The 56,250-nt window shown below is 45.0% G+C and carries 57 protein-coding genes (1 of these 57 running past the window's edge); 25 read left to right on the plus strand and 32 right to left on the minus strand.

The window, feature by feature from the left end:
* Nucleotides 1-260: 260 nt before the first annotated feature.
* From AC23N5_RS08395 to AC23N5_RS08405, 3 genes are all read left to right on the plus strand, one after another.
* The gene (locus AC23N5_RS08395) at nt 261-1,688 is read left to right on the plus strand and encodes a TlpA family protein disulfide reductase (protein WP_487755205.1); all 1,428 of its coding nucleotides are present in this window, start codon (nt 261-263) and stop codon (nt 1,686-1,688) included.
* Between the two features lie 133 nt (nt 1,689-1,821).
* Entirely contained in the window at nt 1,822-2,316 is a 495-nt protein-coding gene (locus AC23N5_RS08400) for a DUF2975 domain-containing protein (protein WP_183973337.1), read from the plus strand.
* Between the two features lies 1 nt (nt 2,317).
* Nucleotides 2,318-2,521 carry a helix-turn-helix domain-containing protein gene (locus tag AC23N5_RS08405; RefSeq protein ID WP_487755206.1) on the plus strand — a complete coding sequence of 68 codons (204 nt, stop codon included), beginning with the start codon at nt 2,318-2,320 and terminating at the stop codon, nt 2,519-2,521.
* An 88-nt stretch (nt 2,522-2,609) separates the two neighbouring features.
* Here the strand turns inward: AC23N5_RS08405 and AC23N5_RS08410 are convergent, their stop codons facing one another.
* Nucleotides 2,610-2,996, minus strand: coding sequence for a S8/S53 family peptidase (locus AC23N5_RS08410; protein WP_487755207.1), 387 nt, complete (start codon nt 2,994-2,996; stop codon nt 2,610-2,612).
* Between the two features lie 350 nt (nt 2,997-3,346).
* On the opposite strand from AC23N5_RS08410, the gene AC23N5_RS08415 reads away from it, so the two are divergent.
* Entirely contained in the window at nt 3,347-4,060 is a 714-nt protein-coding gene (locus AC23N5_RS08415) for a YqjF family protein (protein ID WP_487755208.1), read from the plus strand.
* 26 nt (nt 4,061-4,086) lie between these two features.
* Here the strand turns inward: AC23N5_RS08415 and AC23N5_RS08420 are convergent, their stop codons facing one another.
* Nucleotides 4,087-4,254, minus strand: a complete 168-nt coding sequence (locus AC23N5_RS08420) for a hypothetical protein (RefSeq protein ID WP_183973344.1) — start codon at nt 4,252-4,254, stop codon at nt 4,087-4,089.
* 190 nt (nt 4,255-4,444) lie between these two features.
* Between AC23N5_RS08420 and AC23N5_RS08425 the strand changes: the two genes are divergently transcribed.
* Nucleotides 4,445-5,497, plus strand: a complete 1,053-nt coding sequence (locus AC23N5_RS08425) for a TolB family protein (RefSeq protein WP_183973346.1) — start codon at nt 4,445-4,447, stop codon at nt 5,495-5,497.
* Nucleotides 5,498-5,556: 59 nt separating this feature from the next.
* Here AC23N5_RS08425 and AC23N5_RS08430 read toward each other — a convergent pair whose 3' ends face one another.
* Nucleotides 5,557-6,921, minus strand: coding sequence for an AMP-binding protein (locus tag AC23N5_RS08430; RefSeq protein WP_487755209.1), 1,365 nt, complete (start codon nt 6,919-6,921; stop codon nt 5,557-5,559).
* A 202-nt stretch (nt 6,922-7,123) separates the two neighbouring features.
* On the opposite strand from AC23N5_RS08430, the gene AC23N5_RS08435 reads away from it, so the two are divergent.
* Nucleotides 7,124-8,752 carry a pseudouridine synthase gene (locus AC23N5_RS08435; RefSeq protein ID WP_487755210.1) on the plus strand — a complete coding sequence of 543 codons (1,629 nt, stop codon included), beginning with the start codon at nt 7,124-7,126 and terminating at the stop codon, nt 8,750-8,752.
* Between the two features lie 62 nt (nt 8,753-8,814).
* Here the strand turns inward: AC23N5_RS08435 and AC23N5_RS08440 are convergent, their stop codons facing one another.
* From AC23N5_RS08440 to AC23N5_RS08450, 3 genes are all read right to left on the minus strand, one after another.
* Nucleotides 8,815-9,408 (minus strand): HD domain-containing protein, encoded by a 594-nt coding sequence (locus AC23N5_RS08440; protein WP_487755211.1) that lies wholly within the window; start codon nt 9,406-9,408, stop codon nt 8,815-8,817.
* 18 nt (nt 9,409-9,426) lie between these two features.
* Complete coding sequence (locus tag AC23N5_RS08445) at nt 9,427-9,666, minus strand: AbrB/MazE/SpoVT family DNA-binding domain-containing protein (protein WP_183973356.1); 240 nt, start codon at nt 9,664-9,666, stop codon at nt 9,427-9,429.
* Between the two features lie 229 nt (nt 9,667-9,895).
* A complete protein-coding gene (locus AC23N5_RS08450) occupies nt 9,896-10,828 on the minus strand; it encodes an NAD(P)/FAD-dependent oxidoreductase (protein WP_487755212.1) in 933 nt (310 codons plus the stop codon).
* Nucleotides 10,829-10,954: 126 nt separating this feature from the next.
* Here AC23N5_RS08450 and AC23N5_RS08455 point away from each other — a divergent pair, with 126 nt between their 5' ends.
* Genes AC23N5_RS08455 through AC23N5_RS08465 form a run of 3 tightly spaced genes read left to right on the plus strand, consistent with a single transcriptional unit; the run spans nt 10,955 to nt 13,261 of the window.
* A complete protein-coding gene (locus AC23N5_RS08455) occupies nt 10,955-11,257 on the plus strand; it encodes an isochorismate lyase (protein WP_487755213.1) in 303 nt (100 codons plus the stop codon).
* Nucleotides 11,233-12,366: a glycosyltransferase family 4 protein gene (locus AC23N5_RS08460; RefSeq protein ID WP_487755214.1), complete on the plus strand. Its 1,134-nt coding sequence runs from the start codon at nt 11,233-11,235 to the stop codon at nt 12,364-12,366. The genes AC23N5_RS08455 and AC23N5_RS08460 overlap by 25 nt, the downstream gene beginning before the upstream one ends.
* A gap of 43 nt (nt 12,367-12,409) precedes the next feature.
* Complete coding sequence (locus AC23N5_RS08465; RefSeq protein ID WP_487755215.1) at nt 12,410-13,261, plus strand: alpha-1,2-fucosyltransferase; 852 nt, start codon at nt 12,410-12,412, stop codon at nt 13,259-13,261.
* 1 nt (nt 13,262) lies between these two features.
* On the opposite strand, the gene AC23N5_RS08470 is transcribed toward AC23N5_RS08465, so the two are convergent.
* Both AC23N5_RS08470 and AC23N5_RS08475 read right to left on the minus strand, forming a co-directional pair.
* Nucleotides 13,263-14,111, minus strand: a complete 849-nt coding sequence (locus AC23N5_RS08470; protein WP_487755216.1) for a c-type cytochrome — start codon at nt 14,109-14,111, stop codon at nt 13,263-13,265.
* 141 nt (nt 14,112-14,252) lie between these two features.
* Nucleotides 14,253-14,984 (minus strand): NIPSNAP family protein, encoded by a 732-nt coding sequence (locus AC23N5_RS08475; protein WP_487755217.1) that lies wholly within the window; start codon nt 14,982-14,984, stop codon nt 14,253-14,255.
* Between the two features lie 51 nt (nt 14,985-15,035).
* On the opposite strand from AC23N5_RS08475, the gene AC23N5_RS08480 reads away from it, so the two are divergent.
* From AC23N5_RS08480 to AC23N5_RS08490, 3 genes are read left to right on the plus strand one after another with little or no spacing between them, the layout of a single operon-like run.
* Nucleotides 15,036-15,899 carry a glycerophosphodiester phosphodiesterase family protein gene (locus AC23N5_RS08480; protein WP_487755218.1) on the plus strand — a complete coding sequence of 288 codons (864 nt, stop codon included), beginning with the start codon at nt 15,036-15,038 and terminating at the stop codon, nt 15,897-15,899.
* A 24-nt stretch (nt 15,900-15,923) separates the two neighbouring features.
* Complete coding sequence (locus AC23N5_RS08485; RefSeq protein WP_487755219.1) at nt 15,924-16,328, plus strand: DUF4174 domain-containing protein; 405 nt, start codon at nt 15,924-15,926, stop codon at nt 16,326-16,328.
* Nucleotides 16,329-16,354: 26 nt separating this feature from the next.
* Nucleotides 16,355-17,398 (plus strand): PDDEXK nuclease domain-containing protein, encoded by a 1,044-nt coding sequence (locus tag AC23N5_RS08490; RefSeq protein ID WP_487755220.1) that lies wholly within the window; start codon nt 16,355-16,357, stop codon nt 17,396-17,398.
* A 63-nt stretch (nt 17,399-17,461) separates the two neighbouring features.
* On the opposite strand, the gene AC23N5_RS08495 is transcribed toward AC23N5_RS08490, so the two are convergent.
* The 9 genes from AC23N5_RS08495 to AC23N5_RS08535 all read right to left on the minus strand — a co-directional run bounded on the left by AC23N5_RS08495 (nt 17,462) and on the right by AC23N5_RS08535 (nt 27,311).
* The gene (locus AC23N5_RS08495; RefSeq protein ID WP_487755221.1) at nt 17,462-20,149 is read right to left on the minus strand and encodes a formylglycine-generating enzyme family protein; all 2,688 of its coding nucleotides are present in this window, start codon (nt 20,147-20,149) and stop codon (nt 17,462-17,464) included.
* 48 nt (nt 20,150-20,197) lie between these two features.
* A complete protein-coding gene (locus AC23N5_RS08500) occupies nt 20,198-20,635 on the minus strand; it encodes a GNAT family N-acetyltransferase (RefSeq protein WP_487755222.1) in 438 nt (145 codons plus the stop codon).
* A gap of 11 nt (nt 20,636-20,646) precedes the next feature.
* Complete coding sequence (locus AC23N5_RS08505; RefSeq protein WP_183973380.1) at nt 20,647-21,117, minus strand: hypothetical protein; 471 nt, start codon at nt 21,115-21,117, stop codon at nt 20,647-20,649.
* The gene (locus tag AC23N5_RS08510; protein ID WP_183973382.1) at nt 21,114-21,872 is read right to left on the minus strand and encodes a hypothetical protein; all 759 of its coding nucleotides are present in this window, start codon (nt 21,870-21,872) and stop codon (nt 21,114-21,116) included. Before AC23N5_RS08510 ends, AC23N5_RS08505 begins: the two co-directional genes overlap by 4 nt.
* A gap of 64 nt (nt 21,873-21,936) precedes the next feature.
* On the minus strand, nt 21,937-22,584 hold the full coding sequence (locus tag AC23N5_RS08515) for an oxidoreductase (protein ID WP_487755223.1): 648 nt from the start codon (nt 22,582-22,584) through the stop codon (nt 21,937-21,939).
* A 126-nt stretch (nt 22,585-22,710) separates the two neighbouring features.
* Nucleotides 22,711-23,343: an MgtC/SapB family protein gene (locus tag AC23N5_RS08520; protein WP_183973386.1), complete on the minus strand. Its 633-nt coding sequence runs from the start codon at nt 23,341-23,343 to the stop codon at nt 22,711-22,713.
* A gap of 16 nt (nt 23,344-23,359) precedes the next feature.
* The gene (locus AC23N5_RS08525) at nt 23,360-24,649 is read right to left on the minus strand and encodes an aminopeptidase P N-terminal domain-containing protein (RefSeq protein ID WP_487755224.1); all 1,290 of its coding nucleotides are present in this window, start codon (nt 24,647-24,649) and stop codon (nt 23,360-23,362) included.
* A 106-nt stretch (nt 24,650-24,755) separates the two neighbouring features.
* Nucleotides 24,756-26,141: an aminopeptidase P family protein gene (locus AC23N5_RS08530; RefSeq protein ID WP_487755225.1), complete on the minus strand. Its 1,386-nt coding sequence runs from the start codon at nt 26,139-26,141 to the stop codon at nt 24,756-24,758.
* A gap of 48 nt (nt 26,142-26,189) precedes the next feature.
* Entirely contained in the window at nt 26,190-27,311 is a 1,122-nt protein-coding gene (locus AC23N5_RS08535) for a hypothetical protein (RefSeq protein ID WP_487755226.1), read from the minus strand.
* An 82-nt stretch (nt 27,312-27,393) separates the two neighbouring features.
* Between AC23N5_RS08535 and AC23N5_RS08540 the strand changes: the two genes are divergently transcribed.
* Nucleotides 27,394-27,918: a hypothetical protein gene (locus AC23N5_RS08540; RefSeq protein WP_487755227.1), complete on the plus strand. Its 525-nt coding sequence runs from the start codon at nt 27,394-27,396 to the stop codon at nt 27,916-27,918.
* A 173-nt stretch (nt 27,919-28,091) separates the two neighbouring features.
* Here AC23N5_RS08540 and AC23N5_RS08545 read toward each other — a convergent pair whose 3' ends face one another.
* The 7 genes from AC23N5_RS08545 to AC23N5_RS08575 all read right to left on the minus strand — a co-directional run bounded on the left by AC23N5_RS08545 (nt 28,092) and on the right by AC23N5_RS08575 (nt 35,808).
* Nucleotides 28,092-28,580, minus strand: coding sequence for a hypothetical protein (locus AC23N5_RS08545; protein ID WP_487755228.1), 489 nt, complete (start codon nt 28,578-28,580; stop codon nt 28,092-28,094).
* A 22-nt stretch (nt 28,581-28,602) separates the two neighbouring features.
* Complete coding sequence (locus AC23N5_RS08550) at nt 28,603-29,706, minus strand: hypothetical protein (protein ID WP_183973396.1); 1,104 nt, start codon at nt 29,704-29,706, stop codon at nt 28,603-28,605.
* 45 nt (nt 29,707-29,751) lie between these two features.
* Nucleotides 29,752-30,369, minus strand: a complete 618-nt coding sequence (locus AC23N5_RS08555) for a hypothetical protein (RefSeq protein ID WP_487755229.1) — start codon at nt 30,367-30,369, stop codon at nt 29,752-29,754.
* Between the two features lie 80 nt (nt 30,370-30,449).
* Nucleotides 30,450-31,181: a hypothetical protein gene (locus tag AC23N5_RS08560; protein WP_183973400.1), complete on the minus strand. Its 732-nt coding sequence runs from the start codon at nt 31,179-31,181 to the stop codon at nt 30,450-30,452.
* Between the two features lie 41 nt (nt 31,182-31,222).
* Nucleotides 31,223-31,723, minus strand: coding sequence for a hypothetical protein (locus AC23N5_RS08565; RefSeq protein WP_487755230.1), 501 nt, complete (start codon nt 31,721-31,723; stop codon nt 31,223-31,225).
* Nucleotides 31,724-32,134: 411 nt separating this feature from the next.
* Complete coding sequence (locus tag AC23N5_RS08570) at nt 32,135-32,794, minus strand: response regulator transcription factor (protein ID WP_487755231.1); 660 nt, start codon at nt 32,792-32,794, stop codon at nt 32,135-32,137.
* A gap of 11 nt (nt 32,795-32,805) precedes the next feature.
* Nucleotides 32,806-35,808, minus strand: coding sequence for a ligand-binding sensor domain-containing protein (locus tag AC23N5_RS08575; RefSeq protein WP_487755232.1), 3,003 nt, complete (start codon nt 35,806-35,808; stop codon nt 32,806-32,808).
* A gap of 216 nt (nt 35,809-36,024) precedes the next feature.
* Here AC23N5_RS08575 and AC23N5_RS08580 point away from each other — a divergent pair, with 216 nt between their 5' ends.
* Nucleotides 36,025-37,569 carry a S8 family serine peptidase gene (locus tag AC23N5_RS08580; RefSeq protein ID WP_487755233.1) on the plus strand — a complete coding sequence of 515 codons (1,545 nt, stop codon included), beginning with the start codon at nt 36,025-36,027 and terminating at the stop codon, nt 37,567-37,569.
* 2 nt (nt 37,570-37,571) lie between these two features.
* On the opposite strand, the gene AC23N5_RS08585 is transcribed toward AC23N5_RS08580, so the two are convergent.
* Both AC23N5_RS08585 and AC23N5_RS08590 read right to left on the minus strand, forming a co-directional pair.
* Nucleotides 37,572-38,594, minus strand: coding sequence for a phytanoyl-CoA dioxygenase family protein (locus tag AC23N5_RS08585; protein ID WP_487755234.1), 1,023 nt, complete (start codon nt 38,592-38,594; stop codon nt 37,572-37,574).
* A gap of 51 nt (nt 38,595-38,645) precedes the next feature.
* The gene (locus tag AC23N5_RS08590) at nt 38,646-39,365 is read right to left on the minus strand and encodes a GntR family transcriptional regulator (RefSeq protein WP_487755235.1); all 720 of its coding nucleotides are present in this window, start codon (nt 39,363-39,365) and stop codon (nt 38,646-38,648) included.
* A 65-nt stretch (nt 39,366-39,430) separates the two neighbouring features.
* On the opposite strand from AC23N5_RS08590, the gene nuoK reads away from it, so the two are divergent.
* Together nuoK and AC23N5_RS08600 are read left to right on the plus strand one after the other, a co-directional pair.
* Entirely contained in the window at nt 39,431-39,745 is a 315-nt protein-coding gene (gene nuoK, locus AC23N5_RS08595) for an NADH-quinone oxidoreductase subunit NuoK (RefSeq protein ID WP_028525359.1), read from the plus strand.
* Between the two features lie 114 nt (nt 39,746-39,859).
* Complete coding sequence (locus tag AC23N5_RS08600) at nt 39,860-41,137, plus strand: GWxTD domain-containing protein (RefSeq protein ID WP_229601315.1); 1,278 nt, start codon at nt 39,860-39,862, stop codon at nt 41,135-41,137.
* A gap of 362 nt (nt 41,138-41,499) precedes the next feature.
* On the opposite strand, the gene sppA is transcribed toward AC23N5_RS08600, so the two are convergent.
* Nucleotides 41,500-43,257, minus strand: coding sequence for a signal peptide peptidase SppA (gene sppA / locus AC23N5_RS08605; RefSeq protein WP_487755236.1), 1,758 nt, complete (start codon nt 43,255-43,257; stop codon nt 41,500-41,502).
* Between the two features lie 251 nt (nt 43,258-43,508).
* Here sppA and AC23N5_RS08610 point away from each other — a divergent pair, with 251 nt between their 5' ends.
* The 3 genes from AC23N5_RS08610 (at nt 43,509) to AC23N5_RS08620 (ending at nt 45,435) form a co-directional block, all read left to right on the plus strand.
* Complete coding sequence (locus tag AC23N5_RS08610) at nt 43,509-43,823, plus strand: hypothetical protein (protein WP_183973416.1); 315 nt, start codon at nt 43,509-43,511, stop codon at nt 43,821-43,823.
* Nucleotides 43,802-44,461, plus strand: coding sequence for an ATP-binding cassette domain-containing protein (locus AC23N5_RS08615; protein WP_487755237.1), 660 nt, complete (start codon nt 43,802-43,804; stop codon nt 44,459-44,461). Before AC23N5_RS08610 ends, AC23N5_RS08615 begins: the two co-directional genes overlap by 22 nt.
* Before the next feature lie 170 nt (nt 44,462-44,631).
* Nucleotides 44,632-45,435 carry an enoyl-ACP reductase FabI gene (locus tag AC23N5_RS08620; protein WP_183973428.1) on the plus strand — a complete coding sequence of 268 codons (804 nt, stop codon included), beginning with the start codon at nt 44,632-44,634 and terminating at the stop codon, nt 45,433-45,435.
* Between the two features lie 46 nt (nt 45,436-45,481).
* Here AC23N5_RS08620 and AC23N5_RS08625 read toward each other — a convergent pair whose 3' ends face one another.
* The 3 genes from AC23N5_RS08625 to AC23N5_RS08635 all read right to left on the minus strand — a co-directional run bounded on the left by AC23N5_RS08625 (nt 45,482) and on the right by AC23N5_RS08635 (nt 48,605).
* On the minus strand, nt 45,482-46,687 hold the full coding sequence (locus AC23N5_RS08625; RefSeq protein WP_487755238.1) for an exo-beta-N-acetylmuramidase NamZ family protein: 1,206 nt from the start codon (nt 46,685-46,687) through the stop codon (nt 45,482-45,484).
* A gap of 56 nt (nt 46,688-46,743) precedes the next feature.
* Entirely contained in the window at nt 46,744-47,661 is a 918-nt protein-coding gene (locus tag AC23N5_RS08630; RefSeq protein WP_487755239.1) for an alpha/beta fold hydrolase, read from the minus strand.
* 197 nt (nt 47,662-47,858) lie between these two features.
* Nucleotides 47,859-48,605, minus strand: coding sequence for an SOS response-associated peptidase (locus tag AC23N5_RS08635; protein ID WP_487755240.1), 747 nt, complete (start codon nt 48,603-48,605; stop codon nt 47,859-47,861).
* A 91-nt stretch (nt 48,606-48,696) separates the two neighbouring features.
* Here AC23N5_RS08635 and AC23N5_RS08640 point away from each other — a divergent pair, with 91 nt between their 5' ends.
* From AC23N5_RS08640 to AC23N5_RS08650, 3 genes are read left to right on the plus strand one after another with little or no spacing between them, the layout of a single operon-like run.
* Nucleotides 48,697-49,719 carry an aldo/keto reductase gene (locus tag AC23N5_RS08640; RefSeq protein ID WP_487755241.1) on the plus strand — a complete coding sequence of 341 codons (1,023 nt, stop codon included), beginning with the start codon at nt 48,697-48,699 and terminating at the stop codon, nt 49,717-49,719.
* Nucleotides 49,720-49,723: 4 nt separating this feature from the next.
* Entirely contained in the window at nt 49,724-50,167 is a 444-nt protein-coding gene (locus tag AC23N5_RS08645; RefSeq protein WP_487755242.1) for a GreA/GreB family elongation factor, read from the plus strand.
* Nucleotides 50,168-50,198: 31 nt separating this feature from the next.
* Nucleotides 50,199-51,695: a tetratricopeptide repeat protein gene (locus tag AC23N5_RS08650; RefSeq protein ID WP_487755243.1), complete on the plus strand. Its 1,497-nt coding sequence runs from the start codon at nt 50,199-50,201 to the stop codon at nt 51,693-51,695.
* A gap of 86 nt (nt 51,696-51,781) precedes the next feature.
* Here the strand turns inward: AC23N5_RS08650 and folE are convergent, their stop codons facing one another.
* Entirely contained in the window at nt 51,782-52,480 is a 699-nt protein-coding gene (gene folE / locus AC23N5_RS08655; protein ID WP_487755244.1) for a GTP cyclohydrolase I FolE, read from the minus strand.
* Nucleotides 52,443-52,859 (minus strand): 6-pyruvoyl trahydropterin synthase family protein, encoded by a 417-nt coding sequence (locus AC23N5_RS08660; RefSeq protein ID WP_487755245.1) that lies wholly within the window; start codon nt 52,857-52,859, stop codon nt 52,443-52,445. Before AC23N5_RS08660 ends, folE begins: the two co-directional genes overlap by 38 nt.
* Before the next feature lie 403 nt (nt 52,860-53,262).
* On the opposite strand from AC23N5_RS08660, the gene AC23N5_RS08665 reads away from it, so the two are divergent.
* From AC23N5_RS08665 to AC23N5_RS08675, 3 genes are all read left to right on the plus strand, one after another.
* Nucleotides 53,263-54,945, plus strand: coding sequence for a glutamine--tRNA ligase/YqeY domain fusion protein (locus AC23N5_RS08665; RefSeq protein ID WP_487755246.1), 1,683 nt, complete (start codon nt 53,263-53,265; stop codon nt 54,943-54,945).
* Nucleotides 54,946-55,053: 108 nt separating this feature from the next.
* Complete coding sequence (locus AC23N5_RS08670) at nt 55,054-55,746, plus strand: response regulator transcription factor (RefSeq protein ID WP_183973452.1); 693 nt, start codon at nt 55,054-55,056, stop codon at nt 55,744-55,746.
* On the plus strand, nt 55,743-56,250 hold the 5' end (the start) of the coding sequence (locus AC23N5_RS08675; RefSeq protein WP_183973454.1) for a sensor histidine kinase. 866 nt of this gene lie beyond the right edge of the window; only the first 508 of its 1,374 coding nucleotides appear in the window; the start codon lies at nt 55,743-55,745; its stop codon lies off the right edge, out of view. The genes AC23N5_RS08670 and AC23N5_RS08675 overlap by 4 nt, the downstream gene beginning before the upstream one ends.

The raw sequence follows: 56,250 nt of genomic DNA on the forward strand, positions 1-56,250 counted from the left end.
ATAAAAAGTCTCGGAGAGGCATAGCGTTTGTAGAATTGTAACAAAATGGATGATTCCATAAAAAGTCTCGGAGAGACGCAACATTTGTAGAATTGTAACAAAATGAATGATTCCATAAAAAGTCTCGGAGAGACATAACGTTTGTAGCAAAATGAGCCATTCGATGAAAAATCTGGCTTCGGAGAAGCCTAACATCATACTGTGCATGTATAGTTTTTCTTTATATTTGTTGAGTTACAAACCTTTCCTAAACTACAGCTATGCGAACCCTTCTCTTCTGCTCCCTTTTGACTATTAGCCTCGCAACTTTTTCACAAAACGTTTCGATTCGAGGCAAAATCAAGAATCCTGTGTCGCGTTTTTTAGAGCTTCAACTCTATCCTTTTGCCCAGCAAGGTATTCAAAAACAGTTGGTTTTAAATGAAAGTAATGAGTTTGAATTTACCACTACCCTGACAGATGTCGCTTATTTTAAACTGATTTTCAATACTGGTGCGTCAAACGATGACGAGGGTAGATTGGAATGGTGCATTATAGAGCCCAATGACGCTATTTTTATGGAATTTGATGCGTTGGACTTTTGGCAAACAGTCCGTTATTCGGGAAGTGCTGCCCCCAAATTTAACTACCATAAAGAGGACTATATTGAAACAACAAAGAAGCTCAAGTGGGAAACCACTGCCAAGGCTAGATTAGCTAAGTCGAAAGAAGCGTTTTTCCGTTATTTGTTGGAGGTTGAAAAACAAAAATTCAAGATCCTTGATTCGTACAAAGAACAAGTATCGACCGCTTTTTTTACAATGGCTCAAGCGGGTATTAAATCAGATATATTTGGTCCCGTCGTTCGAGCACTTTACCAAGAAGCACAAGCCAAAAAGATTGAAACTACAGACGCACTCATTCCTAAGGCGTATCGGGCTCATTTTACTGAGGTTTCGCCTTCTCAGGACAATTTCTCGTTGAAGGCTTCCAATTATGGGCATCATTTGCTCTATTTATTTATGCTCAAGTACCCAACCGCCAATATTCCTTACGGGGAAACGGAAGCCTATTTTGAGGTAAACCAAGCAAAGTTTACTCCAGCTTTTGTGGAAATGTTGACGGCCGATTTTCTCTTGCAAGAAATTGGATACAAAGGGATGAACGACGAAATAAATAAGAAGGTGAAGAGTTTTGAAAATAGGTACCCCAATAGCGTATTTCTAACCGAAATCAATCAAAGGTTGATTGAGAAAGAAATCTTTGCCATTGGCAAACCTGCTTTGTCCTTTTCACTTCGAGATACCGCAGGGCGTACGGTGCAGCTGGCTGATTTTAAGGGGAAAGTCATTTATCTCGACTTTTGGGCGAGTTGGTGCGGGCCGTGCATTGCCGAAATGACGTCAGCAAAGAAGATAAAAAATCACTTCAAAGACCAAGCCGACTTGGTGTTTCTCTACATTTCATTGGATAAGAAAGAGAGTGATTGGCGCAAAGCCATTGCCAAGTACCAAATTGGAGGTACTCACTTGCGGGATGACATCAAAGCTGAGGAAAGCGTAGCGAATACCTATGACTCAGGCTGCATTCCGTCGTCTTTTGTTATTGGCAGAGATCACACCTTCCATGCCATTCAGCCGCCAGCACCCAGCAAAAACGATGGAAAGGATTTGATAAAAATATTGGAAGAGGCTTTAAACAAGAAGTAAAATGTGTTTTTCGAGAGAAGAAACAGTATATAGAAGTTAGTTAGTGTTAAGATTTTTAAAATAAAATAATAAATATTTATTGTTTTATTTTAAATTTATGCTACATTTGCTTAAACTTTAACGATACAGAAAAATGAAAACACAAAAAATTCTTCTTTGGTTAATCATGGCGTTTGTGGTGATTGACTTCGCATCTTATTTTATTCCAGCACTCAAAGGAATGAACGCGGGAGGGAATGGAGCAGGGGTATGGCTTTTCAAAATGGGAAAAATAGCCTGTTCTTTCACCGTAGGTTGGTGTATTTTTCGTCTCCGACAACTGTATTTACAGCATCAGTTTTTTACCGAAAAAGCCACTCTTTACCTACGTTGGGTAGCTTATTTGGTCATTGGAATCGCTGTTCTAGGCTCATTTGAATATGCCTTCAGGCAGCTACAATCCATCGAAGGTTTATATACAGGAGGAATTCCTTCGTCGGTAGCTTGGCCAGTAGCAGTGCGGGCTTTTTTTGCTCACTTTTTAGTACATGAGCCCATCCCGATTTTCTTGGGATTGTGTATGTTGTTGGTGACTGATTTTGTCCAAAAAGCCATTGTTGTTAAATCCGAGAACGAATCATTTATCTAAAATGACGATTGTAGTAAATTTGGACGTTATGATGGCCAAACGAAAAATGTCACTCAATGAATTGGCCCAACAGGTAGGGGTGACGAACGTCAACTTGTCAATTTTGAAGACAGGAAAGGCAAAAGGTGTTCGATTTGATACGCTGGCAGCTATCTGCAAAGCCCTTGATTGCCAGCCAGGAGATATTTTGGAATGTATTAAATAAAAAGAGCTGCCGATTTTTTAGAATCTGGCAGCTCTTTCAGTTGAGAAATTACCTAAATTCCGCTATTCGTAGCTGCATCCACATTCACTCATCCCCAGCCAAAATTGCTGTTACGACTGGGGTAATAACTTGCCGATGAGGCCAATTTGCTCACTACTTGGTCGCGGGTAAGCGATGGGAAGCGAAACCATACCAAGGCCGCCATGCCCGCCATCGAAGAAGTAGGGGCAGAAGAGCCTCCCACCGTCGCAAGGGTATTGCTATTTTCGGTGGGCAATGTAACTACGTGACGGCTGGTAGTACTACGTTCCATCACCACCACAAAATCTACTTCACTTCCTTTATGACAATCATCACAAGAGACATCCTTGATGAGGTCTTTTACACCCGTTACGGCTTGTAATTCGGGCATCCAAGCGGGAAAAATTAAGCCACCAGCCTGCTGACCAGCCTCAAGAGGTTGTTGTTGCGTCAAGTCAATTTGATAAATAGTTTTACTCAGGTCGTTGTCTATTTTTTCGGGCTTACAACCTACCGAAAGGACTTAGTCTGAACGTTTGAGGGCACACCACACATTTTGTCGGAAGCTGATTCCCAAAAAACATACCCTGTTCTTGAAGCTTTTTATTGATGAAATTGTCAATTGTTTTGACCGATATGCGTTGGTTAGGTTTCGTAATGATTGGTTCTTGGGGGGATGACAAGTTGCAAATAACAAGTATTGCTTTTTCATAAAAGTTGAAGAATTGGTTTAGAAATATAGCCAAGTATAGAGATTTGAAGTTACTTTAAACAATCATAGTCATTAATTAAAATTTGCTCAAAATGCTTGCCTCCTTTCTTACCGCAGAATGGCGGAAATTGGCGATGGCCAACTATGCCGTATCACCTGATTTGTTGAAATCCTACGTCCCAAAACATACTGAATTAGACGTGTGGAACGGCGTCTGCTACGTAAGTTTGGTAGGCTTTCTGTTTGATAATGTACGATTAAAAGGAATTCCTATTCCATTCCATAGGTCTTTTGAAGAGGTAAATCTGAGGTTTTACGTACGCTATTGCGACGAACAAGGAAATTGGAAACGGGGTACTACTTTCATTAAAGAAATTGTACCAAAACCCGCTGTCAGTTGGCTTGCCAACCTCGTTTATCATGAGCCATACATCACCAAGCCAATGCGGTACAATTGGCAACATTCCGAGAAGCAATTAACCGTAAGCTATGAATGGAAGTATAAGGATTGGAATCGTTTTGAAGTCGTGGCTGAAAATAGGGCGACCGAAATGCTAGTAGGAAGCAAAGAAGAGTTTATCACGGAGCATTATTGGGGATACACTGCTTACAGCCCAACAGTGACCTCCGAATATGGTGTTGAGCACCCGCGTTGGCAAGTATATCCAGTAAAAAACTATACAATTGATGTTGACTTTGAAGCTGTGTATGGCGCAGCCTTTGGCTTTTTGTCCTCTCAAAAACCCGATTCAGTCCTGTTGGCCGAAGGCTCGGAGATACAAGTGCGGTCAGCAAGAAAGCTGTGAATGTGAAGGTTGAAAATCGACAGAATCTAATCGTCGCGTTTGGGGCATTTTTTGCAGTGCTTGCCCTTCTTCTTGTACGCTTTACAGCATTTCTTTAGGTCGCAGGCAAAAGCACAACCCATGAAGGCATTGGGCTGAAAAAACTTTTCTTCAGTGCTTGAAAGTGGGCAAGTCGAAACTTCAACGATGGTCATTGTAACTATTCTAAGGTTTCAAATACGTACGCAAAATTAGTTTATTTAGATTAATTACAAACAAATTTTTTCGATTATTTTTACCATTCTACCAAAAAATGCCTTTCTGCCCCTAAAAAGCCGTAAAAAAGATTGCGAACATAGGGCATCTATGCCGTTCTTTGCGGTTACTAAATCAACAGAAAGTAATATGAGAATCAACTACTTGCTAACACCGCTACTTCTTTTCGCTACGGTTGCACTGGCACAAACGGGAGACGAAAAGCACTTAACCAACATAAAACAGCTCACGTTTGGAGGCGATAATGCCGAAGCGTATTTTAGTTTTGATAGTAAATACGTTAGCTTTCAGTCGAATAATCCAAAATGGGGCTTGCAGTGCGACCAGATTTTTTATTTGGATGTCACCAAAGGCTTGAAAAATCCGGATGAACGCCCGCAGTTTATTAGTACGGGAAAAGGCCGCACGACTTGTTCGTATTTTATGCCTGATGGCAAACATATTCTCTTTGGAAGTACGCACTTGGCCAACGATTCGTGCCCGCCACCTATCAAACCGTACCTCAACAAATACTTGTGGGCGGTGTATGACACCTACGATATTTTTGTGTCGGATTTGAAAGGGAAAGTGGTGAAGCAATTGACTACCGAAAAAGGCTATGATGCCGAAGCAACGATTTCGCCCAAAGGTGATAAAATTGTCTTCACTTCGACCCGCAATGGCGACCTTGATTTGTACATCATGGATATCGACGGAAAGAACGTGAAACAAATCACAAATCAGTTGGGGTACGATGGTGGGGCATTTTTCTCACCCGACGGAAAAAAACTCGTTTTCCGCTCGTCGCGTCCCAAAACAGATGAAGAGGTGGCCGAATACAAGAAACTGCTTTCGATGGGATTGGTAGCGCCGACCGACATGGAAATTTATACGTGCAACGTGGATGGTTCGGACCTACGCCAAATTACCAAGTTAGGTAAAGCCAACTGGGCACCCTACTTTACGCCGAAAGGTGATAAAATTATTTTCTCGTCAAACCACCATTCTCAACGCGGCTACGACTTCCAATTGTACCTTATCAACCTCGACGGAACGGGCTTGGAACGGGTGACCAACAACAGTATTTTTAACGCATTTCCGATGTTTTCGTACGATGGGAAGAAGCTGATTTTTAGTTCTAACCGTAACAATGCACCAGGCTCTCGCGATACCAATTTGTACATCGCTGACTGGGTAGATTAACGATTTATCTCAAACACTTCGTGGATTAGGCCGCTTTGAACCTAATCCACGAAGTACTTTTACGTCATATACGGCAGCGAGGGAAGAGGCTGCGCCAGCAAATCGTTGTCCCATGCTTGCCGAATCAATTGGCTTTTTTCTGGGTATTTTGTTGATTTACAGCCCAGTAACACACATTGTGCTTCCCCTGCAAATACGGGCAAAGTGGGACATCCTCCTACCAAACTGCTACCAAGGTAAGGATGGGTACCCAACGCAACCAACCACACATCTTTTTTCACCTGTTGATATACCCATTCAAATTCTTCTGCCGACAGTGGCCCGTCGAAGGTAGTGATGCTTTGTAAAGCGTTAAATTTATAACTAGGTAAAGGTGTTGATTTTATGGTCGTTAGAAATGCTGCCGTGCAGCCGAAATGATTGATTTTGTTTTTGTCGATACTCTCCCAAAGTGACCCTTTTGAGCCAGGAACGGGGGCGTCATAAATGACAGGAATGGCACCCGTGAGCAGCGTACTCAGTGAAAATTGCCACGCAGTTGAAGGGGAGGAGTCGTGCCATAAAACGCGGTCGCCTTGCTTGAAATTTTGATGGATGGTCAACAACCGCAGATGTTCAAGCAACGTGCCTCCTGTGCTGTGGGTAACGGGGGTAAACGACGGAAACGATACCCACAGCGGGTGCCCAAATGGGACATGGGTAAACTCCAACAAGGTTGAAGGTGTTTTGAGAACCGATGTCCATGTTTCTGCATGAAGGTCGTCTTCTCCTGTGGGCGTTACCCAAACGGTTTTGGTAGTACTTTTAAAAGTTGCCGAAGAATGCACAAAAACGACCTTAGGCGAAAGCGTTCTTGCGCGGTCGTTGAGGATTTTAGCATCCGTTTCTGGGGAAAAAATCGACCAAATAGCCCCAATAGCATGAGTGGCCAAAAATGCCACTACCGATTGAGGAGTATTGGGCAAAATTCCCATGACATGGTCGCCTTTAGAAACGCCGACCTGTCGCAAATATGCCGCAACCGAGGCTACTTGTTTTTCTAAATCACGCCACGAAAACTCCCGAAGAGGTTCACCTTCGCTTTGGTATAAAAAAGCAGGCTTGTTGCTGTTTTTATGACGAAAAATGTGTTCGGCATAGTTGATCGTCGCGCCCGTAAACCATTGGGTTTTGGCCAGTTCTTTTTTGTCCGTAACGACAACATCCCAGTACAAGCTGTGCGTTTTGATGTCGCAAAACGACCAGATACATTCCCAAAAATCCTCGATGTCGGTCACTGACCAATCCCAAAGATCATGGTAATCACGGAAATACAGTCCTTTCTTAACAAATAACCAGTTCTGAAATTTTTTCAGGTTGGACTGCTCCACAACCGAGCGCGAAGGAGCCCAAAGGGGTTTGAGTGGTACACGATCTAGTATCACGGCACAAAAAGTTAATAGGTTGGATGGCTAGATGTTTAAACGACCAAAATCATTTTTTTGAGATATATTTCTTAAAAAAAACATCGTGGCTTTATTTTTTGTACCTTTGTTCGCCTGATTATCAGGGTATTTAGGGCGGTTAGTCGCCGCCAAATTTTTAGTTACATAATTCACTTTTTACAGTAGTGATACTGCAAATCCAATGAAAAAAGACAATAAAGGCGCTGGGAAAACGCCGTTTTACAGTAAATTCGTAAAGTCGAATCAATCGTCAGATAATTTTGACAACTCTTCAGAACCTAGACGCGCAAGACCTCGTTTAGAAAAATCTCCCGACAAAAAGTCCAGTGAAACCCCTCGTCGCGAACGCAGCTTTGACAAACCGTTTGAAAAGCGCGGCGACAAACCAGCCTTCAAAAAGCCGTTTGATAAGCCATTTGAAAAACGTGGCGAACGTAGTTTTGACAAACCGTTTGAGAAACGCGGTGACAAACCAGCCTTCAAAAAGCCGTTTGACAAGCCATTTGAAAAACGTGGTGAACGCAGTTTTGATAAGCCATTTGAGAAACGCGGCGAACGCAGCTTTGACAAACCATTTGAGAAACGCGGCGAACGCAGCTTTGACAAACCATTTGAGAAACGTGGCGAACGCAGCTTTGATAAACCATTTGAAAAACGCGGCGAACGTAGTTTTGACAAACCATTTGAGAAACGTGGCGAACGTAGTTTTGACAAACCATTTGAGAAACGTGGCGAACGCAGCTTTGACAAGCCATTTGAGAAACGTGGCGAACGCAGCTTTGACAAACCATTTGAGAAACGCGGCGAACGCAGTTTTGACAAACCATTTGAAAAACGTGGCGAACGCAGTTTTGACAAACCATTTGAAAAACGTGGCGAACGTAGTTTTGACAAACCATTTGAAAAACGCGGCGAACGTAGCTTTGACAAGCCATTCGAGAAACGCGGACGGGCTTCAGAGGAAGGTGATAAGCCTGAAAAACGTAGCCGTGCCGAAGATGGGTTACGCCGTCGGGTAGGGGAGTACACCGAAGCGCCTCGTTATGACCTTCGTAAAGCAGAAGAAAAATATATAAAAAAGGACGGGCCCGCGCCAAAAGATGACTTGATTCGCCTTAACAAATACATCGCAAATGCGGGATTGTGTTCTCGTCGTGAAGCGGATGGATTGATTGAAACAGGGCAAATTACGGTCAACGGCAAGGTAATCAATGAGCTAGGGCACAAAGTAAACCCTGGCGATATTGTAAAGTACGGTAACCGTATCTTGAATCCTGAGAAAATGGTCTATATTTTGGTGAATAAACCAAAAGACTACATTACAACGACTGACGATCCAGAAGGTCGCCATACGGTGATGGAACTGATTTCGGGAGCGTGCCAGGAGCGTGTGTATCCTGTGGGGCGTTTGGACCGTAACACAACGGGCTTGTTGTTGTTGACAAACGACGGTGAATTGGCTGAAAAACTGATGCACCCATCGAACGAAATCAACAAGATTTACCAAGTTGAGTTAGACAAACCCATCACGACCGAAGATTTTGAAAAAATCAAAGAAGGTTTGGAGTTAGAAGATGGATTCATCAAACCCGACGATTTAGCACTTGTTACGCCCGATGCAATGGTCGTAGGCATTGAGATTCACAGTGGCCGCAACCGTATTGTTCGTCGTGTGTTTGAAAGCCTTGGTTACGAGGTAATTAAGCTTGATAGAACAGTCTATGCAGGGCTAAATAAAAAAGACCTTCCACGCGGAAAATGGCGCTTCTTGAACGAAAAAGAAGTAGTGCGTTTGAAATATCTCGTGTAATACGAGAATAAGAACTAACGAAAAAGGGCTGCGTTTCCGCAGCCCTTTTTCGTTGAAGTAGGTCATGCTTTCCTCAAAATTCCCTTCTCAACGTTTTCATTGAGTACGTTTTCGGCATAGTTCCAGATGGTGGTAGAACCCTCTTTAATGACCGATTTCTTTTGATAGACCTTTTCATAAGGAACGTCAAATTCTGCCCAAGTTCCTCCGTTGTTGGAGGTATTTTGGAGGAGAGGTTCTAAACGATCCATGGAACGGGCAAACTTGGCTTCTTTGGTTTCCCCTGCTTCAAATTCTTCCCAAATCGCAATTAGTTCATCGGCTTGGGCTTGGGGAAGTAGCCCAAAAATCCGCTGAGCGGCGAGCCTTTCTTCGTCGGTATTTGAGTGATTTTTCTGGGTGTCATAGATAAAGGTATCGCCCGCGTCAATCTCAACAATGTCGTGAATTAGCACCATTTTAACCACCTTCAGCACATCAACAGGCTCGTTGGCGTGTTCGGCTAAAACGAAGGCCATCAGGGCCAAATGCCAACTGTGTTCGGCATCGTTTTCGTTTCGGTCGCTGTTGAGGAGTTTGGTTTTGCGTTGGATGTATTTGAGCTTGTCAATCTCCTTGATGAACTCAATTTGCTGTAATAACTGGTCAGAAATCATCTTGTAAATAAGGTGTGTTTAATCAACAAAGGTTTCGTCTTCCAATAAATCACGTATTAAAAGCGTATCATCTCCCCGTTCGTGCATTTGTTTAAAAGCATCTTCCCAGCCTTTCCTAGGCTCAGGTTTGGGCTTTAAAATCATGTAGCCTTGCTCAAGAACCAGCTCAATTTTGTCACTGATACTATATTTCTCAAGAATACTTTTTGACAAACGAATGCCTCTGGAGTTGCCAATAGTTATGACTGAAAGTTCCATAAGTTGTTTTTGTTATTACAAAGTAATTACAAAATGCTTTCGTTTGTAAGCCATTAATCAAAAAGGTTGTACGAAATTTTGCAGGTAACTAGGAAAATGTAACCACATAGTTCACATAGAATTTTTCACATAGCGCACAAAAGACTGTCTATGTTTACTATGTGTTTATTCTACTGTTTTCTATGTGGTTCAAAAAAAAGGTATCATATCCTGTATTTATTCGTACACCCTAGTCGAACAAACTGGTTAAGGCCTTCCCTACTTCCAGCCCCGACAAAAACGCTCCTTCGACGTTGCCAATCCCAAACGCGTCGCCCGCCAAGTAAACGGGAGCGTGTTCGAGTTTGTAAAAAGAATGGGGGTGGCGTTGACGGGCGAGGCTGTAGCGCCAGCGATGTACTTGAACTTGTTCGATGGATTCAGGGGCAATCCAATCGCGTACAGAGGCCAGTAAGTTTTTGCCCACTTCTTGCAAATTGTGTTCAAAGTGTGCCTGACTGTAGTCAGCAGAGGCGTGCAAAGTAACCGAAGGAACCGAAGAAATGCCTTTTTGGAAGTTATCGGCTATCCACGCTACGGGTTGGTTTTCCAAAAGTAATCCACCTCCTTCAAGCGTGGTAGGCGTGTTCAACGTAGCCAAAACGGCAATGCAAGGGTCGTATTCGATGGAAGCCAAAACGCGTTGGTCAGCCTCCGAAAGCACTGTTTGTGAGCGTTGAAAAAGCTCCGTAGCTTGCGGAGTTGGCATCGTTGAAATAAGCGCATCGAAAGGGTATTGGTTGCCCGATTCGGTTTCAACCGACTGAGAATGAATAAGTATTGCTTTTTCGTTTAATTGGATGTTGAGCGAAGTGGCCAAGTATTTGGGAATGGTGTTCATTCCTGCTGTCCCGATATAACGCACATTTTCGCGCTGAGGAACTTGCCATTCCGAAACGACTTTTTCGGTAATAAGTTCATCAATAAAAAGACGAAATTCGGGCGATTTGACCGAAAAATACTGGGCGCCGTGGTCAGCTTTGGCAAGTTCAATTTTACGGGTTGACATGCGACCGCCTACGCCGCGTCCTTTGTCGAGCAGCGTTACTTCGTGGCCATTTTGAGTCAAAATTCGGGCGGCCGAGAGACCCGTCATGCCTGCGCCTAAGATGATTATTTTCAAGGGTAGTTGGGATTAAAGAGGTGATTCAATGGGATTCATAAAAATAACTTGCTTTGGGGAGGAGTTGTTTGCCTTTTCAATGCTTTTGCGCTTCTTTGTGGCTTAAATCAACACCTTGTATTTGTGATGAAACTACCAGCTGAATGTGAAAATATGGTCGAAATTCGTACCGAAATTGATGCATTAGACCGTGAAATTATTCGATTGATTGGCCAACGGTTTGGGTACGTTAAAGCAGCCTCAAAATTTAAAACGTCCGAGACGAGTGTGAAGGCACCCGAACGTTTCAAGGCCATGCTTGTTCAGCGAAGAACGTGGGCGGAAGAAGAGGGTATTCACCCAGACGCCATCGAAAAAATGTACACCGATTTGGTGAACTATTTCATTCAAGAGGAAATGAACCATTGGAAAAACCAGCAAACCACCTAGCGCAACCTTACAAAATTCTTATTGTCGCTTTTGGCTTTTACCCCGAAACCCACGGAGTCGCCGAAGTGGCCTATCGTCATGCCCTAGGACTGCACCAATGGGGGCATCAAGTGACGGTAATCACTCGTGGAAAAAAGGGGAAGAATTTCCCGTTTGAGGTTGTGTGTGTTGAGCAAAAGGTTGATTACCAGGCGATTTTAAAGCTGTCGGAAGCAAGTGTGATTTTTGTTCATGGCTGGAATAATTGGGCTTCTGACTGGGTGATAGAACTGTTGCCTTTACCCGCAAAAGTTGTTCTGGTAAGTCATGGCACCAATTTCAACGTTCGACTTGGCGGCATTCGAGGGTTGGTTTGGTGGCTTCGTCAACGAAGGCAGGCTTGGCATTTTGATAAAAAAATGCGGAGTTTTGACCATTACGTATTTCTGTCTGACGTACCAGAGCCTCAGCGGATGTCGGACGTGGTTTGGGTGAAAAAGAATAAATTTTCTTCGTATTCGGTGATTCCTAACGGTGCTCGACCTGCTTTTGGAACGCCTTCCACGCGAGATTTTCGGCTTGAAAATGGGCTTCCGATGGCGCGAATGCTGTTGTGCGTTTCTAATTATACACCCACCAAAGGGCAGCGGGAACTGGTGAAATGGTTTCGAGAAATGCAGCTGCCCGATGCAGTTTTGGTGCTGATTGGAAGTAATTTTAATGACTTTTCAAACCGCCTCAAACGGCTTGCGGGAGAGGAGCTGAACAAAACCATTTTTTTGTTTGACCAACAAACCGAAGCCCAAATCCATGCTGCCTACTGTACTGCCGACGTGTTTGTTACGGCTACGCACACCGAAGTTCAGCCGCTTATGTTGCTCGATGCGATGGCCGTGGGTCTGCCGTTTTTGAGCCGAAGCGTGGGTGTCGTTTCGTCGCTTGCGGGTGGGATGTGCTTTCAAGACAAAACGACGTTTCAATCCCAGCTACGACTACTTTTAGCCGACGATGTGTTGAGAAAACGTTTAGGAAAAGAAGGCACAGAAGCGACAAAAAATACGCATCATTGGGATATAATTGCGCTGAAATATCATCAATTGGTATGCAGCTTGCTTCATAATCAAGTGTGACGAAATGTGATAGACATAGTCAAAGCCTAAAATAAGTACGGCTATGATTATCGTAAAATTAAGCGGCGGTTTGGGTAATCAATTGTTTCAATACGCGTTGGGACGGCATTTGGCATTTTTAAACCAAACCGAACTCAAGTTAGACCTATCGCAGTTGCAGGCTTCACGGTTTTGGACATCCCGTATGTATGCGTTAGACGCTTTTTCAATCAACGCATCAGTGGCCACTAACCGCGAAATCAGTGAGCTTGTAGGGGCTTCTTTTTCAATGTTGGGGCGTTTAGGAGCTATTTCTCCCTTCTACCAGCGGGAACCCCATTTTCATTTTTCCCCGCTTATGCTTCGTTTGCGGGGCGATTTATATTTTGATGGATATTGGCAGTCTGAACGCTATTTTAAGCCCATTGCTTCCCTCGTAAAACAGGAATTAAAGCTACAAACTCCCGTTCTTCCGCGTTTTCAAATGTGGCAAAACTTGATTCAAACCAGTGAATCGGTGAGCGTACATGTGCGTCGTGGTGATTATACGCTGCGCTCGATGGCCAATCGTTTTTTACGGCCTTGTGGATTAAATTATTACCAAAAAGCGGCTTCTGTGCTTTTACCTCAAATTCAACAGCCTACTTTTTTTGTTTTTTCGGACGACCCTGTTTGGGCCAAAACTCACCTACATTTTCCTGTTCCGACCCATTTTGTCGAAGGAAATTCGGCCGCAGAAGACTTGGTGCTCATCTCACAGTGTCAACATCACATCATTGCGAATAGCACGTTCAGTTGGTGGGGGGCGTGGTTGGCTGCTTTTCCAGACAAAAAAATAATCGCCCCGCAGCAATGGTTTGCGACGGAGCGATTCAACACCAAGGACTTACTTCCCGATGATTGGGAACGAGTATAGCCTATATTTTATGTTTTGCCATGTATTGTAAATAATTCACAATGGCGTCTAACTCTTTGTCGTTCAAATGAGTGACGGCAGGCATTTTGCATTCGTTGCGGTACGACGAAGGGGCTTTTACAAACTGCTTGATGTGTTCGACTTTCCAGTACTCCGTCACGCTTTTGGGGTAATTCAGTTCTGGACCCATTTTGCCACCAACTTTATTGAGCGAATGGCACGTTAAGCAATTGACTTTAAAGAGCTCAAAACCCTTCACTTGGGTATCGTCGTCTTTGGGAAACAATACGGCTAATTCTTTTGAGGCCGCCGAAAGGCTAATTTTCACCAAATTATAAGGCCATTTGTAGCTAACATCGGCGCCTGGCACGTCGGTATAAACGATGTAAAAAGGCGCAATCTTCATTTCTCGGCCTTCTTTTGTCGGGTTTATCCAATCTTGTCCTTGGGGGGCGTCCACATCAGCCACGGCCAAAAAGGCTTTTTTACTCAATACTTTTTCCAACGCCATCGAAGGATTATAGCCGTCTTCGCACTCAAACACAATCTGCGTTTCGCTGCGGTTGAGGTTCTTGTAGGCGGGTAAAAATGTGTCCAAAATGGTTTGTAACGGAATGGCTTTGTACGTTTTCTTTTGGTGAAAAACGGGGTCGTCAGCCACAACAACGGTTTCGGGAGTGGGAAATTTCGCTTTTAAATCAGGCAAGAAAATACCCATTGAATCCACCTTCGCTACCGCAGCGGTATCGGTGTTTGTGGTGTCACTTTTGGTTTGGTTGTCTGATTGCTGTGAGCTGTTGCAAGCCGCAAAAGAAAGGGCAATGAAAGCAAAAGAGAGCCAATTTTTCATAGCAGAAGAGGGGTTGATGTACGCATTTTTGTCGCGAGGTTTTGAGAAACCTCGTCTTCGGTTTTGAGAAACCGAAGGCACGTTTAATCCTTTCCAAGTTTTGAATTTGTCGAATAACGAAACTTGGAAAGGTTGAGAATCTTATTTAATCGTTGAAAAGTCGGTCGCTTTCATGTAAACCGACTCAACTTTATTGGCAAGTTTACCATTTACTTCCGAGGCATCACGTGCTTTTACCCAATCAGGGTCAGCGCGGAAGGCGTCGAATGCTTTTTTACCTGCTTCCTCACTTGGGTGCGCCAAGATGTAGATAAGCGTATCATCTTTGCCATTGACCGTCCAGTAAGCGACGTTAGTCATACCGTGTTTTTTGAATAATTTAAGCGTATGATTGCGAAAACGTGCCAACAAATCAGGTAATTTGCCAGGGTTGGTGGTGTACGTACGAAGTTCAAAAACACGCTCTTTTTTGCTTTTTGAAGACTTGATTTTGGGAGAAAAATCGGTTGCGTCCATAAAAATGCTTTCCACTTTCGACACAATTTTGCCACTTACTTCCGATTCCGTCCGCACTTTTACCCACTCAGGGTCGGCACCAAAAGCTTTCCATGCCGCATCGCGTGCGGCACGGTCGGGGTAGGCGAGGACATAAATGAGCTTGTTTTCTTCGTGCAACGGAACCCAATAGCCAATGTTGGTCATGCCGTGTTTTTCAAAAATTTTAGTAGTATGGTTCCGAAAACGAGTCAAAAGTGCCTCCAAACGGCCAGGTTCGGTGTAATAAATGCGGGTTTCAAACAGGCGCGTATCTTGTGCCGATGCCGTGAGCACCGCAGCAAATAAAAGCATAGTGGTTAGAAATTGTTTAAACATTGTGTTTATTGGTTTATTTGTATTTTCAAAAGACACAGCAAGCGTAGTTCTATGTTTAAAAAGAGAAGTTTTATTGCATTTTTTGTGGGAGCACTGTGGGTAAGTAGCTGCACTCCTACAACCTATTTGAAAAGCGTCAAAAGGGATAGCTTTCAGTATAGTGCTCAAAGTAAACCACTTATAAGTGCGCACCGTGGTGGTGGCGATTATGCAGGGTATCCTGAAAACTGTATTGAATCATTCGATTGGCTGGCTAAACAAATGCCCGTAATTATCGAGTGTGATATTTCAATGACCAAAGATAGTGTGCTGATGATGATGCACGACGATGCCCTGGAGCGTACCACCACAGGAACAGGTAAGGTGCGGGAAGCGAATTGGGACTATTGTAAAACGCTGCAATTGGAAGACAACAAAGGAACATTAACACCTTACAAAATTCCGACTTTAGAAAAGGTATTGATGTGGGGAAAAGACAAAGTGATGTTTACGTTGGATGTGAAGCGAAGCGTACCTTTTGAGCGAGTGACGGCCTTGGTAAAGAAATACCGTGCGCATTCGTACGCGGCCATTATTACGTACAATGCTCAAGACGCTGCCAAAGTCCACCGCCTCGACCCCGAAGTGATGATTTCAGTCACGATTCGTAACCGAGAGGAGTATCAACGTCACCAAGAAGCAGGTATTCCTGATAATCGGATGATTGCGTTTGTGGGAACACGAGAACCTAACAGTGAATTGTGCCAATTTTTACACCAAAAAGGGATTCGGTGTATTTTGGGAACGCTCGGTAACCTCGACAAAATGGCGGCAGCGCGTGGCGACCAATTGTACGGAGAGTTTGTAAAACAAGGTGGCGATATACTTTCGTCGGATCGCCCGCTTGAAGCCTGGAAAGTGGTACGTTCTTTGTAAGGTAATTCTAAAAAAGAAAGAGGTATGAATGTGTTCATTTTAACGTTAAGTATGCTCTTGTGGGGACAAGACCCGCTCGAAAGTCGTTTGTCGAAAATGATGGGGAAAAGCCGAGTCGTGATGGTGTATTGCCCAAAATCGTCGGATACGGATTTTAAGGCGCAAAAAAAATGGTTGAGTGAGGTCGGGGCAGGTATTTTGGAGCGTGATTTATGCGTCGTGGATTGCGTAGAGGCTGAACTGTCTCCTGAAGATGCGGCACATTTGAAAGAACGTTTTCGCTATACTCCTAATCATTTTTGTTTTTGGTTGATTGGCAAAGACGGGGAAGTAAAACTTATCAGCTCCAAGCCCGTCAAACCCGAACAAATCTTTGGCCTCATCGACTCCATGCCCATGCGAAGGGAGGAAATGAAGCGGAATAAGTGAGCTACAACTATAGATAGCTTTTAGTAATGGAAGAAATAGCAGATAATCAAGATTTTAAAGATTTTATAGCCGACATCAAGCAACGGATTAAGGCTGCCCAATACCGTGCATTGCAGGCTGTCAATAAAGAACAAATTGCTCTTTATTGGAGTATTGGTGAGGCCATTGTGCATCGTCAAACGCAATACGGTTGGGGCAAAAGTGTGGTAGAAGTATTGGCGGCCGAGCTTCAAAAAGAGTTTATCGGTATTAATGGCTTTTCGGCTCGTAACCTTTGGAGAATGAGGGCGTTGTATACCGAATATTCGGCCAGTGCAATTCTGCCGCCAGTGGTGGCAGAAATTGGCTGGACCCACAATATCATCATTTTAGAAAAATGCAAAGACGAACACCAACGCTTTTTTTATATAGAAATGACTCGGAGGTATGGTTGGTCTAAATCGCTGCTTATCAATGCCATTGATACCAAAACCTATGAAAAAACGCTCATCAATCAGCAAAATTTTGCAGACCAACTGCCTGCCGAACAGGCTCAACACGCCGACTTGGTGTTGAGAGACGAATACACCTTTGATTTTTTGAACCTAACCGAACCCTACACAGAAATTCAATTAGAGCAAGCCCTCGTGAGCAATATCCGAGATTTTTTGGCAACAATGGGAGGTGATTTTACTTTTGTGGGCAACCAGTTTGGGGTAAAGGTAGAAGACAAAAACTACGAAATAGACCTGCTTTTGTACCATCGGGGACTGCAATGTTTGGTAGCGATTGAACTCAAAATTGATGACTTTAAGCCCGAATATGCTGGTAAGATGAATTTTTACCTCTCGGCCTTAAATGCCTACTACCGCAAACCTCACGAAAATCCTAGTATTGGGATTATTATTTGTAAAAGTAAAAGCCGTACCGTAGTAGAGTTTGCTTTGCAAGACATACAGAAGCCCATTGGCATAGCTACTTATACTCTTACTGAGACCTTGCCCAAAGAATTGGCTGCCTTTTTTCCAACCCGAGAGGCATTTGTAGAACGTATTGAAGGGATTACTGAAAACCTGAAAAAGAGAAAATGAGGGGAAATAACTTTAAATAGAAATGGGGGATGTTCAAGCTAAACCCCTTTATTAGATGATTTACTAATCCCGCACACACCTAAAACCCACCGTCGCGTTTCGTTCGAAGCCTTCGGAAACACGCAGTAAAATTTGCTGATGCGTCAGTGGCTGAGAACCACCCTGCGCGTACCACCAGCTCGATGTCGGTTTAAAGGCACTGCCACCTTTGAGCATAATGTAACGGTAATTTCCTACTTGGTACTCGTCGTTGGTCAATTGCCAAACCACTCCTTGGAGATTTTGTAAACGAGTGGTGGGTTGAGAGATAGAGTCTTGTTCGGCAGCGTATTGCCATTCTCGTTCACTGGGTAGGCGTTTGCCAGTCCATTGGGCATACGCGCGGGCATCTTCCAACGAGATGTAAACGACAGGTTTGGTTTCTTCACCTTTCTGTATTTTTCCATTTTTCCAGTGTTTTAGAAAGTTGGTAACATCTTTGGGCCTGTATTTCGTAGCAGCCAAAAATCTTCTGAAATCAGCGTTTGAAACCAAGTTTTTATCCATCAAAAATTCGCTCATTTCTTGCAGAGTTGTGTCTTTTTCAGGATAGGGTAAAAATACATCACTATGCGTGGTGATATGTCGGTAGCGGCCCGAAGGAATTAGAATTTCGTTTTTTGGGGATGATTCTGAATCAGGATGAGAAGTAGGGGATAAAAACTTTATTTTTATTGGTTCAAGCCTAACCTTGCCAGCCTGTCGTTCCAAGATAGATTCTTCGATAAGTCCATACTTATTTTTATCAAAAACCTGTACTACAATTTTACCTTCATAGAATTGTAGTTGTTCTAACTCGCTTAAAGCACAACGATAATCAGTTACGACTGGAGTTGTACTGTAGGAGGGGCTTCCTTTCCAGATAGTTACTTTATAATTGGGGGGTAGTTCACCTGCACACCACAAATCATCTGTCAAACGAAATACCTCCCTAATTTCTGCTATACAACCGACAGCTCCTTCATTATTAGTTCCCAAGTATTTTTTATGAAAAGGCTCTGTTTCGACTTCGATATACCATTTCCCTCCCTGCAAAATGGGGGTCAGTTCGCGATGATTCCATAAATCGACAAAATGATATCCTTTTCTGGGATATACTTCAAACAATGGTCCACTGAAACCTTCGGGAATCAGACTGAAAATGGTATAGATTGTTTTGGTAGAATCCTGCCATTGATTTACAAAAATACCATCGTGGGTAGTAGGAATAAGGGGGGTAAATTTATTGGAGAGAAACACCGAGCTATTTTCCCGCAGAATGCGTGTGGTTTGCCCCAAAAAACGGTAATCTTCTTCGACCCAATCTGGTGTGCCTGCCTGAAAAACGTTTAATTCGGTACCATAGCCATTGAAAAAACTGGTGGCAAACTCGCGACGAATGCGTTCTTTGAACTGCTCTGCTACGCGAAAAATGGCAAATTCGGGCTTAATAAATTTGTTTAAATTGAGCATGGGTGGGTAATAAAGCGCATTATGAACCCGCCCTGCCACAATCCCTGGCATATCTTTGGGAATGGCCATGCCTTCGCTGTACATAACCACGCCTTTGCGAACTTGGTCGGCGGCTTCTTGCAATTCTCGGCTGCTACTACCACGCGTATCAAGTACTACCCCATCGGCGCCTGTAGCGGAAATCAGTTCCGACAAGCCCTTCAAATGGCTTTTGGGGTTGTTAGTGTCGCGCGTCGATTCGTCCCAAGGGTTATAACAAATAAAAAGTTTTGTTCCTTGGGTGCGTAACTCTTGCCCCGTTTTTTTGAGCCGAGGAAGCCCTCCAGGCAGGTCTTTGAAGAGATCGAACTGATTGCGTTGGTCAATTCCCAATGTTGGCCAAGTGGGCCATATACCCACTATGTCATCACCGCCGTAGAGGTGTTCGTATCCTGTCAATGACCAGCGTTTTTGACGGGACTGCGCATTGAGAAAGCGTTTGTCCCACGCCATAAAAAGATGAACGACGTAGCTTTGACGAATCCATTGTAAATCAGGGCGTTCAAAGAGGGCGTTGTCAAAGGAAGCAAGGTCGTAGAGTTGCCGTTTTTGAAATTGCTGACGCAAGCCCTCTTGCCAGTCGCCCGAGTAAGTTTCGAGCCAAAAATGGTAGGTAACACTGCTATTGGGAGGAAGGATGGTTTCAAAACGTCGGCGAGTGGCTTTGTCCCACTTTATCCGACGCATCAGCGCACAAACCCCTTGAGATAAGGGATTTACCGCTACTGCAGAAAAACCCGACTCCCAGGCATTGTCGGGGAGAATGACGTTGACTGGACTAAAATTGGGGCGAAATAAATGAGCCCGCGAGAGTGAGTGGTTTCCAAATCCAGTAAGGTAAACGTGGTTTTGGGACTCTCCCAACGGAACCACATTGCGTAACCGGAGGGTATCGGTGGAGGTATTGGTAAAAACAAGCGTCGCTTGATAATAACTAGCTACCGAATCTAACGGGGTAAAACTGACAGAAAGTTTATTTTCTAAGCTAAAAAGCAGTTGTTTCCCCGAATTAGTGAAGCTGACTCTCTCGGTGGTGGCATATCGGTCGTTGAGAACATAAGAAAACAACGGTAAACTTGTCTCGAATGGCCGAAGCGGCTCCGACGAACCCGTAAAATGCTCAATCTGTAAGCGATTTTCATTAAAGGAAGGGCGAACGCGTTGAGCGTAGGTTCTAAAATGGAGCAAAAAAATACCCACCAAAAAAAGAGCAAATCGCATAGAAGTAGTCAGTGATGATTATCCTGCAAAGGCACACCCAGAGAAACCCTACTTCATTTTTTTGACAAACTTAAAGTGCGTGCGCTCAAGCCCTTGTCGTTCGTAGAAGCGGTGAGTATCAAGGCGTTTTTTGTTGGCGGTCACTTCCAAAATTTCAAAATTTTCATGCTGAGCTACTTCAAAAAGTTGCTGAATGAGTAGTTGTCCAATGCCCTTACTTCGGTAGTCGGGGATGACAAACATCTCTTGGATTTCGCCTACCTTGCCGCAATGATGAAGAAGCCACTGAGCGTGAACACTTGCATAGCCAACGCAGCGGTCGTGGTCGAACGCTAAAAAAAAATGACAGTCGGGGTTGAGAAGGTTACGATTGTAGATGGTGTTAAATTGTTCAAAATCAAACGTCTCTTCTTCCAGTTCGCAGAGAAATGAATAAATAAGCGTAACATCGGGGGGCGTGGCTCGACGAAGGAAAATAGAAGGCATAGAAAGTTGCGTTAAAATAAAATCCCAAAGCTTTCTTGAAGCGGCTTATTTATATCAATAAACTGGTAAGATAGGCCAGCTTCTTTACGAAGTAAATCAAAAATAGATTTACTTTTTGTATCACCCGTTACATAAAAGGTTACTTTTTCAATCTCTGCTTGCGCAAAGAGTTTTACGTCATTCGTAATCACTATACGTTCAACCGTAATTTCTTTGTTCTTACGTGCATTAAAAGCTATAAATCCACACTTCCCAGCCTTAATGGCATGTAAAATATTGTAGTTTAATGTTTGAAGGTTTTTGAGAGGAAGGTGTGTGATTTCACCTTGCACACAGTATTCCCCTACCGCTATGGAAGAGACAATAATTATGATTTGATTTTCTACAAAATACTTGAAATAAGCTACCGCATTTTTGTGTGCAGGGTCTTGAATGTTAAGTAGTTTTATAAGGAAATTTGTGTCAATAAATGCTTTTTTCATAGTAAACCTCGAATTTCAGCGAGCCATTGGTCTGCATCTTTTATATCAGTCCACGACTTGCTTGCTTCATTAATCAGATTGTCTAAATAGTCATCATCGAGACTTTGTTCGTATTCGATAAAGCCTAATAATTTAATGTCGGATTTGTCAAGTTGACCATTTTTAATATTTTGTTTTGCATGTACATGGACACCAGAATATTTATAAAGTCTATTGTCGGATTGATTGGCTAAGACTTCTTCTGTTGTTTGAATAATAACTGTACCATGTTCTTCTGTTGAAATATGTAGATTAGGGTTAGTTTTTCCACCCATACTTATTATTTTTCCGTATAAATACAGGTCTGAATCAATCCATATATTTTCACTTCTTTGGAAATTTGTATTTCTGTTTATTTCCAACTTATTGGTGTTTTTTATGGAGGATTTAATTTCTAAATCTAAGCTGTTTTTTGATGCCCACTCTTGAATATTTTCTATTGCTTTGGCTTGTGTTAAATCAATGTTGTCAATAGATTTAGTATCATTAATATTCTTAATGGTTGTATTTACCAAAATAACTTGTGATAAGTCAGTTTTAAAAATATTTCGGACGCTTCCTTCTTTGACTTCATAAGATATAATTGGGCGCTTTTTTCTGTCATTAGGATACAACAAATTCTCAACGTTTTTGAGTAATTCCACTACATGGGAAATATCAAAATCGCTTGGATGAATATCGTGTATTTTAACTTCTATGTATCCTAGGTTAGTCATATTCATTTAATCATTTTTACGGGCAAAACGGTTTCTCCGTAAGGAAAATTGCGCCACCGTTTTATTAAAACTCTTGCATTACATCCGACTCATACACCAGTGTGCCTTTGACGTTGCTGGCAGTGATGGTAACCATGGCTTTGGCTACTTTACGGGCTTCGATGGAGCGGTATTTGATAGGTATAAGCGGCCTGAGAATTTTGGACAAACCCTCGCCGATTTGCTCACCTATGCGTGTTTCGCCACGATTCCCTACAAGCAACGAGGGTCTAAAAATGAGTAATGCGTCAAAACCTATTTTTTTGAGCGTTGCTTCTACATCTCCCTTGACTCTATTGTAGTAAAACATCGACCTACTATCAGCGCCCATGGCAGTAACGATAGCAAAGCGTTTGGCCCCGTTTTGGTACCCCAACTGGGCTATTTCGATGGGATAGGTATAATCAACGCGGTAAAATGCTTCCTTAGAACCAGCTTTTTTCATGGTTGTGCCCAAACAACAAAAAATGTCGTCGCCGCAAACAACGGAGGCATCGGGGTGGTCGAAGTTAAAAATAATAGATGATAGTTTTGGATGGGTGAAATCCAATGGTTTTCTAGTGAGTGTGACTACTTCAGTATATTTTTCAGAAGCAATCAATTCAGAAATAACTTCTTTCCCTACTAGTCCACTTCCTCCTACCACTAGGGCGGTTCTTTTATCGGATGTCATGTTTATTGGGAGTGGCTAGTGCCTTTTGCATTTTTTTACATAGGTCTGTATGTCATTGGTAAATTAAGAAAAAAAACGCTTGCCTAAAGAAAATATCCCAAAAGATTTTATTAAACGGTAATTTAGCTAGAAGTCAAATTCGATGACGTCGGGGTCGTTGAGGAGGCGTTTGGTGAGCCGTTCGTGATTGTGTTCGTTGCCTTGAACAATCCATGTACCACTGATGGTATTTCCAACCCTACTTTGAGTACCTCGTTTGGCATCCAATTGCAGTTCTCGAAACAGGGCTTCATAATGCTTCAACGTTTTTTGTTGGAATTTACACACAATACGGTAGTTACGAAGTTGGTTTCGCCGTTTAATAAGGTTTTGGATGGGAACAAAGCCGTACAAAACCACCAACACAATCAAAGAGGCAACAGTCGCTAACTCGTAATAACCACTGCCCACGCCCATCCCCAGCGCTGCCGTGGCCCAGACCGTTGCTGCGGTTGTAATCCCGACCACACGATTGTTTTCTCGGAAAATAATTCCCCCACCAATAAACCCAATGCCCGTTACGATGTTGGCGGCAATGCGCCCTGCATCGCCACCTACTCGAATTGAAATGAGGGTAAACAAGGTAGAACCCACGGCAATCAAAATCATGGTACGTAACCCCGCTGACTTACTATGATACTCGCGTTCTACGCCAATGATCGACCCCAATCCTGCGGCAATAAATAATTTGAGAACGTCTTCTGTCAGAAATGTTTCCATGGATTTGCTGTTTTGGCTAAGAATTCATCAACAATTCAATCTCATCGGCTTCAATCGGAATGTGAGCCATGAGGTCGAGGTTGCCGTTTTCGGTAATGAGAATGTTATTTTCCAATCGAATGCCCAAGCCCTCTTCTCGGATGTAAATGCCAGGTTCACAGGTGAAAACCATACCAGCCTCAAAACGCCGATAACGATTTCCAACATCATGTACATCGAGGCCGAGGGCGTGCGAAGTCCCGTGCATAAAATAACGACGATACGCAGGCCAGTCGGGATGCTGATTGGCAATGTCTTGGGCCGTTAGTAGTCCCAATCCAATCAATTCACTTTCCATTACTTTAGCTACCTCGGCTTGGTATTCATCCAGTACATTACCCACCACAAGCATCGAGCGGGCGGCTTTTAATACCCGCAATACCGCGTCATATACCTGCCGCTGGCGTGCCGTAAAGCGGCCATTGACTGGGATGGTTCGGGTAAGGTCGGCGTTGTAGTTGGCATACTCGGCAGCGACGTCTAGTAGCAAAACGTCGCCGTCTTTGCATTGTTTGTTATTGGCTACGTAATGTAAGACACAAGAATCTTTGCCCGAAGCAATAATGGGCGTATATGCAAAGCCGCGCGAACGTTGACGGAGAAACTCATGGGCAAATTCGGCCTCAATTTCGTATTCCCAGACGTCGGGTTTGGTAAATTTCAACACCCTCATAAAGCCATCTCGGGTGATGTCAATCGCTTTTTGAAGCAATTCGATTTCTTGGGGCAATTTTGTGGCGCGTAAAAAAGCCATCAACGGCGCCAAGCGTTCGAGGCGATGAAGTGGGTATTTTTCTTTGAACTCTTGAATGGAGCGAGCGTCGCGGGTTTGCACTCGCGAGTCGCTGCGGGCGTGCTCGTTGGTGTTCAAATAGACATTTTCGGCTTCAAAAATGACGTGGGGAAGCACGCTTTCCCATTGGTGAGTCCAATAAATTCGGGGTACGCCTGAGCGCTCAAATGCTTGAGGAATAGTCAATTTTTCGCCTTCCCAAATGGCAATGTTTTCGTTGGTTTCTCGTACAAATAAAATCTCTCGAAACTTCGGGTCAGGATGGTCGGGAAAGAGCAACAACGTAGTTTCTTCTTGGTCGATACCCGACAAATAAAACAAATCGGAGTTTTGCTTAAAACCCATTGTTCCGTCGGCGTTGGTAGGCATGACGTCGTTGGACTGCAAAATAACCAAGCTTTTGGGCTTGAGAAGTTGGTATAAGCGTTGCCGATTTTGGATAAATAATTGAGGGTCAATGGGTGTGTAGCGCATTTGGGGATTGGGGTTTTGAAATGACTAGTGGGCAAGACACAGACCCTCCAAGTTTCCAAAACTTGGAGGGTCTAAACTGAGGATTTTGGAAGGTCTAAGCCTAAGCTTAGAGTCTCAACGCTTCGATTTCGGAAATTGTTTTTGGAATAGGGTTACCCAATAATTGAGCACCATCGGTCGTAATAAGGTAATTGTCCTCAATACGTACCCCGCCAAAGTCATAGTAATCTTTAAGGGCGTCATAATTAACAAAATCGCGGAATTTTCCCTGACTTTCCCATAAGTCGATTAATTCAGGAATAAAATACAGCCCAGGCTCAACGGTCAAAACAAAACCTGTTTCTAGTTCTTTGGCCAAACGCAGCGATTTTAGTCCTAGCAACGTACTGCGACTTAGACCGTCGCGGTAGCCAATGTGTTGTTCGCCAAGGTTTTCCATGTCGTGCACGTCCATGCCCATCATGTGGCCTACTCCGTGCGGCATAAACAAACCTGGCACGCCCAGCGCGACCATTTCGTCAACGTCGCCTTGCAATAAACCAAGAGTTTTGAGTCCCTCAGCGATGGTTTTCCAGGCAATTAAGTGGTAATCGAGGTATTTTGTGCCTGGTTGTAGGGCCGCGATGGCGTTGAGGTTGGCGTCGAGGACGATTTGATAAATCTCTTTTTGACGCTCGCTAAATTGTTTGTCAACGGGCCAGGTGCGGGTAATATCGCCTGCGTAATGCGTAGCGGTCTCTGCCCCAAAATCGCCTAATACAAGGCGGCCGCTCGAAAGACGATTGCCGTGGTAATGATTGTGCAGCGTTTGGCCATCTACCGACAAAATAATAGGGTAAGCCAAGTCGCCTCCACCTTGCAGCGCGGTGCCGTGGACAATGCCCGCAATTTCGTATTCGTACTTGCCCGACTTCGTGGCGCGAATGGCATTGAGGTGCATTTGAGCCGTAATGTTGACGGCCTTGTTAAGCTCAATTACCTCTTCGGCAGTTTTGTAAGAGCGTTGATTGACAACGGCTTTGATAAATTCAGTAGAAGCTCCATGAGCAATTTCTTGCAGGGGTTGCCCCGTCCACTCGTGAAGTTTGAAGGTATGCTCAGGGCGATAGGTTGGTAAATAATGAACAGTTCGGCCTGCGGCTAAGTGGCTTTTGAGTACACTTTCGAGTTGGGATTTGGGAAGAACCTTGGCTACCCCCACACGTTCGGCTTGCTCTTGAAGCGTAGGTTGTGGCCCTGCCCAAATGACGTCGTCGATGGTGATTTCGTCGCCAACAATCCATTCCTCCCCTGATTCTACGTCGATGAGGGCGGCTAGGCTGACTTTGTTGAGCCCAAAATAATATAGAAAAGTACTGTCTTGGCGAAAATGATAGGTGTTGTCGGCATAGTTCATGCCTGTTTCTTCATTGCCCAAAAAGAGCAAAATTCCACTATTGACTGCTTTTTTTAAGTTTTGGCGTCGTCCGACGTAGGTGTCTTTGGAAAACATAAAGGATGGAGGTTTTGTTGGCGCGCAATATTAGCCAAAAAAACGTGTTTATTGACAATTTTGGCTTGCTCGCACAAAATACCTTCTTCCATTGAGTCCAAGTTCATTGCTGGCTTGCCGAAGTGTGATTTGGTATTGGAATACCTTGCCGTCGTTGGCACGAAGCACCAACACTGGAGTGGCTCCTTGCGTGGTGACATCCCATCGGCCTTGGTCGCCCGAGCGTCCTGCATAGTTAAAATTGTCGCTGAACGTCTGTGAGGAGTAACTGGTGTCTTCTTTTTTGGTGAATTGGCCAGTACTGCACAAGTGAATGGAGAATTTATCGGACATGCCATTCGCGGTATTGAGGTAGAGTAGCTCTTTGCCCTTGAGCTTGGCTTTCCATTGTTCGGCCAAGGCCGAGGTTTGGGGTTTTGAAAAAACAACGGTACTGGCAATGCTACGGAGGGTATTGGTCAGGGCGTCGTTGTAGAGCGAAGCGGGTGCTACGCAGGAAATATTAATCCCGCCACCGTGCGGCGAAATGAGCGAAATCGTGGCAATGGTAAAGGGTTTCCCTTGGATAGTTCCGTTAAAAAATACCCAAGCTCCCGAATCGCTGTACGGATCAACCCGAGCATTGAGGTAAGTGTTTGAGTTGGCATCTTGAACTCCTTGGGTGTCTTTTTTGAGGTCTGCCAGCGAGTTATAATTATGGGGAGAAACCGTGATGGCTACTTGCTGGTCGCCTCGTCCGAAGGCATACCCGCCGTTGTTTTGCTGCATTTGCCAACCCGACGGAGCATTGAACGCATACCCCAAAAATGCGTCGCTTAATCGTTGCCCATTGCTCTTCGCAGCGGATGACGACGGGGCGGAAGCTGTTGGCGCGGAAGATTGCGCGGTGGCTTGAGAGGAAGCAGCGGTTCGTTTCATCGGGATGTTAACTCCTTCGGTAGTAAGAATGTATTCACCTGAGTTCTTTACAAGGGTAAATCCGATTTTTCGCCCCGTATCAAAATATACGCCCGAAAGCCCTCCTTTTACGAGGGTAGCTTCACAGCCATAACGCTGGTTTTGGGCGGTGAATTCGCCTTTAAACAAGCCGTTTTGTTGGTTAATGGAAAGTTGAATTCCCGTTTGGCTACTAACAAAAATTCCCACAAAATCGGCAGCGGTTTGTGACATGGCAACAAAAGAAATAAAGTGAAATGAAACTAAAAAAGTGAAAAGGCGGAAGTTCATGTGAAGTAGGAGTTACGGGCTTTTAATGACGAATATATCACATTTTGCTAGCGGTTTCTTGTTCGTGTCGGCGGTTTCTCAAAACCGCCGCGCAAAGGGTTTTTACAAACTTGCGAAACTGGGTTTTGAGAAACCCATGGCGCGATGTGAGCATCGCTTAGCACGTTTCGTGTTGGCGGTTTCTCAAAACCGCCGCGCTAGGGATTTTTACAAATTTGCGAAACTGGGTTTTGAGAAACCCGTGACGCGATGTGAGCATCGCTTAGCACGGTTCGTGTCGGCGGTTTCTCAAAACCGCCGCGCAAAGGATTTTTACAAACTTGCGAAACTGGGTTTTGAGAAACCCGTGGCGCGATGTGAGCATCGCTTAGCACGTTTCGTGTCGGCGGTTTCTCAAAACCGCCGCGCAAAGGTTTTTTACAAATTTGCGAAACTGGGTTTTGAGAAATCCGTGACGCGATGTGAGCATCGCTTAGCACGTTGTTGTGTCGGCAGTTTCTCAAAACCGCTGCGTAAAGGGTTTTTACAAATTTGCGAAACTGGGTTTTGAGAAACCCGTGGCGCGATGTGAGCATCGCTTAGCACGGTTCGTGTCGGTGGTTTCTCAAAACCGCCGCGCACAGGGTTTTTACAAATTTGCGAAACTGGGTTTTGAGAAACCCGTGGCGCGATGTGAGCATCGCTTAGCACGTTTCGTGTTGGCGGTTTTGAGAAACCGCCGCGCTAGGGGTTATCAAAAACAACCTGCCCCGACGATACACGGTATTTTTTACTGATAAATGTACTGCCCGACATCGAAGGACCACTGCTATAAACCACTTCTACAATCATGAATCGGTACGAGCTGTAGGGAGGATTTCTGACGGGCACAGCAATTTTATTTACGGCGAGCTGGCCATTATTCAGGGTATATTGGGCTGGAACGGCTGACCCCACTCGTAAGTCATTTTCTCCGCCGAGTATCCCCGTCTCAATGGTTTCATTTTGGGATAGATACACGTTGAACGTCAAATCGTCGATGGGTGTTGAAGGCGAGGCGTGAAAAACGAAGATTTCGGGGCCAAGGTTTTTAATGGAATACTTGAAAGGTATCGAAGCGATTGAACAGCTGCCAAAAATTACATTTTCAAGCTTTAGGGTGCTGTTGACCGTTTTTTGGCCAAATACCGAAAATGTAATGGCTGATAAAAGAAGCAAACTAAGAGATTTCATGGGAGAAAAAAAGAGAGTTTGGTTACCGCATCATACAAGCAATGCTTGCGACAGGAACCAGTGATTTGAAACTGAAATTTTGCCCGTAAAGGGTTCGTACGCCGTAACTTAACATGACATTGCGGCTAAAACGCCAGTCACCACCGTAGGCCAAGGTAACACTTTTGAAAGAAAATGGATTGTGCGGATCGCGGGTGAGGACCTCGGCAAAAAAGTTAAACTTGGGGCTGCCGTAGCGCAAACTCGCTCCCAGAAAATACTCCTGTTTAATCGTCGCTTTTACTCCGCTAAAACTCGTATAACGAACCATCCCCGTCAGAAGCCACTTGCGCCCAATGCCTACACAACCGTTGATCCAAGCCGAAAGACCATCTTGTACCAAATTCAAACTGTCCAGTTTTAGGTTGTCATACAGGTAGGATTTACCGACGGCTACATCGACAAACGACGCGTTCCAATGTTCTTTCAGGTAGAGGGTTGTCAGTTGCGTAATTCGGTCTTTTTGAAGTTTTTCTAAAGTTTGAATTTTAGTTTGAAGCAGGTCTAACTCCTTCAATACCAGCATTTTTGTTTCGAGGTATTCATTGGTAGTGGGAAGGCGCTTTAGGCTATCTTCCAATTGCGTAACGAGTCCCTTCAGTTGACTCTGTTGTTCGTAAAACTCCTCCGTTGGGCCGCGATAGAGGGCGGGTACGTCGAGGGGATCGTGGCTACGAAAAAGCGTCACTTTTACGGCTCCTGCCAGTCGGCGATTGAGGTCATCATCTTCCACCGTTCCTGCCGAAATATCAATGGTCGATAGCATCTTGGCCAATTTCGAGGCCGATTGGTATTTCAACAAGTTGGGGCGGTTGTAAAAAATCTCCCAAATTGGCTGCGCCTGAATCGCAATATTAGGTTTAAGTCGCCAGCTTTGGAACGACCAGTCCACCTTAAAATCGCGGATATTGCCAGGTTTGATGACCTGAGCGGGCGTTACTCCCAGTAAGTCAAATGCGGCCGAGGTTGGAATAGAAAATTCCAATGGTTTGGAGGCATTGAGACTCGGAATTGGGTTTTCGTCGCTTTGGGCCAATGCAGAAATAGCGTATCCCCAAATTACGATAAAAAAATACCAAAAACGCATGATTGTAGAAGTTCAAATGTGAAAAAGTTGGTTTGCCAAAAAGTCCTAAAACCTCGTTTTAAATTCGGCACTTGTATTTCTCCCGCCGTCTCGCTCATAAACACTGACGCGAATCCCCCAAACCCAGTCAGGAAATTGAACATTTTCGGCTTTGAGCCGAACTTGGTACGACGCGGGCTTGGTAGGAGCTGTAGGTTTGTCAAACTTTGGCCCAAAAACATCCTCTACGGGTATTTTTTTGATGCTGTTTCGTAGGGTTAAATGCTGAGTTGATAACTGTTTGGTAAGTTTGGCAGCATTGATGACCGTCACGGCACTGCTCAAAGGCGGATTGGGATTTTGGTACATGGTGTACCACTCCTGCGAACTTCCCGAGGGGCAATTGTCCATGTCTGTGGCTGAGCGAGCACAGGCAAAAGAGATTTCAGAGACTTCGAGTTGTACAGCTTGAATCTGTTGTGCCAAAAAATTGGCAGAGGTCGATTTTAACACAACTTCTACCGTGTATTTGTCACTTTCTTTGATTCGGTTCTTTTGGGAAGTAGTCAAGCACGAGTTCGTATTTTTACAAACAGTAACTTGTTCAATGGTATAGTTTTCGGCAGGAGGAGCCAGATAGCTGACCATTGTCGTTAGGAGGAGACCGAGGCTGATGATTTTCATGTGAATAAGGGCTATAAGCGAAAGAGAAAGTAGAGCTTACGTGTGTTGGTAAGCTCTACAATGGATTGATTACAAATGGATTATATGCAGCCAAGTGCGCAGATACCAATGCAAACACCGCAACTTACCCCCGCACAAACCCCAAACGTAATCGCTAATACAGGAAAAGAAAGACCTCCTGTCGGCGCAGCAGTAGCTACTGCCAAGATAGCCGTTGCACCTCCACATACGGCAATGGAGGCCAAGCATCCCGTTCCGCAGTCTGAGGGTACGTCAAAACGGATGCCTTTCGCATCAACGACTGTTCGTGAAGTACCACGTACACATTTTCTAAAACAACGGCCCCAGCTTTGGGCTTTTTGAAGTTTGCCAGAGGCATCCGCAAAAAATTCTTCTGATAACTCCAAGGCTTTGTCTAAATCTTCAACTCCCTCAGGATAAATCAAATAGGCTTTGTAAACTTCGTCGCCTACTTTGCGCCAAACCATGGTGCCGCCTTGGCCTTTTTTGCTTTTTGGATTGTAGAAATCGAACGCACAAAATAGTACGTCTTGTAATTTTCCATCAGATGTTTTTGCTTGCCCCTTAAAACCCCAAGCGGCTTTTTCGTGCTTGATGCGCTCAAAACTTCGGCTACTCATGGTGGCGGAGAGGTTTTTCCAGCCTGCATCTTTCGAAAATGTAGCCATCATTCCTTCCATTTCTTTGGGAGAAAACTGATAGTAATTGTCTATTTGTTTTTGGGCAAAAACACTGGAAACAAAACATACCAAAACAAAAAATAACCCGACGAATTTGAATGAACTTTTCATGTGAATAGTGTTTAAGTGTTAAAATGATTAGAAAAACTGGGTTATAGAGGTGCAATCATAAAATGCAGTTGAAGGTGAGACGTACGGTCGTAGCAATGAATCGTGCGGCGAACCGTACTGTTGATTTCGGATAAATAAATGCGGTGCTGCTCGGTGTTGTATTTTCGGCCTGAACTTTGGCTGCTGAGCGAAACAGTAACGGCAAAATTGGCTTGCTTTTGGTCGCAGGTTGGAATGTCAAAAACCAGCGATTGGTTCAAAACAATAGGGGTATTTTCTTTGATTTTGACGTAGTTGTCGCCAGTACGCTCAAACAGTTTTAGGGTGCGTTCGCGGCTGTCAAAAGAGGTGCCCGTCTGGTTGTCGTTGGCATTACAAAATGCCCCTACCCACACCGACCCGTACAGGTTGTCGGAGCCGCCGATGCTTCCTGACTCTACCAATGAAATCTTCTCGAGCGTCACCCGATAGCTGCGCGGAGGGTTGCTCCAAGCTTGATCGAAGACGAGAAAAAAGGTGAGCATCAGGATTTGCCATTTCATTCTTTTATGCTGTTTGAGTAAATCAACAGCACAAAATTGCTATACGAAAGGGCGCGAAAAAACATCCCTAAAGGGGAGAAGTGAAAAATCCCCCGTGGGGGGGAGAAAACAGGGGAGCATGCAAAGTTAATCGTTATCTGTTAACCGTTAATATTCACAACTGGTAAGTAGTTGGGCAAAAGTTTTAGTGTGTTAGTAAGTTTATGTTGCTTCGGACAGGGCCGCCTGTGCGGAAGCATAACAAAGCATCAAGTTATGCTTCTCCGAAGCAAAAATTAAAAAATTACCTATTGCTACTACAAATGTTGCGCCTCTACCGAGGCTACTTTGAATTACTCTAAAACTTTTGCTTTATTATTTAACGGTTAACAAAGCGCAGCGGCGCACCGCAACAATTAACCGCGTAAGCACTCAGGGCTGAATCAGTCCGTTTTCGAGGGCGTATTTGACCAAGGCAGACGTATTTTTGAGGTTGAGTTTATGAAGAATATTTTTGCGATGGCTCACGACCGTCGATTCGCTTACAAATAGCCGTTCGGCAATTTCGGCGCTGGTAAGCCCTTCCACTAATAAAGGTAAAACCTCCTTTTCCCGCGAAGTCAACAACTCGATGGGGTTGAGGTGATAGGCCGAACGCGCAGGGGCTGTTGCGGCAGTTTTGCGCCGTAGTAACGTATCCAAAATCGCGGGTGACGAATAAAATTGCCCTTTTTCAATCGTTTCAAACGCATTGGCAAGTTCGCTTGAACCTGTGTTTTTTAACACATACCCATCCACGCCCGCCCGAATCATCTGTTGGATATTGCTGTAATCGTCGTGCATCGTAACGGCAATTACCTTGATGGTTGGGTTGATTTTTTTGAGCTGGGCCGTTGCCTTTACGCCGTCGCAATGGGGCATGTTGATATCCATCAATACCCAATCAGCATGGGTGCTTTGGGCTACTTCAACGGCAGTATCTCCGTTGGAAGCTTCTCCCACAATTTCGACGTTGGGTATCTGCGAAAGCACGTAGCGCAGTCCTTCCAAAAACAATTTGTGGTCGTCAACAATCAACGTTTTACGGGTCATAATGCGTAAAGTTAGTGGTGGGGGATTTCGATCGTAACATGCACACCGCGCTGGGGGGCGGTATCAAAATGGAGTTGCCCTTTGAGCAATTGGACGCGATTTTCAATATTTTGCAACCCAAAACCCGACGATAACGGTTGTCGCTCAAAACCGCGCCCGTTGTCTTCGTAAATGATGACCCAGTGCGCGTCGCGTTGGAGCAATTGCAGCGTAATGTGCGTAGCTTCGGCGTGTTTTAGGGTATTATTTATCAATTCCTGAATGATGCGAAAAAGGTTGATTTCGATGACTTCGGGGAGTTTTTCGGGGAAATCTAGCCACAAAAGCTCAAATTTTACCAAACCTACCGCGTTGAGTTTGGAATTGACTTCTTCCACGGCCACGCGTAAGCCTTCCTCAAACAGAAGTTTGGGATTCAAATCGCGCAACAAATTACGGATGTCGGCAATGGCTTCGTTGAGCAAGGGAGTTAATTTGGAAGCCCGACTGTTTTGGGAAATATCTATTTCGGACAAATACATCTGTAAGGTCGAAAGACGCATTCCCAAATCGTCGTGTAGTTCGGTGGCCAATTGTTTTCGTTCGGCTTCTTGGGTTTTGATGATTAGCTCTAAGCGTTCGCGTTGTTGGCGTTGGAGTTGCTGAATGCGCCAGCGATAGAAGCCAATCCCAATGCCAATCAGCAACAACAAATTGAGCAATCGGAACCACCACGTTTGCCAAAAAGCAGGAAGCACGGTGATTTTCAGACGGCGTACTTCGTCGCTCCAAAAACCGTCGCCGTTTGATGCTTTTACCTCAAAAATATACTCCCCAGGAGGCACCTGCACGTACCTGACTAGGTTGTCTGGAGTGGTGTTCCAATTGTCCTCTAAGTTGACCAGTCGGTATTGATAGTTGTTTTTTCCACTACTGAGGTAATCAATGGCAATAAAACCCAACGAAAACGTGTTTTGGTCGGCCTTGAGTGTCAGTTCGCTGGTTTCGCCAATGTACTGTGGAAGCTGGGCAGGTTGGTAATTTATCTCAAAATGAGTGAGTTGGATTTGCGGTTGAAAGGTGTTTGTGCGTATTTCGTTGGGACGGAAATAAGTGAACCCATTAGTGCCGCCAAAGTAAAAAACGCCCTCGCTGTCGGCCATGTACGAGCGGTTGTTGAACTCATAACCTTGCAGCCCATCGCTAACGTGGTAGTTGCGAAACTGGCGCGTATCGGGATTAAAACTACTCAGTCCACGGTTGGTGCTGAGCCAAAGGTTGTGCTGAGAGTCGAGCAACAGCCCATAAATGTAGGCATTGGCCAGGCCATCTTTGGCCGTAAATTTCTGAACGATGCGCCCGTTTTGGTAGTTCAGTAGCCCATTGTTTGTGGCAATCCACCAACAATTACGATAGGCATCTTTGCGGAGTGCAAGGGCATTTCCTCCCACCAAAACCGTTGCTTGTGGGAACCATTCATGGTTCCGAAGGGTGCCTTTCCAGCATCCTTCGTTGAAGCGAGTGAGCCAAAGTTCGCCTGGGGTAGGCTGGTCAATCCAAAGAATGCTGATGTTTTCTAACCCTTTGATGGGAATGAAAACTTTCTTGGATTTATCAAACAAGAAAAGCCCATTTTCGGTACCAACGAGCAAGTGCGCGGCATCCCATTCGGCCAAGCACCGAAAGATATTGTCGCCCATGTTTTTCTTAGTTGTCAGAAAATAACTTTCAAAAGCCCCGTCACCGAGGTATTTGGCGAGACCGTTGTAGGTAGCAATCCAAAGCTGTTGTTGGGTGTCACGAAAAAAATGGTAAATCGAAGAACTTGGCACTGAACGAGGGTTGGCTGGGTCGGATTTAAAGCATTTTTCGACCAACCCTGTTTGTTTGTTCCAAACGTTGATGCCGCCTTGTTCTGTCCCAACCCACACCTGATTTTTATCCATTTCAATCATCGTCCGAACGTTGGGGTCGCTGAGGGAGTTTTGGGCTTCGGCCACGTATTTGATGCTCCGAAATTTTTTGCCCGTTCCAATGAGCAAATTAATGCCAAGGGGGTCGGGGTTTGCCCAAACGAGCCCGTCTTTTGAGATATAAACCGAAGAAATGGTGTTGTTGCTGAGGCTGTTATTGTCATTTTTTTGGTGAATAAACGGCTGCGCTTTACCGTCTTTCGATAGCCTAAATAGACCGCTTGAGCTGGTAGCAAGCCAAATATCCCCGTCGGGCGATTCGTCCAAATCGTAAATTTCGTTTAATTCTATGCCATTGAGATGGGTAATGTGTTTGAAATCAGTGGTTTTTGGGTCGAAAATCGTCACGCCGTTGGAATGGCTGAGGTACATCAAGCCTTCTTTGGTCATCAATATTTTTAAAATACTGATGGGATTGCCTGTGATGTTTTTGGGATGTTTGCTAAAAAAATAGCGCATCTGCCGACTACTCGTATCGTACTGCATGAGTCCTTCGGAAAGGCTTACCCACAAGCGCCCGTCTTTCCCAAATTTGGTGGCATTTGACACCGACAAAAGCCCTAAGTCGTACGAAACGTCGGCGAGGAGGACGGTTTTTTGTTGTGTGTCATAATTAAGTTTTACGATGCCTTCCGACTCTGACCAATACCAGACAAAAGGAGGGCGTACGGCAAACGGGCTGCAAGCCGAGGGTGTTTTACGCTCGGGCGCGCTCGCGAAAAATCGAAAGTCGTCGGTTTGGCGTTGGTAGAGGTTCAGGCCATAATCAGTGCCCAGCCACAGGTCGCCGTTGGGCGCTTCAATCATCGAGTTGACGAAGCCTCCGTGGAGGGCGTTGGGCTGGTCGGTATCCGAATAATACACCTTAAAGTGATGGCCATCGTAGCGGTTGAGGCCGTCTTGCGTTCCAAACCACATAAACCCGCGCGAATCTTTGAGCATGGCATAGACCGAACCTTGCGAAAGCCCTTTGTCGGTGCCTATTCGTTCAATTTGATAGGTTTGACCGAAAAGGTGCAGACTGAGTCCAATATACCAAACTAAAAAAAAGATTTTGCGCATGAGAGCGTAGCGGAAAGGGTTCAGAAAACACTACTAATGTACGGGTGAAAACGAAAAAGAAGGCGCGGTGGTCGCTAAAAAATCTGCTTTCTGCCGCAGATTGGGTGAAATTTAAGAAGTAGTGTATAAAAATTTAGACTTATTTCTTTATTTTGTTGAATTATTGCCAATGTATGAGCTGGCAGTTTTTCTTAACTTATAGACTAAATCTTCGTTATGTACCAAAAGGGCGGTTGTTTGTTGTTGCTTTGGATGTGGGGAGTCGTTACCGCATCTGCTCAAACCAAGTACTGGGTGTTTTTTAAAGACAAAAACCCCCATGACGCCCCTGCTGTGTCGGCTAAGACGCTCGAAAACCGCCGCCTGCAAGGACTTACGGAGTCGGACGAAACCGATTTGCCCGTCAATAAAGAATACCTAAAACAACTCCAAAGCCTTCAGTGCCAGCCCGTCATAGCCTCTCGTTGGCTCAATGCCGTTTCGGCTACCATTCCTGCGCAGCAATTGGAGGACGTCAAGCAGCTTTCGTTTGTAGAAAAAATTCAGCCCATGGACGGGCGTTTTTACATTGCCAAAACCAACGCGCGTCGCCGTTCTACGATGGCACCTGTGATGACCCAAATTCAGGCGGATGAATTTAAAAAAGTGGGTCTGACGGGCAAAGGCATTACGATTGGGGTGATTGATGCTGGTTTTTTTGAAGCAAAAGAGAGCCATTACCTCAAACATGTATTTGACAACAACGCGATTTTGGACAAACGCGATTATGTAAACCCACCTTTGACCCACTCGGATGCGTTTTACAAAACCCAAGAGACATTTTCTGATTTTCACGGAACGGAAGTAATGAGTGCCATCACGGGCACAAGTCGCACCGAAAATACCCAAAGTGGTTTGGCCATCGATGCCCGATTTTACCTCGCTCGCACCGACCACGGAACGCGTGAGTGGCGCGGAGAAGAAGACAATTGGGTGGCGGCGATGGAATGGATGGATAGCTTGGGGGTGCGCCTCATTAATACCTCGTTGGGGTATGCGCAAGGGTTTACTGATCCCAAAGAAAATTACTTGATTTCGCAAATGGACGGGCAGACGAGCGTAATAAGTCGCGCAGCCCAAATCGCAGCCGACAAGAAGGGGATATTGGTGGTGGTGTCGGCAGGAAATGAAGGCGACGACCCAAGTTGGCGCATTATTTCTACCCCCGCCGATGCGCAGGGCGTTCTTTCGGTGGGTGCAACCAATCAGCGTTTCTGGAACCGAATCGGATACAGCAGCATTGGCCCCGAATATTTGTCGTACCTCAAACCCAACGTTTCGTGCTTCTCGCTGTACGGTACCTCCTTGGCGGCACCTGTCATTACGGGTTTTGCGGCTTGCTTGATGCAGGCCAATCCCGCGTTGAACAACAAACAATTGATTCAAATCATTGAAAAATCAGCACATTTGTACCCTTATGGTAACAATTTCGTGGGTTATGGCGTGCCTTTGGCATCGCGGGCTTTAGGGCTTGTTCAAAATTCGGCCGAAGCCAGTGCCACTTATGCCAAAGAAGTCAAAGCAGAAGGTCTTACATTTATTTTGAAAATTCCCGAAGCGGGCGATATGGTTTCTTTGTTCCATAAAAAAAGTCCCACACACGTACTTTCGCAAGAAATTGTACGGGTGCGGGACGGCCAACTCACACTCAAACGCCGTGACGGTGAAACACGTACCACCGTTGACCTCAAAAATGAGGTGATTGAGGTGATTTGGGAGTGATGTTACAGTTTTTCGCCTGCCTTCAAGATGTTCTCTTGATCTCCAAAATCAGGGTTATTATAAATAGCTACGCCGTTGTGGTGCTCCGTGATGGGTTTCTGAGCGGGGCGGTGGCGGTGAAAAGGCAATGCTTCCTCTGTTGAATAATGGCAAACGTACGATTTACGAGTCTGTTCAGGATTACCGATAATATCGCCGCCGTGGGCCAACGCCGCGTGCCAGATGAGTACATCACCTCGCTTAATGAGCAGCGTATCTTTGGGGTAGTTTAGTTCTGCGCACGTTTTGTCTAAATATTCTGCAAATTCAAGCGGCGTTCGAGTAGAGCGCTGGTTATAAACAATGCCGTTTCCAAAATTGAACTTAGGCATTTTGTGCGAACCTATGTAGTAGTAAAGTGGGCCAGAATCAATTTTGATGTCTTCGAGCGGAATCCAAGCTGCTGCCAAATGGCTCGGCATTTTGGCCGTTACCCACGGGAAATCTTGGTGCGTAGGCTGCTGGCTTCCGTACAAAAAAGTAAGGCTTTGCATCACCACGGTTTTTTGCTGGAAAATAGCATCCAAAAACGTTACAATGGCTGGGTGAGTCATCAACTTCTTTCCTGCCACCGATAGATTATGGAAATCGTTGAGTTTTACATACTTCCCTTTTAGCGCTTCTTTGGGAAATTCCCCAATTTGGCGTTCGCGGACGGGGTCGAATTGGGGAAGGTCAATCCGCGTCCAAATTTTATACTTTGTAGGATTTTCTAATAACTCTTCCACATCCGACCAAAAAACGTTCAGTAATTCTGCTTGAATGGCTTGCTCTAAAACGACATAACCATTTTTCTGCCAAAACTTTAGCTTTTCCGCTAAGTCGTAGGATACCTCGAATGGAGGCTGATAATCTTTGATAAAAGTATCAATGCTTGCATCCGTGCGGTCAATCCAAGGAAGCGTGGCAGCATCAAACTCTGTTTGGGGAAATAACTGTTCTTTGACAGTAAGCGCTTTTTGCTTAATTTGAGATAATACACCCATGATAGAAAGTGGATAGTGGTTTATATCTCAAATATAAAAAAGATGCAGCGATTAAAACCGACCTTTTAATAAGTATTTGTTGGTGCAGGCAAACAAGGACGAAAAAAAGGTAAGATGCGGACGGTTGGTTTCAATTTTCTTTTCGAGACGCAAAATCGGCTTGCCCGTCGGGATACGCATCAGGTGGGCTATCTCATTGGGGGCGGTCATGGCCCATACCTTTTCTTCTCCGCCTTTTACAATTACGTTGTAACGTTTTCGTAAAGTATCAAACAATGACTTGTTTTCTAGGGTAATTCTGTAAAAATTAGGAAGTTCGCTGGCAGGAAGTGCGATTCGTTCGTAAAAAACTACTTCTTTGTTGACCGTGCGGAGACGTTCGATGTAGTAAAAAGAGGAGTCCGTTTGCTCAGGTTGAAATAAAAAATCGGGCGGAAAACGAGACATCATACCTCGGGTTAGAATTTCGGTCTGAATTTCAGGCGCATTTTTCAAATCGTGGTGGCTGTGCGGCTCAATCGACAACATACCCGAGCCCACAGGCAATGGCAGCACCACACTCCCTTTCCCTTGGTACTTTTTGATATATCCCTCTTCGGCCAGCATCGACAACGCCTGTCGAATCGTAGGCTGGGTAAGCTTATACGCTTGCTGAAGCTCTTTTTCAGAGGGCAATAAGCTACCAATTTCATATATACCATTGTGCAGCTGTTGGCGGAGCGTCTCGTATAAAAACTGGTATTGGGGGAGGCGGGGAGCGGCTTCTGTCATAAGTACGATGAATTGAGGCAGCAAAGGTAGCACCTCTTTTTAAATATTTTTCTTAACATTGCATCATGCAAGTCATCGTACCCCTCCATTACTATCTTATCGTGGCAGCCGCTTTGTTTAGTATCGGCGTAGCAGTCATTATTACCAAACGAAACGCCATTGCGGTTTTGATTGGTATAGAGCTTATTCTCAATGCAGTAAATTTGAATTTGGTCGCTTTTTCTCAATATGACCCCGTGCGTCTTTCTGGACAAATGCTCACGTTGTTTGTGATGGTGATTGCAGCGGCGGAGTCGGCGGTGGCATTGGCTATTTTGTTAAAGGTATATCGGTATTATCAAACCGCTGATTTGGACAAAATTAGTTCGATGAAAAAATAACGCCTAATACGCGATTTGGTGATTACAATCGTTTTAATCAATAAGAAGTTATCGACTGAAGTTTGTAGTCGTGGGGCTTTGTTAAAAATATCCTAAAAAGAAATGATGAAGCGTATGAGAAGCGTTGTATTCCTGTTGATTCTTCTAGGAAGTGGCTTGATGGCGCAAGCTCAGTTTGGCAATAAAAATAAAAAACGGCAAGCCACCGCCACTGATGCCAACAAAAGCGTGGATGAAGTGACAATATTGGGAATCAAAAGCAAATTTTTAGCAAAAGATTCTACCAACGTCACGGTATTTATGCGGGTGGATTTGACCAAACCCAACAACGTTCCTGTGCGTTGGCGAGAATTTACCGAAAAATTCACCCTCAATTACGTAGTGTATCCCGACTTCTCTTCAAGAGAACGGTTAGCGTATGGCAATATTCCGCTGAACGAACAAAATGTGGTGCAGTTGAGTCATACCCGTTTTATGATTCGATTTGAGGTAAAAAGACCTGCCAATCATGCTTCGGGTGTGCTATTGGGTGAAATTTCTGAAATTGGAACCACCAAAAAAGTGCTGAATGACTTGGCCATTAAGTTTCGCGATACGAAGCTTGGCGAGCGGTTTGCCCTGTTTGAACGAACAGGACGCGTGCCGTTGCTTCAAAACTACGTAAACCTAAACGACACGGTTCAGCTTCAAGACATCAATAAGTCGGTGAAAGAGCTGTATGTGATGCGTTATCGCCACGATTTTGAACCTGCCCAGTCGCCGATGAATACCAATCCACGGAATGCCGCCCGAACGTTGGGGGTGGATACGACTTTCAAAATTTCGACAAGCTCACCGCTCATATTTAAGGAAGAAGGGCTTTATTATATGACAGAGGACACGACAGATACGTACGGTGTGGGAATCGTGGTGACCAACAAGCGCTTTCCTAAAATGACGCGCCCTGCCGAGCTCGTTCGTCCTGTGATGTACATGAGTCAGGCCAACGAAATCAACGAAATGCTGGCACCGAAAGACCCTAAAAAATCCCTCGACCGTTATTGGTTGAATTTAATGAACGGGAACAGCGACTTGGCAAAACGTACGATTAGCGCCTTTTATAGCCGCGTCGAAGAAGCAAACCGACTTTTTACAACTTACAAAGAAGGTTGGAAAACGGACAAAGGCATGATTTACATTATTATGGGTTCACCCGACCGCGTGCAACGAAGCAAAGACCGTGAGGTGTGGGTGTATTCGCAGCGGGCTAATTTTTCCGAAATAAACTTCACGTTTAATCGCCGCCCCAATCAATTTGTAGAAGATCACTACGAGCTTCAACGTTACGTCGAATATCAACCTATTTGGTATCCAATGGTCGAAGCGTGGCGAACAGGCGCCGTGAGAGATTAGAAAAAAGTGTCGAGGGTCGAATGGGTTAAGTGCTAAAGCAAAAGTTTTAGAGTAATTCAAAGTAGCCTCGGTAGAGGCGCAACATTTGTAGTAACAACAGGTGATTTTTTAATTTTTGCTTCGGACGGGGCCGCCCGAGCGGAAGCATAACTTGTTGCTTTGTTTTGCTTCTCCGAAGCAAAAGGGTTTTATGGATGCCCCCTCTACTACTACAAAGGTTGCGCTTCTCCGAAGCAATATAAACTACTAACACACTAAAACTTTTGCTCTGTTACTTAATTCACTATTCGACACTCAAAAATCGGGTTGTGAGCAACCCTCTGCACAATTATTCGACACTCTGCACTCTACCCTCGACATTCCTACTTAATAGTAATATCAAATGGCAAGCGTGCTTGCGTTCCTTCCATTTGTTGGAGTTTCTTCAAGGTTTTGAGGTAAGGAGCGAAGTCGCCTAGTTTTTGCTGCAACATGGCTTCTTCGGCGTTATTAGAAAACTTCGTTATCATTTCCTCAAACACATTCTTTTCTTTTGGATAGCGAACGCGGTAGTCACCTTCTTTCAATTTGGCCGATTTTGCTGCAATTTCAATCGCTTTGTCTAACCCACCAAACTCGTCGATAAGACCGTTTCCTTTGGCCTCGCGACCCGACCATACGCGTCCCGATGCCAATGATTTAAGCTTTTCCAACGGCATTTTACGACCTTCGGCTGCTTTTTTGGTAAATACGGCGTAGATGTTTTCGGTGCTGCGCTGCATACGGCTGTTCTCAAAAGGTGTCATTTCACGCGTTACACTTGGCCAATCAGAGTGGGCGTTGGTATTCACGCGGTCGAAGGTAATCCCCAATTTGTTGCGGAAGGTATTTTGGAAGTTAAACAACACGCTAAATACCCCGATTGAGCCCGTGATGGTGTTTGGATGTGCCACGATTTTGTCGCAACCCATGGCCATGTAATAGCCACCCGATGCCGCTACGTCCGACATAGACGCAATCACAGGTTTTTCTTTGCGGGTCAACTGAACCTCACGCCACATCACATCCGACGCCAAGGCGCTACCTCCAGGGGAGTTGATACGAAGCACGACGGCTTTCACTTTTTTATCTTTGCGGGCCTTGCGAAGCTCATCAACGATTGTCTCCGAACCAATGTTGCCATCGTTGCTTTTACCCGACATGATAGCACCTTCACCGATAATGACCGCGATACGGTTGTCGCTGCTGCCTTCTTTGACGTGTTTTTCGGCTTTTGAATACTTGCTGAGTCCTACAAACTTGATTTTATCATCTTCGCCCAACTTGAGTTCTTTGCGAAGTGCGCTTTCCACCTCGTCGTAGTAGCCCACGTGCGTGATAAGTTTGTGCGTGAGGGCATCTTGTGGAGAGTCAATGCTGAGTGAGTCAGCCAAGTTTTTCAACTGAGTAGGCGTGATTTTTCGTGCTTGCGAAATTTTATCCACCGCGTGGTCGAAAATGTTATTAATCAACACCTGATTTTGAAGACGACTAGCGTCGCTCATGTTTTCGCGGAAGAAAGGCTCTACGGCACTTTTATATTCCCCAACCCGAAAAATTAAAGGCTTCACTTCCAGTTTGTCGAGCGTGCCTTTGTAGAAATCATATTCAGCGCTGAGGCCGTTCCACTCCATTCCACCTGCGGGATTGAGGTAAATTTTGTCGGCAACCGACGCCAAGTAATACGCTTTTTCGGTCATTACTTCGCCGTAAGCATACACAAACTTGTTCGATTTCTTGAAATCAAGAATCGCATCGCGGATTTCCTCAGCGGTAGCCCAGCCTACCATTGGGTATTGTACATCAAGATAGACGCCTTTAATGTTAGGGTCTTGCTTGGCATTGGCGAGTGCCGAGCGAATATCGAGTAAGCCAAGGACATTGCCTTGCCCGCCCGAAAATTCGGCGAAGGGGTTCTCAACGGCTACTTCTTGAACAGGGTTGTTGAGATTGAGCTTTAACACAGAATTAGTTTCTATCGGTGTGCTATCTTCAGAAGAACCTACGGCGGCTACGATTCCAACAAAAAGGAAAAAGCCGAGGATAGAAAACAGGAATAGACCGACGATGGTTGCGAAAACGTACTTAATAAACTGCCACATGAGTATAAAAGAGAAAAAATGTAATGGTCAAAAATAGGATTCTTAATTCACCTAACAAACAAAAATACGTTTTGGACTTGCGAAGGAGGAGGGTTTATGTTAAAAGGTGGATTGGTTGTACAAGTGGGAAAATGAGTGTATGGCTTTGAATGACATCGTGGTAGCACAAAAAATGTTAAAAGTCTTAAAGTTTCTTAACGAGCTTAGCACCTAAAAAATAATCTGGATAGTTTGCCAAAAACTTTACACAGATGCTATCGGTTGTGCTGCACTTTTACAAAAACTTTTGGATAATTCTGCACCTTGTGGCGTGGAGCGGCTGGTTGGCCGTGGGCGCACCCATTGGGGAGGAGTGGTGGGGAATGCTTGCGCCTCTTTTTTGGCTTAAACTGGCCTCTTACGGCGTAGTTTGGCTTTTGATGCAGACATTTTCTCGCGAAGGCTACCTCTTTTATCAAAACTTGGGCTATTCGCCAACGACGCTTTTTGTGGGTGCTTTTGGGCTTGACATGGTTTTATTTTTTACTTTATTAACCGCCATTCGATGGATGCTATTACTATTTTAGAGATAGACAGCGTGGAACTGTCGTTTGACGAACGTAAAATTTTACAAAGCGTTTATTTGAAAATTCCTCGGTATCAAATCACGTCTATTTTGGGGCGAAATGGTTGTGGGAAGTCTTCGTTGCTGCAAATTGTGTTTGGAACAATGAGGGCAACGAACAAGTCGGTTAGGGTCAATGGAAAGTACGTCGAATCACTTTACCGACAAGGCAACGTGGCGCGCTACCTGCCGCAGCATCCACTTACTCCGTCGTCGATGAAGGTAAAAGATGCCTTGGCTTGGTATGGCGTGGATCTCCATGAAGCGAAGTACGACAAACTTCCGACGCTTATTTCGCAGCGAATGGGGGAGTTGTCGGGGGGAGAAAGGCGCTTTATTGAAGCATTGATGGTGCTGCTTTCGCCCGTGCCGTTTGTGCTGCTCGATGAGCCATTTACCAATTTAGCCCCTATTTATGTAGAAGCACTCAAACAGCATATTGTTGAGCAAAAACAAAATAAAGGGGTTTTAATCACCGACCATTTGTACCGAGAGGTACTAGACATTGCCGACCAGAATTATCTGATTCAAAGTGGAAGTACGTATTTGCTCACGAACCCCCGTCAGGAGCTGGTCGATAGGGGGTATCTTCCAGGATAGATAACGACTATTTGCCCAAAAATTTGTTACTTTGCCCCGTTAATGATGGTTTACGGTTGGGAGATTTATGGTTTATGGTGGAAGTAATGTCCTGAACAGTAAACAACTAGCTATAAACTTTACAAACTCTAAACGGTAAGCTCTAAACCGAAAATAGCAAACTCAAAAAAATGGCAAACGGAATATTACAAGGGAAACGCGGCATCATCTCTGGTGCCCTCGACGAAAACTCAATTGCGTGGAAAGTAGCCTTGAAAGCTAAGGCAGAAGGCGCCTCTTTCACGTTGACCAACGCCCCAATCGCGATGCGTATGGGCGAAATTAAAAAATTGTCGGAGGCATGTGAGGCAGAAATTATCCCCGCCGATGCGACGTCACTCGAAGATATCGAAAACCTCTACGGCAAGTCAATGGACGTATTGGGTGGAAAAGTGGATTTTGTGCTTCACTCCATTGGGATGTCACCCAACATCCGTAAAGGACGTGCTTACGGTGATTTGAACTACGAGTGGTTCCTAAAAAGTGTGGACGTTTCGGCGTTGTCGTTTCATAAATTTTTACAAGTAGCCGAAAAAATGGACGCTATCAACGAGTGGGGAAGTGTCGTAGCCCTTACGTACATGGCGGCTCAGCGTACGTTTCCTTTCTATACCGACATGGCCGAAGCCAAAGCGATGTTGGAGTCGATTGCGCGTAGCTACGGTTACCGTTACGGAAAACTTAAAAAGGTGCGCGTAAACACCGTTTCGCAGTCACCTACCAAAACTACGGCTGGAAACGGTATCGGTGGTTTTGATAAATTCTATGATTTTGCCGAAAAAATGGCTCCGCTAGGAAATGCCTCGGCCGATTCATGCGCTGATTTTGTGACCATGATGTTCTCAGATTACACCCGCATGGTAACGATGCAAAACCTTTTCCACGACGGAGGTTTCTCAAACGTCGGTATCTCAGCCGAAGTGTTGGAAGGATAGTTTTTTACAACTTCCCGAAAGCTCTAAGCTTTCGGGAAGTTCCTTGTTAAGGGTACAACAAATACTTCTCCCGCATTTTTTTGTAGTTCGATAAGCCAGGCTCCCAGCTTTTACGAATCTCTTCTTCGCTCGTGCCTGCGATAATCTGCTTTTTAAGGTTCTCGGTTCCCGCCAATTTGTCGAAATTACCCATTTGTTTGCTCTGGCTCAAGTCAAAGAACTTGTCTTTGTACGGATAAGCCGCGTAGGTTTCAAACAACCACTTGAGGTTCAGTTTTTTAGATTTTACAAACGTATTGGCATCAAACTTACGAAGGTCGAGTCCATAACATTCTTGGTCTTGGTGAAGCGGAGTTTCGCTCATGCCTTGGATGCTTACGGGCTTGAACGTAAAGCTGTATTTTCCCTTCAACGCAGGTGCGCCCAAGACCGTAAAAGGCATGTAGGTGCCGCGCCCTTGGCTCAAAATTGTGCCTTCAAACAAACAGATGCTTGGGTAAAGCATGATAGATTGCTGGGTGTTGAGGTTGGGCGAAGGCGGCACGGGCAACACATACGGCATGGCGTGGGTGTAGTTAGCAACCTTGATGATTTTTAATTTACACTGCAACTTGTTGGGAAGCCAGCCTTCGCCGTTAATCATTTGGGCAAACTCGCCAATGGTCATCCCGTGGGTAATCGGAATTGGAAACATCCCAATGCCTGATTTGAGGTGAGGCTCCAAAATAGGGCCATCCACGCAAAAACCGTGTGGGTTGGGGCGGTCGAGGATGACGAGTTCTTTGCCATTTTCAGCACACGATTCCATCACGTGTGATAGAGTGTTGATGTAGGTATAAAAGCGAGCGCCCACGTCTTGCACGTCAAAAATCATCACGTCAACGTCAGCCAAATGTTCCTTGGTTGGCTTGCGGTTTTTGCCATAAAGCGAAATGACAGGAATGCCTGTTTTGGGGTCTGAACTGTCGCTCACCTTGGCACCGTTGCTGGCATTGCCGCGAAAACCGTGTTCGGGACCAAAGATTTTGGTGATGGTCACGCCGAGTTTGACAAGGCTGTCAACGCAGTGAGATTTGCCGATGATGGAGGTTTGGTTGACCAACATTCCCACCCGTTTGCCCTTTAAGTAAGGAAGGTAAGTGCTGGTTTGGTCGGCACCCGTCATAATGGTTTTGGCGGGCGGCGCGACAAAAGAGGCGGTTAGAAAAATGGCTAAAAATGAGGCGATAACCGCCTTGAAAAGGTGTTTCATGTTAGATTGTTTTTGAAGAATACGCGATTAAAAGTGGGTAAAGATAACGACTTTACTCATTTATGTTCGCTTTGGCCGCTTCCTTGGGTGGTCGCAGAGGCGGCGGCTGTTCCTGCTATTGTTGTAAAAGGCGTTGAAACCAATTTGCGAACTAAGTCGGGATGTGAATAGGAAATCAGGTGGCCAGCTTCGGGTAAAAAGATGTAATGGGCGGGCTTATCGGCCAGTTGTTGACGCGCAAAATCAAGGTTGCTAGGGTCCACAATCCAGTCTTTCCCACCTTGCACCACAATCGTAGGGACTTGTAGCTTGGACCATTGCGGTTGCAGTTTTTTCAATTCGTTGGCGTGGGCAAATTTCTCAAACGTGGCTACGTTGAGCCGACGAGGCAGCCATGCACGGACAATCCACCACTTGGCAGGTTTGGAAAACCACCAGAATTTTTCTTTGGTTGGGTCGATGGCAGGGGCAAGCATCACCAATTGACTAAATGCGTTGGGGTTCAAAATCGCCATTTGTGCTGCAATCGGTGCGCCAAACGAACGTCCCAGAAGAACCGCTTTTTGCTTTGAATGGTTGAGTGAAAGGGCCAACATCGCAGCTTTGGCTTGGGTTTCGATGGAGGTTACAAAGCGTTTTTTGCGCAAGCTCGAATGGTTGTAGCCCAAGCGGTCGATGGCAATGATGTGAAAACGACTTTGCAGCAAAGAATCATCGACCATGTTCATGTACCCGTACCAAGCCCCAGGTGCTCCGTGAATGAGCAACAGTGGAGGAAGGGTATCGGCACCCGTAGTCGCCGCAAAAAGCTTGAGACTGTCGTTTTGAATGGTGTAAAAAGTAGGTTTGACGGGGCGATTGGCGTAGTGTTCGCGAATGTCACGGTCGTTTTTTCGCCACGACCGAAAACAAGACGAAAGGCTGCCTTTCAGAAGCACCAAACCCAGCCAGAAAAGAAGTTTACGATTTAGCATAATTAAAAGTATTTGTGCCGTCGGTTGCTCACAATGTGTGTAGCGGTTGCTCACAACCGCATTTTGTTTAGTGTGTTAGTGGTTGCTCACAACCGCGTTTTGTTTAGTGTGTGTAGCGGTTGCTTACAACCGCGTTTTGTTTAGTATGTGTCAGCTTTTGCGTAATAGGGAGGTTGTGAGCAACCTCCTTCACAGGCTCAAAACAAACTCAATTGCTGATGCGATAGTTCAGGGTACGAAACGCGTGTCAATACCTCAGGTACGTTAGACTGACTTTTAGGGTCGCTTATCGACTTGCCAATCGTAAACGCTTCCATAGTGGCATCGTCAATTGGTTTTTTAAACAATTCAAGGTCAAAAGTATCCGATTGGGTAGTAAGCCAAATCGCTTCTAACTCTTTTGGTATAATAACGGGCATTCGTTGCTTTGTGTTGTGAATGCGCGCCATGAGCGGATTGGCATCGGTCGTAATAATGCTAAATGTATGCCAAACATCATTGGCTTGGGCAGGATTGTGCCACGTTTCCCATATTCCCGCCATGGCAAAAAGGGGCTGGTTGCGCAGGTGGATAAAGTACGGGTATTTTTGTTTGCCTACGGTTTGCCATTCAAAAAAGCCAGTAGAAGGAATGAGGCAGCGTTGGGCGTGTTGGAGGGCGTACTTAAACGAGGGCTTTTCGTCGAGGGTTTCGATTTTGGCATTCAAAGTACTGCTGCGTAATTCGAGCGCTTCTTGAGGGCTACGCGCCCACCGTGGAACCAACCCCCAATGAAAAAATTGCAAACTGTGCGGAGCTTGGGCGGTGATGATGGGCCAGATGGGATAGTCGAAGCCATTAGCGTGATAAATAGGCTCAAATTCAACGGTTTTGGTCTGTTTTTGTACCTCAAAATGCTTCTCCATTTCTTCAACGGTAGCGGTCAATGAATTGCGAAAACACATGGCTTGTTAAGGGTATAAGTGGTTTTTTCTGTGTAGTTTTGAGCAAAGATTTGTTTTCTTTGCCCACCCTCATTAAACAAACTATGACTCTATGAAATTCAAATTATTGGGAAAATCTGGCCTTCGCGTATCAGAATTGTGCCTCGGTACAATGACTTTTGGTACCGAATGGGGCTGGGGAGCCGACAAACACGAGAGCAAAAAGATTTTTGAAGCCTATGCCAACGCAGGTGGTAATTTCCTCGATACAGCCAACCGCTATACCGAAGGAACATCGGAGACATTCTTGGGAGATTTTATCTCGGCCGACCGTGACCATTTTGTCGTTTCGACCAAATATACCTTGTACGACCGCAACGGCGACCCCAACTACGCGGGCAACCACCGCAAAAACATGATTCGTTCGGTCAATGAAAGCCTTAAACGCCTCCATACCGATTATATCGACGTGTTTTGGGTACACATGTGGGAATTTACCACGCCCGTTGATGAAGTAATGCGCGGATTGGATGATTTGGTTCGGAGCGGAAAAGTGCATTATGTCGGGATTTCGGACACACCTGCGTGGGTCATTTCACGCTCCAATATGCTGGCGGAGTTGCGTGGCTGGAGTCAGTTTGTGGCGCTTCAGGTAGAGTATTCACTTTTACAACGTGGTGCCGAACGCGATTTGCTTCCGATGGCCCAAACCCTCGACATGGCCGTGACGCCCTGGGGAGTGATTGGAGGAGGAGCTTTGACGGGAAAATACTTGCGCGGGGAAACAGGGCGCGTACCCGAAAATAGCCTTCGTCGCAGTGAACGCAGCAGCGACATTGCGCAAGAGGTAGTGGATGTAGCGCACGAACTGGGCGTTACGCCTACGCAGGTAGCGATTAACTGGGTGCGCCAGCGGGTGTCAAATGTGATGCCAATTGTGGGGGCAAAACGCGTAGAACAGCTCCAAGATTCGCTCAAATGCCTTGATTTTGTCATTCCTGACGAAGTTATGACGCGTTTGAACGAGGTAAGCAAAATAGAATTAGGCTTTCCGCACGATTTTCTTTCGTCGGAAGGGATGAAACAATCCGCTTTTGCGGGTATGTATGACCAAATTATAAATCACCGTCTTTAGTCCGTTGAAACAACAATTACTTACGCTGCTAAAAACGCAGTTTGATACCCGCGTACAAGCGGCGCAGGAGGCGATGCAAAACGCCCAAGATTCGGCCAATGAAGAAACCAAAAGTTCGGCGGGCGATAAGTACGAAACGGGGCGGGCGATGGCGCAAATTGAGCGCGATCGCCACGCCCAACTCTTTGATCAACTGCGTCAAGAACGCGCCGTTCTCGACCGCATCGACCCCGATTTTGTGTTTCAACGCGTGGGGCTGGGGGCGTTGGTCACGACGTCCGTGGGGGTGTTTTTTGTCTCCGTCAGTGCAGGAATGGTAGTGGTAGAGGGTCAAAAAGTGATTGCTATGTCGCCTCAGTCGCCTTTGGGGGCGTCATTGATGGGGAAGCAAGCGGGCGATTCGTTTTTGTTTCAACAGAAAAAAGGGCTTATTGAAGCCCTTATTTGAGGGCCTCTTTGGGTAATCCAGAATTGATAAAATGCGTAGCTTATACTTGTGCTTTGTTTGGATCACGTGTGTGTGTATCGGTGCGACGAAGAGCGAAGCACAATCGACCATCTATTCATTCTCGCCCAATCTCCAGCAGGCGTATCGGGAGGTGTTTAAACTTAAAGTCAATGCCGCCAAAGCGCTTTTTGTCAAAGAAAAATCGCCTAATGCACTTGCCGTCTATGTAGAGAATTACACCGACATGGTGACGTTGCTGGTGAGTGATAACAAGGCCCTGTTTGAACAACTTTCTCCCAACGAAGACAAGCGCCTTTCGTGGCTCGACGACCAGCCGAGTTCGTCCCCTTATCAGCGTTTTGTGCAAGCCGAAATACGACTCCAATGGGCATTCATTAAACTCAAGTTTGGGAAAGAAATGAGCGCCTCTTGGGATATTATCAAAGCCTATCGGCTACTGGCCGAAAATGCGCGGCTATATCCCGATTTTGTACCTACCTATAAATCGTTAGGGTTGTTGCACGTCCTAATTGGCTCGGCACCGCAGAGTTATCAATGGGTAGCTAAGTTGTTGGGTTTGAGGGGAAATATCCCCCAAGGACTGCGCGAAGTGCAGCGGGTGATTCAGCAAGACAACGTGTTTTCGTTGGAAGCGCAGTTGATTCAAACGTTGCTGCACGCGTATATTTTGACCTACACCGAAAAACAAAATACAGAGCTGCTGCAACTGGTGCATAGCCAGCCCGATAATCTGTTGCTGCATTTTTTTGGAACAACGGTTTCGATGAAAGACGGGAGGGGAGAACAAGCGCTTGGTTTGCTCAAACAACGTCCCAAAGGAAGTGCTTACTTCGCGTTTCCATTTTTGGATTATTTAGAAGGTGAAATTTTGCTCCAAAAAGGCCAATACGCCGCTGCCCGAACCCAATTGAACGAGTTTTTGGGGGGATATAAAGGTCAAAACTTCCTGAAAGACACCTATTTGAAGCTGTTTTTGAGCCATTGGCTCGTTGGTGAAGATGCCGAGGCCAAGGTATTTTTAGGAAAAATCGGCAAAGTCGGGGCTACCTATGTGGAGTCGGATAAAGCAGCGTTGAAGTTTGCCGAAAGCTATGCAAAAGGATTGATTTCTAGCCAACAAAAAATCTTGATGAAAGCACGTCTGTCGTTTGATGGCGGTTATTTGGAGGATGCGGCGGCAACGCTACGAAACGTCAATGAAGCATCGTTTGAGAACGGGAGAGACCGTGCCGAATACCGTTATCGGTTGGGGCGTATTTTTCAACGTCAAGAACATACCGAGGCGGCTATTCCCAATTACGAACGGGCGATGGTGTTGAGTCAGGTGCAGGGTTTGTATTTTGGGGCAACGTCGGCTTTGCAGTTGGGATATATTTACCAAGCCAAAGGACAAAAGTCCAAAGCCATTCAGTACTTTCAGCAAGCGCTTAATTATCCCAAGCACGAATACAAAAACAGCGTGGACAATAAAGCCCGCGCTGCTTTGACCCTTTTGGGAGTGGAGTAGCTTCCTACCTTCCCGAAAGTTTTTACCTTCCCGAAAGTTTGGAACTAATCAACCTCCCGAAAGTTTTGAACTTTCGGGAGGTTTTACTACGCTAAATATTTCAAAAATTCACTCTTCGTGCTGTCTTCTTGGAATTTGCCGCCGTAAAACGCCGTCACTGTCGAGCTGGAATCGTCTTGTACACCGCGAGAAGCGACGCATAAGTGTTTGGCATCCATGACGATAGCCACGTCTTCGGTTTGAAGAATTTGTTGTAATTCTTTGGCAATCTGTACTGTAAGGCGCTCTTGTACTTGCGGGCGTTTGGCAAAATATTGCACAATACGGTTCAGTTTAGAAAGCCCAATCACTTTCCCGCTCGAAATGTAAGCTACGTGCGCTTTGCCAAAAATAGGAACAAAGTGGTGCTCGCAGTTGGAGTAAAAACTGATGTCTTTTTCCACTAACATTTCGTTGTATTTATACTTGTTTTCAAAGAGCGTTGCCTTGGGTTTGTTCGCAGGATTTAAGCCTGAGAATAGCTCTTTTACGTACATTTTTGCTACGCGATGCGGAGTTCCGTTGAGGCTGTCGTCGGTGAGGTCAAGCCCAAGGGTTTCCATGATGGCACGGAAATGCCCCTCAATTTTGGCCACTTTTTCTACGTCGCTCAATTCAAACGCGTCCTCGCGCAAAGGCGTATTGTAAGCACTAAATAGGTGATCATCTCCCCAGTCGTCGATGTTGAGTTCACCCAAATCTGCATGGTTAGGCAGGGTATTCCACAAAGTTTCGTTCTGTTTCATAAAGCCGTATTTTCAAATCGAGCGACTCTGCTAAGTGCTCACGTAAGAGGTTATAGATGACAATTGAAATGTTTTCTGCGCTGGGATTCATGTGTTTAAACTCCTCAGTATCCAGATTTAGATTTTTGTGGTCAAACTTGATCAAAACTGTTTGCTCGATTAAATCATTCAACCATTTCAAATCTACAACGTAGCCAGTTTCGGGGTTTACTTCGCCCGTCACTTGCACAATCAGCTCGTAATTATGTCCGTGGTAATTGGGGTAATTGCATTTCCCAAAAACACGCGCATTCTGTTCGTCCGACCAGGTCGGATTGTTCAGACGGTGTGCGGCATTAAAGTGTGCCTTGCGAAACACCGCCACTCGTGGGTTGCTCATATAGTGATAAAAATCTGTTCAATTGTTGGTTTTACGTACGTGCCGAGGAGTCGTCAGAAAGTTTGTCTGCAACACCCTCTCGACCGTTGGGCGTGGTACCAATTAGCCCGAAGGTAAGTATCGTTTGTCAACAGTTTATTTAACATTTGCAGGTTTGAAATAGTTTTGAAGTTTTAGTAATAACGGCTAAAAATTATATATATTTTTTGGTAACTTTTTGGAAATGAGTTTGTTGAAAATGATGGATGTTGTTGAAGATGCGATGCGTAGGTTGAAAAAAGTGAGCAAAGCCAGTTATTTTCAGGTGTTCAACCCGAATAAATGTTAGTTTTGTGTTTTCAATACATACAGAAAAGATATGTATTAAGAAAACCGAAGGGTCGAAAAACACGTTAATAGTAGTATGAGTGAAATTGCCAAAGAATCCACCGAAGAGAAATCGCTGAACTTCATCGAACAAATCATTGAAGAAGACATCCGTACGGGTAAACACGAAGGCCGCGTTCTGACGCGCTTTCCACCCGAACCTAATGGCTATTTGCACATTGGGCACGCTAAATCCATCTGTTTAAACTTTGGAGTGGCTCAGAAATACGGAGGAGGTACCAACTTACGCTTTGACGATACAAATCCCGTCACGGAAGATACCGAATACGTTGAGTCAATCAAAAATGACGTTCAATGGCTTGGTTTTCAGTGGGTAAATGAATTTTATGCCTCTGATTACTTTGATAATTTGTATGCTTTTGCCATTGATTTAATCAAAAAAGGATTGGCATACGTGGATGAATCTACCTCAGAGCAAATCGCTTCTTTGAAAGGAACACCTACCGAACCAGGAACTAATAGCCCGTACCGTGATCGTAGTGTGGAAGAAAATTTGGATTTGTTTGAGCGAATGAAAAACGGCGAGTTTCCTGAAGGGTCTCGTACACTTCGTGCCAAAATCGACATGGCGGCGCCGAATATGATCATGCGCGACCCCATCATTTATCGGATTAAATTTGCCCATCACCACCGCACAGGCGACAAATGGTGCATCTATCCGATGTACGATTTTGCCCACGGTCAGTCGGATTCTATCGAACAAATTACGCATTCAATCTGTACGTTGGAATTTATCCCTCACCGCGATTTGTACGATTGGTGCATCGATAAACTGGAGATTTTTCCCTCAAAACAATACGAGTTTGCGCGCCTCAACTTGACTTACACCGTCATGAGTAAGCGCAAATTGTTACAACTTGTCAACGAAGGGCACGTGACGGGCTGGGACGACCCACGGATGCCAACCATTTCGGGGCTTCGCCGTCGTGGCTATACGCCTGAGTCAATCCGTGAGTTTTGCGACCGCATTGGTATCGCTCGCCGCGACAACCTTATTGACGTGAGTTTGTTGGAGTTTTGCGTTCGCGAACACCTCAACAAAATCGCGCAGCGCCGCATGGTAGTGCTCGACCCGCTCAAAGTGGTCATTACCAACTTCCCCGAAGATACGGTTGAACTTTGCTTGAGCGAAAACAACCCCGAAGACCCCAACGGCGGAATGCGCGAAGTGCCATTTAGCCGTGAGGTTTATATTGAGCGGGAAGACTTTATGGAAAATCCGCCGAAAAAATTCTTCCGTTTGGCCGTAGGACAAATGGTGCGTTTGAAGAGTGCGTACATCATTCGTTGCGACGAAGCAATCAAAGACGAAGCGGGCAATATCATCGAGTTACGTTGTTCATACCTCGAAAACAGCAAGAGTGGGAATGATACCTCAGGCATCAACGTCAAAGGAACGCTCCATTGGGTGTCGGTTTCGGAGGCGTTGCCGATTGAAATTCGCCAGTACGACCGTCTCTTCAAGGTTGAAGATTTAGCGTCGGCGGAAGGAGATTTCAAAGACCACATCAATCCAAATTCGTTGGAGGTGCTTACGGGCTACGCCGAGCCATCGCTCAAAGAAGCGACGGTTGACACCAAAATCCAGTTTGTTCGCAAAGGCTATTTCTGTTTAGATACCGACGCTACACCCGATAAACTCATCTTCAACCGCACAGTTGGACTGAAAGATACGTGGGGAAAAGTAGCAGGGAAATAATTTTCTGAAGTTTTGATAGAAAAACGGCATTGTAGCTTTAGAAGTTGCAGTGCCGTTTTTTGTGGTTAAATTGCAAAGGAATGTTTTGGAAAAGGCACCAACTGAGCTATGAAGAAAATCTTGTTAGTGGAAGACGAAGTCAATGTAGTCAGCTTTATAAAAAAAGGCTTGACCGAGGAGGATTTTGAAGTATCGGTGGCTTTAGACGGTAATTCGGGGGTTCAGATGGCCTTGAGCAGCGACTATGATTTGATTATTCTTGACATTATGCTTCCCGACAAAAACGGTATTGAGGTTTGCAAAGAGCTGCGCAACAACCAGATTCAGGTACCGATATTGTTTTTGACGGCTCTCAATACCGCCGATAATATTGCTTTGGGGCTTAATTCGGGGGCAGATGATTATTTGGCCAAACCCTTCAAGTTCATCGAGTTGGTTGCTCGTATCAAAGCACTTTTACGTCGAGCTAGTCAAGGAGGAGGCGAGGCCAAGGCAAAAGAAAATGTGTATGTGGTGGCCAATTTGAAAGTGGACGATGACTCCAAGACCGTAGAACGAAATGGGGAACTTATTTCCCTCACTGCTACCGAATATCGGCTGCTGGTCACCTTGCTAAAAAACAAAGGAAAAGTGCTTTCGAGGGTGGACTTGCTGGAGAGCGCGTGGGACATCAATTTTAACCTAGCCACGAATGTCGTGGATGTTTACATCAATTATTTGAGAAAAAAACTTGATTCGGCCTATGAACCCAAGCTCATTCATACCGTGATTGGCATGGGCTATGTGTTAAGAGAAGCATGAAAACCCAACTGAAAATAGCGCTTTTCCTGATTTTTACCAACAGCCTGATGCTGCTTCTGTTTGGGGGAAGTATCTATTACTTTTTGTATAATTATTCCTACACTGATTTTTACAAACGACTAGAAACGCGGGCGACGATTGCGGCGAAGTACAATTTTGATGCTGATAAAATCAATGCCGAGCCGTTTAAAATTATCCGTAAAGAACACCTTGAAAAGCTGTCGGCCGAAAAAGAGTACCTGTATAGGGTCGAAAATAATAATGATTTAGCTGAAATGGCGCAAAAATCAGAACTCCCAATGGCGTTTTTGAAGGAGATTTTGAACAAAGGGAAAGCCACGCGTCAGATGGACGAAACCTTTTTTACGGGAATTCGGCACGAGAGCAAGAATCAAACGCACATTGTGGTGGTATCCGCCAAAAACTACTACGCTTCCAATCACTTGTTGTTTATGCGCAATGTGATTTTACTTGGTGTGCTTCTTATTGCACTGATAACCACCT

The organism is Runella sp. R5_40 (assembly GCF_057652295.1).

Bases quoted from the DNA above. Each gene is read 5' to 3' on its own strand.
- AC23N5_RS08395 (WP_487755205.1), top strand. From the start codon at position 261: ATGCGAACCCTTCTCTTCTGCTCCCTTTTGACTATTAGCCTCGCAACT.
- AC23N5_RS08400 (WP_183973337.1), top strand. From the start codon at position 1,822: ATGAAAACACAAAAAATTCTTCTTTGGTTAATCATGGCGTTTGTGGTG.
- AC23N5_RS08405 (WP_487755206.1), top strand. From the start codon at position 2,318: ATGACGATTGTAGTAAATTTGGACGTTATGATGGCCAAACGAAAAATG.
- AC23N5_RS08415 (WP_487755208.1), top strand. From the start codon at position 3,347: ATGCTTGCCTCCTTTCTTACCGCAGAATGGCGGAAATTGGCGATGGCC.
- AC23N5_RS08420 (WP_183973344.1), bottom strand. From the start codon at position 4,254: ATGACCATCGTTGAAGTTTCGACTTGCCCACTTTCAAGCACTGAAGAA.
- AC23N5_RS08425 (WP_183973346.1), top strand. From the start codon at position 4,445: ATGAGAATCAACTACTTGCTAACACCGCTACTTCTTTTCGCTACGGTT.
- AC23N5_RS08435 (WP_487755210.1), top strand. From the start codon at position 7,124: ATGAAAAAAGACAATAAAGGCGCTGGGAAAACGCCGTTTTACAGTAAA.
- AC23N5_RS08440 (WP_487755211.1), bottom strand. From the start codon at position 9,408: ATGATTTCTGACCAGTTATTACAGCAAATTGAGTTCATCAAGGAGATT.
- AC23N5_RS08445 (WP_183973356.1), bottom strand. From the start codon at position 9,666: ATGGAACTTTCAGTCATAACTATTGGCAACTCCAGAGGCATTCGTTTG.
- AC23N5_RS08455 (WP_487755213.1), top strand. From the start codon at position 10,955: ATGAAACTACCAGCTGAATGTGAAAATATGGTCGAAATTCGTACCGAA.
- AC23N5_RS08465 (WP_487755215.1), top strand. From the start codon at position 12,410: ATGATTATCGTAAAATTAAGCGGCGGTTTGGGTAATCAATTGTTTCAA.
- AC23N5_RS08470 (WP_487755216.1), bottom strand. From the start codon at position 14,111: ATGAAAAATTGGCTCTCTTTTGCTTTCATTGCCCTTTCTTTTGCGGCT.
- AC23N5_RS08475 (WP_487755217.1), bottom strand. From the start codon at position 14,984: ATGTTTAAACAATTTCTAACCACTATGCTTTTATTTGCTGCGGTGCTC.
- AC23N5_RS08480 (WP_487755218.1), top strand. From the start codon at position 15,036: ATGTTTAAAAAGAGAAGTTTTATTGCATTTTTTGTGGGAGCACTGTGG.
- AC23N5_RS08485 (WP_487755219.1), top strand. From the start codon at position 15,924: ATGAATGTGTTCATTTTAACGTTAAGTATGCTCTTGTGGGGACAAGAC.
- AC23N5_RS08490 (WP_487755220.1), top strand. From the start codon at position 16,355: ATGGAAGAAATAGCAGATAATCAAGATTTTAAAGATTTTATAGCCGAC.
- AC23N5_RS08495 (WP_487755221.1), bottom strand. From the start codon at position 20,149: ATGCGATTTGCTCTTTTTTTGGTGGGTATTTTTTTGCTCCATTTTAGA.
- AC23N5_RS08500 (WP_487755222.1), bottom strand. From the start codon at position 20,635: ATGCCTTCTATTTTCCTTCGTCGAGCCACGCCCCCCGATGTTACGCTT.
- AC23N5_RS08505 (WP_183973380.1), bottom strand. From the start codon at position 21,117: ATGAAAAAAGCATTTATTGACACAAATTTCCTTATAAAACTACTTAAC.
- AC23N5_RS08510 (WP_183973382.1), bottom strand. From the start codon at position 21,872: ATGACTAACCTAGGATACATAGAAGTTAAAATACACGATATTCATCCA.
- AC23N5_RS08515 (WP_487755223.1), bottom strand. From the start codon at position 22,584: ATGACATCCGATAAAAGAACCGCCCTAGTGGTAGGAGGAAGTGGACTA.
- AC23N5_RS08520 (WP_183973386.1), bottom strand. From the start codon at position 23,343: ATGGAAACATTTCTGACAGAAGACGTTCTCAAATTATTTATTGCCGCA.
- AC23N5_RS08525 (WP_487755224.1), bottom strand. From the start codon at position 24,649: ATGCGCTACACACCCATTGACCCTCAATTATTTATCCAAAATCGGCAA.
- AC23N5_RS08530 (WP_487755225.1), bottom strand. From the start codon at position 26,141: ATGTTTTCCAAAGACACCTACGTCGGACGACGCCAAAACTTAAAAAAA.
- AC23N5_RS08535 (WP_487755226.1), bottom strand. From the start codon at position 27,311: ATGTCACAAACCGCTGCCGATTTTGTGGGAATTTTTGTTAGTAGCCAA.
- AC23N5_RS08540 (WP_487755227.1), top strand. From the start codon at position 27,394: ATGACGAATATATCACATTTTGCTAGCGGTTTCTTGTTCGTGTCGGCG.
- AC23N5_RS08545 (WP_487755228.1), bottom strand. From the start codon at position 28,580: ATGAAATCTCTTAGTTTGCTTCTTTTATCAGCCATTACATTTTCGGTA.
- AC23N5_RS08550 (WP_183973396.1), bottom strand. From the start codon at position 29,706: ATGCGTTTTTGGTATTTTTTTATCGTAATTTGGGGATACGCTATTTCT.
- AC23N5_RS08555 (WP_487755229.1), bottom strand. From the start codon at position 30,369: ATGAAAATCATCAGCCTCGGTCTCCTCCTAACGACAATGGTCAGCTAT.
- AC23N5_RS08560 (WP_183973400.1), bottom strand. From the start codon at position 31,181: ATGAAAAGTTCATTCAAATTCGTCGGGTTATTTTTTGTTTTGGTATGT.
- AC23N5_RS08565 (WP_487755230.1), bottom strand. From the start codon at position 31,723: ATGAAATGGCAAATCCTGATGCTCACCTTTTTTCTCGTCTTCGATCAA.
- AC23N5_RS08570 (WP_487755231.1), bottom strand. From the start codon at position 32,794: ATGACCCGTAAAACGTTGATTGTTGACGACCACAAATTGTTTTTGGAA.
- AC23N5_RS08575 (WP_487755232.1), bottom strand. From the start codon at position 35,808: ATGCGCAAAATCTTTTTTTTAGTTTGGTATATTGGACTCAGTCTGCAC.
- AC23N5_RS08580 (WP_487755233.1), top strand. From the start codon at position 36,025: ATGTACCAAAAGGGCGGTTGTTTGTTGTTGCTTTGGATGTGGGGAGTC.
- AC23N5_RS08585 (WP_487755234.1), bottom strand. From the start codon at position 38,594: ATGGGTGTATTATCTCAAATTAAGCAAAAAGCGCTTACTGTCAAAGAA.
- AC23N5_RS08590 (WP_487755235.1), bottom strand. From the start codon at position 39,365: ATGACAGAAGCCGCTCCCCGCCTCCCCCAATACCAGTTTTTATACGAG.
- nuoK (WP_028525359.1), top strand. From the start codon at position 39,431: ATGCAAGTCATCGTACCCCTCCATTACTATCTTATCGTGGCAGCCGCT.
- AC23N5_RS08600 (WP_229601315.1), top strand. From the start codon at position 39,860: ATGAGAAGCGTTGTATTCCTGTTGATTCTTCTAGGAAGTGGCTTGATG.
- sppA (WP_487755236.1), bottom strand. From the start codon at position 43,257: ATGTGGCAGTTTATTAAGTACGTTTTCGCAACCATCGTCGGTCTATTC.
- AC23N5_RS08610 (WP_183973416.1), top strand. From the start codon at position 43,509: ATGCTATCGGTTGTGCTGCACTTTTACAAAAACTTTTGGATAATTCTG.
- AC23N5_RS08615 (WP_487755237.1), top strand. From the start codon at position 43,802: ATGGATGCTATTACTATTTTAGAGATAGACAGCGTGGAACTGTCGTTT.
- AC23N5_RS08620 (WP_183973428.1), top strand. From the start codon at position 44,632: ATGGCAAACGGAATATTACAAGGGAAACGCGGCATCATCTCTGGTGCC.
- AC23N5_RS08625 (WP_487755238.1), bottom strand. From the start codon at position 46,687: ATGAAACACCTTTTCAAGGCGGTTATCGCCTCATTTTTAGCCATTTTT.
- AC23N5_RS08630 (WP_487755239.1), bottom strand. From the start codon at position 47,661: ATGCTAAATCGTAAACTTCTTTTCTGGCTGGGTTTGGTGCTTCTGAAA.
- AC23N5_RS08635 (WP_487755240.1), bottom strand. From the start codon at position 48,605: ATGTGTTTTCGCAATTCATTGACCGCTACCGTTGAAGAAATGGAGAAG.
- AC23N5_RS08640 (WP_487755241.1), top strand. From the start codon at position 48,697: ATGAAATTCAAATTATTGGGAAAATCTGGCCTTCGCGTATCAGAATTG.
- AC23N5_RS08650 (WP_487755243.1), top strand. From the start codon at position 50,199: ATGCGTAGCTTATACTTGTGCTTTGTTTGGATCACGTGTGTGTGTATC.
- folE (WP_487755244.1), bottom strand. From the start codon at position 52,480: ATGAAACAGAACGAAACTTTGTGGAATACCCTGCCTAACCATGCAGAT.
- AC23N5_RS08660 (WP_487755245.1), bottom strand. From the start codon at position 52,859: ATGAGCAACCCACGAGTGGCGGTGTTTCGCAAGGCACACTTTAATGCC.
- AC23N5_RS08665 (WP_487755246.1), top strand. From the start codon at position 53,263: ATGAGTGAAATTGCCAAAGAATCCACCGAAGAGAAATCGCTGAACTTC.
- AC23N5_RS08670 (WP_183973452.1), top strand. From the start codon at position 55,054: ATGAAGAAAATCTTGTTAGTGGAAGACGAAGTCAATGTAGTCAGCTTT.